This is a genomic window from Paraburkholderia bryophila, from assembly GCF_013409255.1.
Lineage (GTDB): Bacteria > Pseudomonadota > Gammaproteobacteria > Burkholderiales > Burkholderiaceae > Paraburkholderia.
This window is the reverse complement of the sequence record NZ_JACCAS010000002.1, coordinates 2,928,629-2,985,213: the sequence shown is the minus strand read 5'-3', so window position 1 is coordinate 2,985,213 and position 56,585 is coordinate 2,928,629. Positions and strand designations below refer to the sequence as shown.

49 protein-coding genes, 2 tRNA genes and 3 rRNA genes (2 of these 54 running past the window's edge) are annotated in these 56,585 nt (G+C 63.3%); 25 read left to right on the top strand and 29 right to left on the bottom strand.

Annotation, left to right across the window (positions count from 1 at the left end; all coding sequences use genetic code 11):
- A protein-coding gene (locus GGD40_RS34305; protein ID WP_306456610.1) for an amino acid ABC transporter ATP-binding protein crosses the window boundary here: on the top strand, window positions 1-583 show its 3' portion. It extends 281 nt beyond the left edge of the window; 583 of the gene's 864 nt are visible here — the last part of the coding sequence; its start codon lies off the left edge, out of view; the stop codon is at window positions 581-583.
- Window positions 580-1,323, top strand: coding sequence for a histidine utilization repressor (gene hutC / locus GGD40_RS34300; RefSeq protein WP_179746710.1), 744 nt, complete (start codon window positions 580-582; stop codon window positions 1,321-1,323). Before GGD40_RS34305 ends, hutC (GGD40_RS34300) begins: the two co-directional genes overlap by 4 nt.
- 45 nt (window positions 1,324-1,368) lie before the next feature.
- Here the strand turns inward: hutC (GGD40_RS34300) and hutC (GGD40_RS34295) are convergent, their stop codons facing one another.
- The 8 genes from hutC (GGD40_RS34295) to GGD40_RS34260 all read right to left on the bottom strand — a co-directional run bounded on the left by hutC (GGD40_RS34295) (window position 1,369) and on the right by GGD40_RS34260 (window position 9,037).
- Window positions 1,369-2,052 carry a histidine utilization repressor gene (gene hutC / locus GGD40_RS34295; RefSeq protein ID WP_179747150.1) on the bottom strand — a complete coding sequence of 228 codons (684 nt, stop codon included), beginning with the start codon at window positions 2,050-2,052 and terminating at the stop codon, window positions 1,369-1,371.
- Between the two features lie 98 nt (window positions 2,053-2,150).
- Window positions 2,151-3,809 carry an aromatic amino acid ammonia-lyase gene (locus GGD40_RS34290; protein ID WP_179746709.1) on the bottom strand — a complete coding sequence of 553 codons (1,659 nt, stop codon included), beginning with the start codon at window positions 3,807-3,809 and terminating at the stop codon, window positions 2,151-2,153.
- A 91-nt stretch (window positions 3,810-3,900) separates the two neighbouring features.
- Window positions 3,901-4,692 carry an ABC transporter ATP-binding protein gene (locus tag GGD40_RS34285; protein ID WP_035556477.1) on the bottom strand — a complete coding sequence of 264 codons (792 nt, stop codon included), beginning with the start codon at window positions 4,690-4,692 and terminating at the stop codon, window positions 3,901-3,903.
- A gap of 35 nt (window positions 4,693-4,727) precedes the next feature.
- Window positions 4,728-5,483 carry an ABC transporter permease gene (locus GGD40_RS34280; protein WP_179709129.1) on the bottom strand — a complete coding sequence of 252 codons (756 nt, stop codon included), beginning with the start codon at window positions 5,481-5,483 and terminating at the stop codon, window positions 4,728-4,730.
- A gap of 14 nt (window positions 5,484-5,497) precedes the next feature.
- Entirely contained in the window at window positions 5,498-6,220 is a 723-nt protein-coding gene (locus tag GGD40_RS34275) for an ABC transporter permease (RefSeq protein ID WP_179709131.1), read from the bottom strand.
- An 89-nt stretch (window positions 6,221-6,309) separates the two neighbouring features.
- A complete protein-coding gene (locus GGD40_RS34270) occupies window positions 6,310-7,134 on the bottom strand; it encodes a transporter substrate-binding domain-containing protein (RefSeq protein WP_218901619.1) in 825 nt (274 codons plus the stop codon).
- A gap of 373 nt (window positions 7,135-7,507) precedes the next feature.
- Window positions 7,508-8,188, bottom strand: coding sequence for a methyltransferase family protein (locus tag GGD40_RS34265; protein WP_179746708.1), 681 nt, complete (start codon window positions 8,186-8,188; stop codon window positions 7,508-7,510).
- A 12-nt stretch (window positions 8,189-8,200) separates the two neighbouring features.
- Window positions 8,201-9,037 carry an arylamine N-acetyltransferase family protein gene (locus tag GGD40_RS34260; RefSeq protein ID WP_179746707.1) on the bottom strand — a complete coding sequence of 279 codons (837 nt, stop codon included), beginning with the start codon at window positions 9,035-9,037 and terminating at the stop codon, window positions 8,201-8,203.
- A gap of 407 nt (window positions 9,038-9,444) precedes the next feature.
- Between GGD40_RS34260 and GGD40_RS34255 the strand changes: the two genes are divergently transcribed.
- The 6 genes from GGD40_RS34255 (at window position 9,445) to GGD40_RS34230 (ending at window position 17,507) form a co-directional block, all read left to right on the top strand.
- Window positions 9,445-10,968 carry a carbohydrate porin gene (locus tag GGD40_RS34255; RefSeq protein WP_179746706.1) on the top strand — a complete coding sequence of 508 codons (1,524 nt, stop codon included), beginning with the start codon at window positions 9,445-9,447 and terminating at the stop codon, window positions 10,966-10,968.
- Window positions 10,969-11,068: 100 nt separating this feature from the next.
- Complete coding sequence (locus GGD40_RS34250; protein WP_179746705.1) at window positions 11,069-12,220, top strand: hypothetical protein; 1,152 nt, start codon at window positions 11,069-11,071, stop codon at window positions 12,218-12,220.
- Window positions 12,221-12,257: 37 nt separating this feature from the next.
- Complete coding sequence (locus tag GGD40_RS34245; RefSeq protein ID WP_179746704.1) at window positions 12,258-13,658, top strand: Dyp-type peroxidase; 1,401 nt, start codon at window positions 12,258-12,260, stop codon at window positions 13,656-13,658.
- Window positions 13,659-13,764: 106 nt separating this feature from the next.
- Window positions 13,765-14,796: an iron ABC transporter substrate-binding protein gene (locus GGD40_RS34240; RefSeq protein WP_179746703.1), complete on the top strand. Its 1,032-nt coding sequence runs from the start codon at window positions 13,765-13,767 to the stop codon at window positions 14,794-14,796.
- The gene (locus tag GGD40_RS34235; RefSeq protein WP_179746702.1) at window positions 14,797-16,401 is read left to right on the top strand and encodes an ABC transporter permease; all 1,605 of its coding nucleotides are present in this window, start codon (window positions 14,797-14,799) and stop codon (window positions 16,399-16,401) included.
- A 47-nt stretch (window positions 16,402-16,448) separates the two neighbouring features.
- Window positions 16,449-17,507 carry an ABC transporter ATP-binding protein gene (locus GGD40_RS34230; protein ID WP_179709148.1) on the top strand — a complete coding sequence of 353 codons (1,059 nt, stop codon included), beginning with the start codon at window positions 16,449-16,451 and terminating at the stop codon, window positions 17,505-17,507.
- On the opposite strand, the gene GGD40_RS34225 is transcribed toward GGD40_RS34230, so the two are convergent.
- Window positions 17,504-18,430, bottom strand: coding sequence for a LysR family transcriptional regulator (locus GGD40_RS34225; protein ID WP_179746701.1), 927 nt, complete (start codon window positions 18,428-18,430; stop codon window positions 17,504-17,506). The genes GGD40_RS34230 and GGD40_RS34225 overlap by 4 nt on opposite strands.
- A 103-nt stretch (window positions 18,431-18,533) precedes the next feature.
- On the opposite strand from GGD40_RS34225, the gene GGD40_RS34220 reads away from it, so the two are divergent.
- Complete coding sequence (locus GGD40_RS34220) at window positions 18,534-19,454, top strand: DMT family transporter (RefSeq protein ID WP_179746700.1); 921 nt, start codon at window positions 18,534-18,536, stop codon at window positions 19,452-19,454.
- A 408-nt stretch (window positions 19,455-19,862) separates the two neighbouring features.
- Entirely contained in the window at window positions 19,863-22,001 is a 2,139-nt protein-coding gene (locus GGD40_RS34215; protein ID WP_179746699.1) for a TonB-dependent receptor, read from the top strand.
- A 72-nt stretch (window positions 22,002-22,073) separates the two neighbouring features.
- Here the strand turns inward: GGD40_RS34215 and GGD40_RS34210 are convergent, their stop codons facing one another.
- The 3 genes from GGD40_RS34210 to GGD40_RS34200 form a co-directional block, all read right to left on the bottom strand.
- Window positions 22,074-22,325 (bottom strand): Txe/YoeB family addiction module toxin, encoded by a 252-nt coding sequence (locus tag GGD40_RS34210; protein ID WP_179709151.1) that lies wholly within the window; start codon window positions 22,323-22,325, stop codon window positions 22,074-22,076.
- Window positions 22,326-22,335: 10 nt separating this feature from the next.
- Complete coding sequence (locus GGD40_RS34205) at window positions 22,336-22,629, bottom strand: type II toxin-antitoxin system Phd/YefM family antitoxin (protein ID WP_179709153.1); 294 nt, start codon at window positions 22,627-22,629, stop codon at window positions 22,336-22,338.
- A 230-nt stretch (window positions 22,630-22,859) separates the two neighbouring features.
- Window positions 22,860-24,158: an MFS transporter gene (locus tag GGD40_RS34200; protein WP_179713846.1), complete on the bottom strand. Its 1,299-nt coding sequence runs from the start codon at window positions 24,156-24,158 to the stop codon at window positions 22,860-22,862.
- A 192-nt stretch (window positions 24,159-24,350) separates the two neighbouring features.
- On the opposite strand from GGD40_RS34200, the gene GGD40_RS34195 reads away from it, so the two are divergent.
- From GGD40_RS34195 to mdcH, 8 genes are read left to right on the top strand one after another with little or no spacing between them, the layout of a single operon-like run.
- The gene (locus GGD40_RS34195; protein WP_179747149.1) at window positions 24,351-25,124 is read left to right on the top strand and encodes a GntR family transcriptional regulator; all 774 of its coding nucleotides are present in this window, start codon (window positions 24,351-24,353) and stop codon (window positions 25,122-25,124) included.
- Between the two features lie 8 nt (window positions 25,125-25,132).
- Window positions 25,133-26,818: a malonate decarboxylase subunit alpha gene (mdcA, locus tag GGD40_RS34190; RefSeq protein ID WP_179746698.1), complete on the top strand. Its 1,686-nt coding sequence runs from the start codon at window positions 25,133-25,135 to the stop codon at window positions 26,816-26,818.
- A gap of 2 nt (window positions 26,819-26,820) precedes the next feature.
- Window positions 26,821-27,855 (top strand): triphosphoribosyl-dephospho-CoA synthase, encoded by a 1,035-nt coding sequence (locus tag GGD40_RS34185; RefSeq protein ID WP_179746697.1) that lies wholly within the window; start codon window positions 26,821-26,823, stop codon window positions 27,853-27,855.
- Window positions 27,843-28,160, top strand: coding sequence for a malonate decarboxylase subunit delta (locus GGD40_RS34180; RefSeq protein WP_179709158.1), 318 nt, complete (start codon window positions 27,843-27,845; stop codon window positions 28,158-28,160). The genes GGD40_RS34185 and GGD40_RS34180 overlap by 13 nt, the downstream gene beginning before the upstream one ends.
- The gene (locus GGD40_RS34175; RefSeq protein WP_179746696.1) at window positions 28,157-29,041 is read left to right on the top strand and encodes a biotin-independent malonate decarboxylase subunit beta; all 885 of its coding nucleotides are present in this window, start codon (window positions 28,157-28,159) and stop codon (window positions 29,039-29,041) included. The genes GGD40_RS34180 and GGD40_RS34175 overlap by 4 nt, the downstream gene beginning before the upstream one ends.
- On the top strand, window positions 29,038-29,865 hold the full coding sequence (mdcE, locus tag GGD40_RS34170; protein ID WP_179746695.1) for a biotin-independent malonate decarboxylase subunit gamma: 828 nt from the start codon (window positions 29,038-29,040) through the stop codon (window positions 29,863-29,865). The genes GGD40_RS34175 and mdcE overlap by 4 nt, the downstream gene beginning before the upstream one ends.
- Window positions 29,865-30,563, top strand: a complete 699-nt coding sequence (locus GGD40_RS34165; RefSeq protein ID WP_179746694.1) for a malonate decarboxylase holo-ACP synthase — start codon at window positions 29,865-29,867, stop codon at window positions 30,561-30,563. Before mdcE ends, GGD40_RS34165 begins: the two co-directional genes overlap by 1 nt.
- Window positions 30,563-31,495, top strand: a complete 933-nt coding sequence (gene mdcH / locus GGD40_RS34160; RefSeq protein ID WP_179746693.1) for a malonate decarboxylase subunit epsilon — start codon at window positions 30,563-30,565, stop codon at window positions 31,493-31,495. The genes GGD40_RS34165 and mdcH overlap by 1 nt, the downstream gene beginning before the upstream one ends.
- 116 nt (window positions 31,496-31,611) lie before the next feature.
- On the opposite strand, the gene GGD40_RS34155 is transcribed toward mdcH, so the two are convergent.
- Window positions 31,612-32,550, bottom strand: a complete 939-nt coding sequence (locus tag GGD40_RS34155) for a LysR family transcriptional regulator (protein WP_179746692.1) — start codon at window positions 32,548-32,550, stop codon at window positions 31,612-31,614.
- Between the two features lie 207 nt (window positions 32,551-32,757).
- Between GGD40_RS34155 and GGD40_RS34150 the strand changes: the two genes are divergently transcribed.
- Both GGD40_RS34150 and GGD40_RS34145 read left to right on the top strand, forming a co-directional pair.
- Complete coding sequence (locus tag GGD40_RS34150; RefSeq protein WP_179746691.1) at window positions 32,758-33,537, top strand: putative hydro-lyase; 780 nt, start codon at window positions 32,758-32,760, stop codon at window positions 33,535-33,537.
- A gap of 114 nt (window positions 33,538-33,651) precedes the next feature.
- Complete coding sequence (locus GGD40_RS34145; RefSeq protein ID WP_179746690.1) at window positions 33,652-34,953, top strand: MFS transporter; 1,302 nt, start codon at window positions 33,652-33,654, stop codon at window positions 34,951-34,953.
- Window position 34,954: 1 nt separating this feature from the next.
- Here the strand turns inward: GGD40_RS34145 and yjfF are convergent, their stop codons facing one another.
- From yjfF to GGD40_RS37145, 6 genes are all read right to left on the bottom strand, one after another.
- Window positions 34,955-36,055 (bottom strand): galactofuranose ABC transporter, permease protein YjfF, encoded by a 1,101-nt coding sequence (gene yjfF, locus GGD40_RS34140; RefSeq protein ID WP_179746689.1) that lies wholly within the window; start codon window positions 36,053-36,055, stop codon window positions 34,955-34,957.
- A complete protein-coding gene (locus GGD40_RS34135; RefSeq protein WP_179746688.1) occupies window positions 36,052-37,095 on the bottom strand; it encodes an ABC transporter permease in 1,044 nt (347 codons plus the stop codon). Before GGD40_RS34135 ends, yjfF begins: the two co-directional genes overlap by 4 nt.
- Window positions 37,092-38,894: a sugar ABC transporter ATP-binding protein gene (locus tag GGD40_RS37150; RefSeq protein ID WP_257030664.1), complete on the bottom strand. Its 1,803-nt coding sequence runs from the start codon at window positions 38,892-38,894 to the stop codon at window positions 37,092-37,094. Before GGD40_RS37150 ends, GGD40_RS34135 begins: the two co-directional genes overlap by 4 nt.
- A 348-nt stretch (window positions 38,895-39,242) precedes the next feature.
- On the bottom strand, window positions 39,243-40,229 hold the full coding sequence (locus GGD40_RS34120; protein ID WP_179709179.1) for an ABC transporter substrate-binding protein: 987 nt from the start codon (window positions 40,227-40,229) through the stop codon (window positions 39,243-39,245).
- Between the two features lie 272 nt (window positions 40,230-40,501).
- Window positions 40,502-41,101: an alpha-ketoglutarate-dependent dioxygenase AlkB family protein gene (locus GGD40_RS34115; protein WP_179746687.1), complete on the bottom strand. Its 600-nt coding sequence runs from the start codon at window positions 41,099-41,101 to the stop codon at window positions 40,502-40,504.
- Window positions 41,098-41,232 carry a hypothetical protein gene (locus GGD40_RS37145; protein WP_257030663.1) on the bottom strand — a complete coding sequence of 45 codons (135 nt, stop codon included), beginning with the start codon at window positions 41,230-41,232 and terminating at the stop codon, window positions 41,098-41,100. Before GGD40_RS37145 ends, GGD40_RS34115 begins: the two co-directional genes overlap by 4 nt.
- 66 nt (window positions 41,233-41,298) lie before the next feature.
- On the opposite strand from GGD40_RS37145, the gene GGD40_RS34110 reads away from it, so the two are divergent.
- On the top strand, window positions 41,299-41,883 hold the full coding sequence (locus GGD40_RS34110; protein ID WP_035556416.1) for a malonic semialdehyde reductase: 585 nt from the start codon (window positions 41,299-41,301) through the stop codon (window positions 41,881-41,883).
- Window positions 41,884-41,905: 22 nt separating this feature from the next.
- Here GGD40_RS34110 and GGD40_RS34105 read toward each other — a convergent pair whose 3' ends face one another.
- Window positions 41,906-42,241 carry a hypothetical protein gene (locus tag GGD40_RS34105; protein WP_179746686.1) on the bottom strand — a complete coding sequence of 112 codons (336 nt, stop codon included), beginning with the start codon at window positions 42,239-42,241 and terminating at the stop codon, window positions 41,906-41,908.
- A 388-nt stretch (window positions 42,242-42,629) separates the two neighbouring features.
- Between GGD40_RS34105 and GGD40_RS34100 the strand changes: the two genes are divergently transcribed.
- The gene (locus tag GGD40_RS34100; RefSeq protein WP_179746685.1) at window positions 42,630-43,793 is read left to right on the top strand and encodes a metallophosphoesterase; all 1,164 of its coding nucleotides are present in this window, start codon (window positions 42,630-42,632) and stop codon (window positions 43,791-43,793) included.
- Window positions 43,794-43,808: 15 nt separating this feature from the next.
- Here GGD40_RS34100 and GGD40_RS34095 read toward each other — a convergent pair whose 3' ends face one another.
- The gene (locus tag GGD40_RS34095) at window positions 43,809-44,333 is read right to left on the bottom strand and encodes a hypothetical protein (RefSeq protein WP_179709187.1); all 525 of its coding nucleotides are present in this window, start codon (window positions 44,331-44,333) and stop codon (window positions 43,809-43,811) included.
- A gap of 617 nt (window positions 44,334-44,950) precedes the next feature.
- Here GGD40_RS34095 and GGD40_RS34090 point away from each other — a divergent pair.
- Both GGD40_RS34090 and GGD40_RS34085 read left to right on the top strand, forming a co-directional pair.
- Window positions 44,951-45,658, top strand: coding sequence for an MgtC/SapB family protein (locus GGD40_RS34090; RefSeq protein ID WP_179709189.1), 708 nt, complete (start codon window positions 44,951-44,953; stop codon window positions 45,656-45,658).
- A 161-nt stretch (window positions 45,659-45,819) separates the two neighbouring features.
- Window positions 45,820-46,074 (top strand): GlsB/YeaQ/YmgE family stress response membrane protein, encoded by a 255-nt coding sequence (locus GGD40_RS34085; RefSeq protein ID WP_134965407.1) that lies wholly within the window; start codon window positions 45,820-45,822, stop codon window positions 46,072-46,074.
- 83 nt (window positions 46,075-46,157) lie between these two features.
- Here the strand turns inward: GGD40_RS34085 and GGD40_RS34080 are convergent, their stop codons facing one another.
- The 3 genes from GGD40_RS34080 to GGD40_RS34070 all read right to left on the bottom strand — a co-directional run bounded on the left by GGD40_RS34080 (window position 46,158) and on the right by GGD40_RS34070 (window position 50,552).
- Window positions 46,158-47,672 carry an acetyl-CoA hydrolase/transferase family protein gene (locus GGD40_RS34080; RefSeq protein WP_179709191.1) on the bottom strand — a complete coding sequence of 505 codons (1,515 nt, stop codon included), beginning with the start codon at window positions 47,670-47,672 and terminating at the stop codon, window positions 46,158-46,160.
- A 192-nt stretch (window positions 47,673-47,864) separates the two neighbouring features.
- A complete protein-coding gene (locus GGD40_RS34075) occupies window positions 47,865-48,092 on the bottom strand; it encodes a hypothetical protein (protein WP_179709192.1) in 228 nt (75 codons plus the stop codon).
- A gap of 273 nt (window positions 48,093-48,365) precedes the next feature.
- On the bottom strand, window positions 48,366-50,552 hold the full coding sequence (locus GGD40_RS34070; RefSeq protein WP_179746684.1) for an FUSC family protein: 2,187 nt from the start codon (window positions 50,550-50,552) through the stop codon (window positions 48,366-48,368).
- Between the two features lie 208 nt (window positions 50,553-50,760).
- Here GGD40_RS34070 and GGD40_RS34065 point away from each other — a divergent pair, with 208 nt between their 5' ends.
- Window positions 50,761-51,753: a LysR family transcriptional regulator gene (locus tag GGD40_RS34065; RefSeq protein WP_179709198.1), complete on the top strand. Its 993-nt coding sequence runs from the start codon at window positions 50,761-50,763 to the stop codon at window positions 51,751-51,753.
- 249 nt (window positions 51,754-52,002) lie between these two features.
- Here GGD40_RS34065 and rrf read toward each other — a convergent pair.
- From rrf to GGD40_RS34040, 5 genes are all read right to left on the bottom strand, one after another.
- Window positions 52,003-52,116 (bottom strand): 5S ribosomal RNA (rrf, locus tag GGD40_RS34060).
- Window positions 52,117-52,262: 146 nt separating this feature from the next.
- A 23S ribosomal RNA gene (locus tag GGD40_RS34055) occupies window positions 52,263-55,143 on the bottom strand.
- Window positions 55,144-55,465: 322 nt separating this feature from the next.
- Window positions 55,466-55,541 (bottom strand) — tRNA-Ala (locus tag GGD40_RS34050).
- 59 nt (window positions 55,542-55,600) lie between these two features.
- Window positions 55,601-55,677 (bottom strand) — tRNA-Ile (locus GGD40_RS34045).
- A gap of 65 nt (window positions 55,678-55,742) precedes the next feature.
- Window positions 55,743-56,585: ribosomal RNA gene (locus GGD40_RS34040) — 16S ribosomal RNA — on the bottom strand (it continues 688 nt past the right edge of the window).
- Together the 16S, 23S and 5S rRNA genes with 2 tRNA genes alongside form the textbook arrangement of a ribosomal RNA operon.

The following is a 56,585-nucleotide window of genomic DNA, read 5'->3' as shown; positions in this document are numbered from 1 at the left end:
ACGCGTGCGAGCCTCGCAAGGCGAGATCAATCGCGTGCGACGCAACGTCGGCATGGTGTTTCAGCAGTTCAATCTGTGGCCGCACATGACAGCGCTCGGCAACGTGATGGAAGCGCTGCTGCGCGTGCGGCATCTGTCGCGCGACGAAGCGCGCCGCCGCGCCAATGCGATGCTCGACACCGTCGGCCTCGCGCATAAGGGCGACGCCTACCCGGCGAAACTCTCGGGCGGTCAGCAGCAACGCGTGGCGATCGCGCGGGCGCTGGCCATGGAGCCGCACATCATGTTGTTCGACGAACCGACCTCGGCGCTCGATCCGGAACTGGTCGGCGAAGTGTTGCAGGTGATGAAGCAGCTTGCGCGCGACGGCATGACGATGGCCGTGGTCACGCACGAAATGGGCTTTGCCGCGCAGGTCGCCGACAAGGTCATGTTCATCGATCAAGGCAAGATCGCCGTGCAGGGCGCGCCGCGCGAGGTCTTCCACGACGCGGGCCAGCCGCGCTTGCGGCAGTTCCTGCAAAACTACTTCGACCGCAACGCGTTCTGGACGCGCGGTCCCGACGACGCGCCGACGCCATGAACACGCGCGCCGCCGTGGCGCCGGCCGCGCGCTACGAACAGGTCAAGCACCACATTCGCCGCATCATCGAATCGGGTGAACGCCAGGCGGGCGACCGGCTGCCCTCCGAACTGGATCTGGTGGCGACGCTCGGCGTGTCGCGCATGACGGTGAATCGCGCACTGCGTGAACTCGCCGACGAAGGGCTCGTCACACGCGTCTCCGGGGTCGGCACTTTCGTCGCGCAAACCAAGCCGCAATCCACGCTGCTGATGATCGCCCATATCGGCGACGAAATCCGTTCACGGGGTCACGAGTACCGCTACGACACGGTGCTGTCGCAACGCGAAACGGCTTCGGTGATGGTGTCGAACGCGCTGGGTCTCGCGCCTGGCGCGTCGGTGTTTCATGTGATCTGCGTGCACCGCGAAAACGGCTTGCCGGTGCAACTCGAAGATCGCTACGTGAATCCCGCGACCGCGCCGGAATTCTTGCAGCAGGATTTCTCGACGGTCAGGCCGTCCGAGTATCTGTATGCCGTGGTGCCGGCGCACGACGTCGAGCATGTCGTCGACGCGGGTCTGCCGACGCGCGCCGAAGCCGAACTGCTCGAAATGCGCGCCGAAGAACCCTGCCTCACGCTAATGCGTCGAACGTGGACGAGCGGCGTGGCGGTGACCTTCGCGCGCTTCGTGCATCCGGGTTCGCGTTACCGGCTGGGTTGCCGGTTTTCGCCGGATCTGTCGCAGCGCCAGGGCTGAAGCAAGGCACCAGGCGCTGAAAACACTCAAAGCGCCCCAAGCGCGCTACACATTCCCCGCCAGATGAAAACGCGACGCCGGGTGCCACAACTGCACCGACGTCGCGACGTCGTCGCCCACCCACGTACGGCGCCATAGCTGCAAACACGGCTCGCCGATATCCATCATCAGATGACGGCGCACGTACGCGTCGGGCTTCTGCGCATAGATGCGGAATTCCGCGCGCTGGATCGGCGCGAGCCGCACCATGTAGTGGTTCGGTGTCTCGACGGTGAAGTCCTGTTGCAGATACTCGGGAAACACCTTCGGGTTGACGAAGCGGTCCTCGTACTGAATCGGCTCGCCCTCTTCGCTGTGCACGATGCACGAGTGAAATACCGGGCCGCCGGCGAGACCAAGCGCTTCGAGCGCCTGCGGGTCGTCGCTCGGATCGAGCGTCAGCACACGCGCCGAATGCCGATGGCCGCGTGCGGCGATTTCGTCGGCGATATTGCGGATCTCCAGCACGGTCGACTCGTAGCGCTGCGGCGCGACGAAGGTGCCGGACCCTTGCACGCGCGTCAGCACGCGTTCGGTGGTCAGTTCGCGCAACGCGCGCGAGACCGTCATGCGCGCCACGCCGAACTCCTTGACGAGTTCGGTTTCGGACGGAATCAGGCCGCCCGGTTTCCAGTCGCCTTCGCTAATGCGCCGGATCACGTAGCGCTTGATCTGTTCATACGCGGGCATGGCCTTCGCCGGCGTCTCCTGACAGCGTTCCTGCGTCTCTGCGGGTTGCGCGTTTATCGTTGTGTTCACTGCGACCTCGTGGGTGGTACGCGGGTTGATCAAGCCACATGCGCCGCGCCGTGCCGGTCGTCGAGCGACATGAGCGCGACGTTCGCGGCAGCGCGCAGTTTGCCCGCCTCCGCCAGATTCGTGACGGTTGCAGGCGCAACCAGATCCGCGCCCTCCGCCGACGTGACCGGCCGAGGCCCAATGTTACCCGGGTTCGGCAGCGGTGGCGGCGTCTGATCGGCGATCATGCGAAACGCAACGCTCATGTCGTGCGCGAGCGGCCGGTCGTCGCGATAGGTCGGCACGACGCGCCGCACGCGTTGCCACAGCGCCTCGGTGTGCGGCGCACGCGGCGCGTCGATGTTTTGCAGGTCGTACGCTTGCGCAGCCGCCAGCAATTCGATCGCGACGATGCGCCCAGCGTTGTCGACGATTTCCAGCGCCTTCAGCGCGGCCGGCGTGGCGTGGCACAGGTGATCTTCCTGCAAGCCAGAGGTAATGCCGCCGTCGAGACTCGCCGGCAGCGCCAGACGCCGGTTCTGCGCGACCAGCGAAGCCGCCGTGTACTGCGCGATCATGAAGCCGGAACAGGAACCGCCCGGCTGCGCGAGAAACGCCGGCAAGCCGCTCACCAGCGGATTGACGAGGCGATCCAGACGCCGCTCGGCCATGGCCGCGACTTGCGCGATCGCGGTGGCGAGGCTGTCCATGGCCAGCGCGATCGACGCGCCTACCGCATGCGCCTGCGAATAGACGCGCGGCGCGTCCGGCGTACCGGCGACGATCGGGTTATCGGTAATCGAAGCGAGTTCGCGATTGACCACGTCGGCGGTCGCGGCGAGCACGTCGCGCGCGGCGCCGTGCACGTGCGGAATGGTCCGCATGCTCAACGGGTCCTGGGTGCGCTGGCCGACCACCGCCGCCAGAATGCCGCTGTCGGCGAGCGCGGTACGCATCCGTTCGCCAACCTGGTTCAAGCCCGGTGAAATGCGCAAGGCGAGCGAATCTTCATCGAACGCCGCGAGTTGGCCGCGCAGATTCTCGAAGCTCATCGCGGCGACCATATCGGTCCAGTCGAGCAGACGCGCCGCGCGCGCCAGCGCCAACGCGGCCAGACCCGCGACGCACGGCGTGCCGTTGACGAGACTCAAGCCCTCTTTCGCTTCGAGCACCAGCGGTTCGAGCCCGAGTCGTTGCAACGCGTCGCGTCCCGTGAGCCGTTTGCCGCGATAGCGCACGTGCCCTTCACCGATGCAGACCAGCGCGATATGCGCCATGTGGCTCAGATAACCGACCGAGCCGAACGCCGGCACTTCCGGCAAACAATCGGCATTGAGCAAGGCCACCAGTTGATCCGCGACTTCGAGGCGAATGCCGGAGTGCCCATGCGCGAAGTTGTTGACGGCCGCGGCCATGATCGCGCGCGTCTCGGCGACACCGAGCGGCGCGCCGACGCCGACCGCGTGGCTCATCAGAATGTTGCGCGACAGGCTGCGTTGTTCGGCCGGCGAGACGATCACGTCGCACAACGCGCCGACGCCGGTATTCACGCCGTACGCGCGAATACCGCGCGCGACGATCTGCTCGACGAGCACACGCGCCGCGGCGATGCGCGCACGGGCGCCGGTGGAAAGTTCGAGCGGTTCGCCGGCGGCGACAGCCGCCACCTGAGCCCAGTCGAGAGGACGATCGGAACGGATCACGGCCATGGTAGTGCTCTGCTCAGTGGTTAGCCCGGCAACGCGGCCAGGCGAAGACAGCGTGTTCACGCAACCGGGCGACGCCGCCCGGCAAGGCGGCTCAATTGGTGGTGCGGTCCTGATGGCTCGACACGAATTGCCGGAAGCGATCCGACTTGCACTCGACGAACACTTCGTCCGGCGTGCCGTCGGCTTCCACCTGGCCTTGATGCAGAAACATCACGCGGTTCGACACGTGGCGAGCGAAACCCATCTCGTGCGTGACGACCAGCATGGTGCGGCCTTCTTCGGCGAGCGAACGCATCACACGCAACACTTCGCCGACCAGTTCCGGATCGAGCGCTGAAGTCGGCTCGTCGAACAGCATCACTTTCGGATGCATGGCCAACGCGCGCGCAATCGCTACACGCTGCTGTTGACCACCCGACAGATGCGCTGGATAGTGGCCGCGTTTTTCCGCGAGGCCGACTTTCGCGAGCAACGCTTCGGCCTCTTCGACCGATTCCGCGCGGCTGCGCTTCTGCACGCGCATCGGCCCTTCGATCAGATTCTCCAGCACGGTCATATGCGACCAGAGGTTGAAGTTCTGAAACACCATGCCGAGTTGCGAACGCACGCGGTCCACCTGGCGGCGATCGCTCGGTTGCAGCTTGCCGTCGCCGCGGCGCTTCATTTTCAATTCTTCGCCGCCCAGCGCGACCGAGCCGTCGTCGGGCGTTTCGAGCAGGTTAAGGCAGCGCAGAAACGTGCTCTTGCCCGAGCCGCTCGCGCCGAGAATCGAGATCACGTCGCCCTGATGCGCGTCGAGCGAAATGCCTTTGAGCACGTGGTGCTCGCCGAACGACTTATGAATGTTCTTGACCGACAGTGCGACGGGAGCCGTAGCGTTCATGGAATTCTCCAGATTCATTCGGGATGGTCGGCCGCTCAGGACGCGGCGCGACGTGCTTCGGTGTTCGCGGACACGGTGCGATTCGGCGCGGCTTGCGCGGGCGCGGCGCGCAGATGGCGCGACAGACGCGTCTCCAGCATGCCGAGCAGGCGCACGATGACGAAGTTCAGGAACAGATAGATCAGCGCGGCGCAGATGAACACTTCGGTCGTGCGATAGGTTTGCTGGATGATCTGCTGCGCGACGCCGGTCACTTCCCACACGGTCACGAGACTCGCGAGCGCGGTCGATTTGACGAGCAGCACGGCTTCGGTCGAATACGCCGGCAGACACTGGCGCAACGCGATCGGCCCGATCACGCGGCGCAGCAGCGCGAAGCCCGACAGGCCGATCGAATAGCCCGCCTCGATCTGTCCGACCGGCACGGCCATCAAACCGCCGCGAATGATTTCAGCGGTATAGCCGGCTGTGCACAACGCCAACGACAAAACAGCGCACAGGTACGGCTCGCGCAGCACCGGCCACAAAAAGCTCTCGCGGATCACGCCGAACTGACCCATGCCGTAGTACACGAGGAACATCTGGATCAGCAGCGGCGAACCGCGAAACACGAGGATATAAGCGCGCGCGAAACGGTTCGGCAGCCAGTGCGGCGACACCCGCATCGTGACGATCACGAGCGACAGCAAGCCGCCCAGAATCAGCGAACAGAAGAACAGCCCGAGCGTGGTCGGCACGGCGGCCAGCAGTTGCTTGAGCGTGTCGAACAGGAAGTCGAAATCGAAATGCATGATGACCGTCCTCGTCAGTTGCGCGCGAAGTTGCGCTTGAAGGACCGGCCCACGCGCGCTTCGGCACGGTTGAAGACCCGGTTCGAGATGCTGGTCATGACCAGGTACAGCGCGCCGCCCACCACGAAGAACGTGAAGTACTGATGCGTGGAGCCCGCCGCCACCTGGCTGGTGCGCAGCAATTCGGCGAGCCCCGTGACGGAGATCAGCGCCGAATCCTTCAGGCTCAGTTGCCAGACGTTGCCGATGCCCGGCAGCGCGAAACGCAGCACTTGCGGAATCAGAATGCGGCGCGCCATGGTCAGCGTCGGCATGCCGATCGAGCGCGCGGCTTCGAGTTCGCCGCGCGACACGGCGAGCACCGCCGCGCGATAGACCTCGGCCTGGTACGCGCCGGAGATCATGCCGACCGCGAGCGCGCCAACCACGAACGGCGGCACGCCAACGAAGCCCTCTGCGCCGAACCACTGGCCGATGGTCGTCACCAGCGTGGAGCCGCCGAAATAGAACAGATAGATCACGAGCAGTTCGGGCACGCCGCGAAACACCGTGGTGTAGATGTCGCCGATCACGCGCAACGTGCGAAACCGCGACAGCTTGGCCGCCGCAATCAGGCCGCCGAATACGGCGCCGACCGCGAGCGCGGCGAGCGTCAGCGCGACCGTCATCAAGGCCGCGAGCAATATCACGCCGCCCCAGCCATCCGGCCCGAAGCCGAGCATCTGTATCAGTGCCATTCCCTACCCCTCATCCATGACGTCGGATCGAATCCGTGGACGTGCGCGGCGCGTGGGTCACACACGCCGCGCGTGCGTTGCTCAACGAATCAAGGCGTGACGTCGGTCTTGAACCACTTGGCGGAGAGCTTCTTGACGGTGCCGTCGGCGAGCGCCGCGCTGATCGCGGTGTCGAACTTCGCCTTCAGATCGGCGTCCTGTTTGCGGAACGCGAGGCCTTCGCCCGGGCCCCAGATCGGACCGCCGATCTTCGGACCGGCCATCGTGATCGACGCGGTTTCTTTCTTGTCGATATTGGCGGCGTAGTACGTCACGTCGTCGAACGACGCGTCGATGCGGCCGTTGGCCAGATCCAGATCGCGCTCGGGCGAGGTCTTGTAGACGCGAATCGTGGCGACGTCTTTAAAGCCGTCGTTGATGAACTTGGTGTAGACCGTGCCCGACTGGATGCCGATGGTCTTACCCTTCAGCTGCTTGCGCAGTGCGTCGACGGTCGGCTGATCGGTTTTCGGATCGCCCGACAGCTTGACCACGCCCGCGCCCGCCGCCGCCTTGGGCAGCACCTTCGCGTCGGCCACCGCGAAGGTGGCCGGCGTGGCGGCGTACGGCCGCGAGAACGCGATGATCTTTTCACGTTCCGGCGTGATCGAAATCGCGTCCATCAGCACATCGAACTTGCCCGCTTGCAGACCCGGAATCATGCCGTCCCAGTCTTGCGCCACGAGGTTGCATTGCAGCTTGATGCGCTCGCACAGATTCGCGACCAGCTCCGGTTCGAAGCCGCCCAGCTTGCCGCCGGGCAAAGTCAGGTTCCACGGTGCGTAACCGCCCTCCAGCGCGATGGTCACCGTTTTCCAGTCTTTAGCCTGCACCGGTGCCGCGAAAATGGTCGCGGCGCCGAGCACGGCGCCCATCAATGCTTTTGCTAACGTCGTGTGCTTCACTTTCACGTCGAAACTCCTTTGATTGAGGAAACCGTCGAACTGGATGTTCTAACCATCGCTGAATTTGTATAGACAAGTCTGCATGAGTCAAAAAGCCGTCGCAAGGGGTTCAGCGGGAAAATCCGCAGATCATCGGGTAAGCCCCTATCAACGCCTTCTGGCGGGGTTCTACGGGACGGAACGTTGATTACAGAAGAGTCGTGACGCATCGAATGCGCGCGTCAGCGTGGTGCACTTTGTCTAGACAGGTTGGTGCGTAACGAACCAAGGTGGGGGATGCAGGGACGCGCGCGCGAGCCGCGCCTGACCTCGCGCATCGAGCGACGCGACTCAGGGGCAAGCGTTACCAGATAAGCGGCACGAAGCGGTATTTAACGCGGGAGGTGTAGTCGGGATAACCGTCGAGCTCGGCGTTCAGCAGGCGCTCTTCACGCACCGCGCGCCAGCCGATGCCGAGCACCATGACCGGCACACAGGCAAGTCCCCACCACGAGCCGAGCAGCAAGGGCGTGCCGACGAACAGAAACAGCGCGGCGGCGTACATCGGGTGACGCACGTACGCATAGGGACCGCTGTCGATCACCTTGTGGCCACGGCTCGCCTGGATCTTCACGACGGGCGCGGCATAGCTGTTAGCGCGAAACACGGCGCGACACATCACCAGACAGACGACGATGCACAGCGAGCCGAGACTCACGAGCCCCACCGGCACCGGCGGCGACCAGTGCAAGCGCACGGCGTCGACGCCCATCAGGACCAGCCACGCGCACCACACCAGCGACACGCTCACCATGAACACGCGGTCCCATCGGCTTTGTTGCGCCTGCACGATCGGCGCGAGCCGCTCGGCCAGCAGCCCCGGATCGTGCCGCGCGAGCCACAGCCCGATCCACAGACTCAGCACGCCCGTCTCGATCAGATACCACCAGCCGGCCGGCCACGCGAGCGTGCCCGCCGCGCCGAACAGCAGCACGCCCATGGCGGCGAGCCAGACCGCCGTTTGCAGGAGGAGACGCGTGACCATAGGGGTACGTTTCTAAACGTTGTGGGCAGGCGTGCGCACGCGGTTGAACAGGTCGACGAGATCGATGTCGCCGGTATTCAGGCCGAACTGATCGCGCAGGCAGGCCGCGAGTTCGTCCGCGCTGGCGAGTTGCCGTTCGCTGACGACCTCGCCGTCGGCGCCGCGTTCGTTCAACTGGTCGTTGCGCAGCGTGAGCCGGGTGTCGTCGAGCACACGGCAAACGATCAGCGTGGTGGCAAAAATCGACTCCGGCGCCGTCGACGTGTACCAGTTCGAGGTTTCATAGTCGGCCCACTCGACCGCGTGCAGATCGAAGCGATAGACGCGCGTCCAGCTTTGGTCGCGCGCCTGCACGTCGAGGTAAAGCGCGTTGTGCGAGGCATCGGCGAGGCGGAACGTGCCCAGCGGCGTGCGCTGCGCGATGCCCGCGGCGAGACGCAGCGGCGCGGTCAGCGTGACGCTGCCGAAACCGACGTCGACGATCCACGCCTCGTTCTCGAGGTCGATCCGCAGAACCATATGCGTGCGCGGCGGCACCTCGTCGGACTCACGGCCCCACAGTACGCGGGCGAGCAGCGGCGTGACCTTGAAGCCTAGTTGCATCAGCACGTTCGCGAGCAACGCGTTCTGCTCGAAGCAGTAACCGCCGCGATGGTCGGTGACGAGTTTGCGCTCGACGGATTCGAGGTCGAGCTTCACCGCGCGGCGCGTGAACGGGTTCAGATTCTCGAACGGAATGGCGCGCGGATGCAGCCGGTGCAGCGCCTGCAGCACCTCTAGCGTGGCCGCGCGCGGACCGTCGTAGCCGATACGGGTGAAGTAATGGTCCAGATTCACAGTGTTTGACATCGGCATGTTCCCGGTTAGGTCTGAGGCGCTGAACGCTGATCGATCATGTGCCGCGAAGCGGCTTCGGAAAAGATCATAGCGGTTGAGCAATCGCAACGCTCATGCACGCCGACAGTGTTAGTGAAAACGCATTCGATAAAACCATAACCATACGTTTTAATTACGTTTAAATTATATTTTCATTACGCACAAATAGCCTTTAGTAGCAGTCCGTAAAGAACAAAGTTACATGTCAGTAATATTGATGCGAATCGTTCTCATTTGTGTTGACGCACCTATTCCGCATGCGTAGGATCTCGCCATCTGTTGTGCCCGGCGTCGCGACCCGTCACAGCAAATCGCAGTCGTGACAGCAACGTCATACCGCGGTGATCAGTTCAGTCGATACAACACAAACAAGGATTTCGATGAAGTTCGCCCAACTCAACGGACCCGCTGTTCAAGCGCGTCCGCTTCGCGATTCTGCCAGGCGTGCCGGCGCCATTAGTCGTACGCGTCGGCCCTCCTTGCGGCGCGCCGCGCTCTTCACCGCATTTGCCTGGGCTTCGCTGACAGCCGGCGTGGCCATGGCTGAAGCCAATCCCGACGCAACCCCCGAAGCCCCTGAGGCCGACCTGAACATTCAGGCCACCCAGACCAGTCAGTGGACGGGTCTCTGGAATCGTCAGCAGTTGCTCGGCGATATCGGCGGTCTGCGTCCGTGGCTCGGCAAATACGGCGTGACCTTGCAGCTCACCGAAACCAGCGAGGTGCTGGCCAACGTGCGCGGCGGTCTCGCACGCGGCGCGGACTACGACGGTCTGACGACCGCCACCGTGCAGATGGATACGCAGAAGGCCTTCGGTCTGCCGGGCGGTCTGTTCAACGTGAGCGCGCTGCAGATTCACGGCGCCAACCTGAGCGCCAACAAGCTCGGCACGCTGAACACGGCGAGCGGTATCGAAGCGCAGGACACCACCCGCCTGTGGGAGTTGTGGTATCAGCAGTCGTTCCTGAACAAGCGTATCGACGTGAAGATCGGTCAGCAAAGTATCGACCAGGAATTCATCACCAGCACGAACTCGGCGCTGTTCGTCAACACGATGTTCGGCTGGCCCGCGCTGCCTTCGTACGACATGCCGTCGGGCGGCCCGGCTTATCCGCTGGCCGATCTCGGCGTGCGCGTGCGCGGCCAGATCACGCCTTCGTTGACCGCGCTCGCCGGTGTGTTCGACGGCGACCCGCTCGGCAATAGCCCGAACAACAAGAGCGGCACCAACTTCAACCTGCACAACGGCACGCTGTTCATCGGCGAGTTGCAGTACGCGATCAACCAGCCGTCCGACGGCGAAATGGTCGGCGTGGGCGGCGGCGGTTTGCCGGGCACCTACAAGCTCGGCCTCTGGTACAACAACCAGAGCTTCGCCGACCAGCGTTTCGACAACACCGGTCTGTCGCTCGCGAATCCGGCCTCCAGCGGCATCGCCCAGAATCATCATGGCGACTACAGCTTCTATGCGGTCGCCGATCAGATGATCTGGCGCCCGGATCCGGACGAGCCGCGCAGCCTGAACGTGTTTGCCCGCGTGATGGGCGCGCCCGGCGACCGCAATCTGGTCAGCGTGGCCGCGAACGTGGGCGTCGTGCTGAAGGCGCCGTTCGCCGGCCGCGACAACGACAGCGCCGGCATCGCGCTGACGTACATCAAGATCGGCAACCACGTGAACGGTCTCGATCAGGACAATCAGGCGTTCAGCGGTGGCCCGTACGGCGTGCGCACCAGCGAAACCACGCTCGAAGCCACCTATCAGTACCAGGTCAATCCGTGGTGGCAACTGCAGGCGGATGCGCAATACACGTTCAACGCCGGCGCCGGCCAGAATCCGAGCGACCCGACGCAGCCGCTGCGCAACACGTTCGTCATCGGCGTGCGGACCAACATCACGTTCTGATGCCGCGCTCGCCTAACTTACACGCTACCGACAAATCGAATCCCATGCTTTCGATCATGACCGCAATCAACGCTTTGTGCGCCCGCACGGAGATCCAATCATGAACCAACCCACGCGCAAGTTCTCGCCGCGCGCCGCGCGGGCCCTGATCGCCGCCGCTGCCGGCGCCGCCGCGCTGACAACGGCCGCCAGCGCCTATGCCGAGCCGCAAGGTTTCCTGGAAACCATCAAGCACCACACCACGCTGATCAACACCGTGCCGGGCAATGGCGACCAGAACCCGTACGCGGTCGTGGTCGCGCCGGTCAGCATCGGCACCGTCAAGAAGGGCGACGTGCTGGTCGGCAACTTCAACAACTCGACCAACCTGCAAGGCACCGGCAGCACGATCATCAACTACCATCCGGACACCAAAGAAATGACGGTGTTCGCGACGGTGCCGCGCGATCTGAAGGCGTGCCCCGGCGGCATCGGCCTGTCCACGGCGATGACCATGCTGAAGTCCGGCTACGTGATCGTCGGCAGCACGCCGAGCAATGACGGCACCACCGGCACCAAAGGCGCCGGCTGCCTGATCGTGATCGATCCGCAGGGCAAGGTCGCCTCGACCATCACGAGCCCGAACATCAACGACCCGTGGGGCAACATGGCGGTCGTCGACAACGGTTCGACCGCGACGCTGTTCGTCAGCAACGCCGGCTTCGGCGTGGGCGGCGCGGACGGCAATCCGCCGGTGTACAAGCAGGCTACCGTGCTGCGCCTGGACCTCGACGTGCCGGCCGACAAAGCGCCGGTCGTGAAGAAGGAAACCGTGGTGGGCAGCGGCTTCGGCGCGCAAGCGGACAAGGGCGTGTTCCTCGTCGGCCCGACCGGCCTCGCGTTGTCGAGCGACCAGAAACTGCTGTACGTGTCCGACGCGATCGGCAACCGCGTGACTGAAATCGACGACCCGATGACGCGCGACACCAGCGCCGGCGTGGGCCGCCAACTGACCGCCGACGGCCTGCTGCACCGCCCGCTCGCGATGGTCACCGCGCCTAACGGCCACCTGCTGGTCACGAACGCGCTGAACGGTCAGATCGTCGAGATCGACCCGGCCACCGGCAAGCAGATTTACGCTCGCTGGATCGACACGGACAAGGCACAATCGCCCCCGGGCAACGGCGACCTGTTCGGTCTCGCGTTGACGCCCGAAGGCGACGGTTTCTACTACGTGCAGGACGACGTGAACACACTGGTTCTCGCGAAGTAAGCAAAACACCCCACAGCGTAATGAAGGTGAAGTAGCCATGGCACACGATCAACCCCCGCGGCCCTCGCGGCGCGGATTTCTGAAGGCGGGCGGCGCCGCGGTCGCCGCCGGCGCGAGTCTCGGTGCGGCGCAAGTCGCTCAGGCCGCGCTCGCCAAAACACCGGCGCACAGCGTCGATCCGCAACTGGCCGTCGAACCGTTTTACGGTTTGCATCAAGGCGGCGTGGTCACGGCGCAGCAGAGTCACACGTACGTCGCCGCGCTCGATCTGACGACCGAAAAACGCGACGACGTGATCGCGCTGCTGCGCGCCTGGACCGACGCGGCCGCGCGTCTGACGCAAGGCAACACGGCCGCCCCGCTGTCGACCACAGCTTCGACCCAAGCCGCACAGGTCGACGGCATGGTCGAGAACACGTCCAGCAGCGCGCCCGCCAGCAAGTCCGGCGCTAAGGACGACGGCAGCGCCTACAGCCCGGTCAACGCGAAAGCCGCGCCCGATTCCGGTGACGTGCTCGGTCTCGGCCCTTGCGGCCTGACGATCACGTTCGGCTTCGGCCCCGGTCTGTTCACGAAAGACGGCAAGGACCGCTACGGCCTCGCCGCGCGCCGCCCCGCCGCGCTCGTCGATCTGCCGCGTTTCAACGGCGATCAACTGATCGAGCAGAAAACCGGCGGCGACCTGTTCATCCAGGCGTGCGCGAACGATCAGCAGGTCGCGTTTCACGCGGTCCGCCAATTGGCGCGTCTTGCTTACGGCACCGCCGCCATGCGTTGGGGTCAAGCGGGTTTCCTGTCGGGTCCGCGCGGTCAGACGCCGCGCAATCTGATGGGCTTCAAGGACGGCACCAACAACCCGTCCACCGCGAAGCCGCAACTGATGAACGAGTTCGTGTGGGCCGGCGCCACCCCGGACGCTCCGTGGATGGAAGGCGGCACCTACACCGTCGTACGACGTATCCGCATCACGCTGGAACACTGGGACAACACCGAGGTGGACTTCCAGGAACAGGTGTTCGGCCGTCACAAGTACAGCGGTGCGCCGATCGGCAAGAAGAGCGAGTTCGACGCGGTCGACCTGAAGGAAGAAGACAAGGACGGCAATCCGGTGATTCCGGAGAACTCGCACGTGCGTCTGTCGAATCAGGCCAGCAACAACGGTGCGCAGATTCTGCGCCGCTCGTATTCGTACAACGACAGCACGGATTTCTACATCGAGCGCTGGCCGCCATGGCGTCAGGAAACGGAGTACGACGCGGGGCTGATTTTCGTCGCTCACCAGAGCGACCCGCGTAAGGGCTTCATTCCGATCAACGACAGGCTCGCGAAGTTCGACATGATGAACCAGTTCACGACCCACGTAGGCAGCGCGGTGTTCGCGGTGCCGCCGGGCGCGAAGCCGGGTTCGTATATCGGCGCGGGGCTGTTCGAGGCGTAATGAAGGCCAGGTAGCATGCCGTGCCGGCGGTGGTCCGCCGGCACGGCGAACAAGCAAGCGACGCATCGAAAGATCAACAACAACATCACCAACGGAACACAGGATCATGGCTCAATCATGGTTTGGCACCCGCGTGCGCCTTATCAGCAGCGCAGCAGCGCTCACGCTCGCGGCTTTCGCGACGGTGCCGTCGGCGGCGCAAGCTGCGTCGATCACGGTCTATAACGCGCAGCACGAACAGGTCGTCAACCTGCTCGCCAAAGACTTCGAAAAGCAGTCCGGCATCTCGGTGAAGATCCGCAACGGCGAAGGCCCGGCCATGGCCGCGCAGATCCTCGCGGAAGGCTCGGCCACGCCGGCCGACGTGTACTTCACGGAAAACTCGCCGGAGCTGATGCTGCTCGAAGAGAAAGGCCTGCTGAACAAGGTGGACAGCGCCACGCTCGCCACCGTGCCGGCACGCTTCAGCTCGCCCACGGGCTCATGGGTCGCGGTGACCGCGCGTGAAAACGTGCTGGCCTACAACACCACCAAGCTGCAACCGTCGCAACTGCCGCAATCGCTGTTCGATCTCGCCAAGCCGGAATGGAAGGGCAAGGTCGGTATCGCACCGAGCGACGGCGACTTCCTGCCGCTGGTGAGCGCCGTGCTCGCGCTGAAGGGCGAAGCGCAAACCGTGCAATGGCTCAAGGGCCTGAAAGCCAACGCGCAACTCTTCGACGACGATGAAGGCGTGGTGGCCGCCGTCAATCGCGGCGGTGTCGCGACCGGTCTGATCAACAACTACTACTGGGCTCGCCTGCACGCTGAAATCGGCGACGGCAAGACCCGCAGCGCGATCTATCACTTCGGCAACGGCGACGCCGGTGCGGCGGTGAACGTGTCGGGCGCGGCGGTGTTGAAGTCCGCGCACAACGCGGACGGCGCACAGAAGTTCCTCGCGTATCTGGTCAGCGATCGCGCGCAACAACTGATGGCGAACAGCCATGTGATGTTCGAATATCCGCTGCGCTCGGGTGTCGCGTCGGACCCGATCCTCAAGCCGTTCACCGAACTGAAACCGCCGGCGCTCACCATCGAGCAACTCGGCGACGACAGCCAGGCCGGCAAACTGTTGCGTCAGGCAGGCCTTCTGTAAATGAGCGAAGCCTTGTCAGCCGGTCCACCGGCTGTATCTACCGTCACGGCGCGCGCCCGTTCGCGCGCGCCGCGCGGTTTGTTCGCGGCAGCAGCAATCAGCGCTTTGCTGGTTCTGCTGCCGATTGCGTTTACGTTCTGGCGCGCCGCGAGCTTCGGCGCGGGTGAAGCGGTCGACCTGATCTTCCGCCCGCTGGTCGGCGAACTGCTGGTCAACACCGTGCTGATCACCGTGTCGACCACGCTGGTGTCCGCGGTGCTCGGCACGGCGGCCGCGTGGTTCGTCGAGCGCACGCGTTTGCCGGGCCGTCGCGTGTGGGCCGTGCTCACCGCCGCGCCGCTCGCCATGCCCGCGTTCATTTCGAGCTACGCGTGGGTGTCGTTGAGCCAGGATTTGCAGGACTTCAACGGCGCGCTGCTGGTGCTGACCTGCGGGTATTTCCCGCTCGTCTATCTGCCGGTGGCCGCCGCGCTGCGCAGCATGGACCCGGCGCTCGAAGAAAGCGCGCGCGCGCTCGGCTGCAGCCGCTGGAGCAGCTTCGTGCGGGTGGTGCTGCCGCAACTGCGGCCGGCGCTGCTCGGCGGCATGCTGCTGGTGGCGCTCGGCGTGCTGTCCGAATTCGGCGCGTTCACGCTGCTGCGCTTTCACACCTTCACGACGCAGATCTACGCGGAATTCCGTACCAGTTTCGACGGCGGCGGCGCTTCGCTGCTCGCCTGCCTGCTGATCGTGATCTGCCTGATCGTGCTCGCGTTCGAGTTTCGCGTGCGCGGCGCGGCGCGTTATGAACGCGTCGATCGCGGCACACGTCGCGCGGTGCTGCGCTACGACCTCGGCGCGTGGCGCTGGATCGTCGTCGCCGGCTTCGCGCTGCTGACGATTACCACGCTCGGCGTGCCGCTCGGCATGATCGGCTACTGGCTCACGCAGCCGGGCGCAGCGGCCGTCACACCGGCCGACGTGTCGCCCGAACTGCTGTTCAATGCAACGCTGTCGTCGGTCGGCTTCGGCCTCGCCGCGGCGGCGCTGACCACCTTGCTGGTGATCCCGCTCGCGTTCCTGCTGGTGCGCTACCCGACCCGTTTCGCGACGCTGTTCGAGCGCACCGTGTTTCTCGCGCAAGGCGTGCCGGGTCTGGTGATCGCGCTGGCGATCGTGTCGCTCGCGGTGCATGCGTTGCAACCGCTCTATCAAAGCGCGACGCTGCTGGTGGTCGCCTACGCGATGCTGTTCATGCCCGTCGCGCTGGTCAGCGTGCGCGCCGCCTTCATGCAGGCGCAGCCGCGTCTCGAAGAAACCGCGCGCGCCCTCGGCCTGAGCTGGTCGCAGACGCTATTTCGCGTGGTGCTGCCGCTGGCGGGTCCGGGACTCGGGGCCGCCGCGTCGATGGTATTCATTTCGGTCGTCACCGAGCTGAACGCGACGCTGCTGCTCTCCCCCCTCGACACGCAAACGCTCGCCACCCAGGTCTGGGCCGACACGTCGACCATGGCGTTTGCCGCCGCCGCGCCGTATGCTGCGCTGCTCACCGGCATTTCGCTGTTCGCGTCGGGCCTGCTGTTCGCGCTGCTTGGTAAATCGGCGCTGCTCGGCGAACGCGGCTGATTCAGTGCTGATGCCCATGCTCTACCTGCTTTAATCATCGGATTTTCATGAGCGAACTTCGTATCCGCGGACTGCAAAAATCGTTCGACGGCCACCCGGTGCTGCACGGCATCGATCTCTCGGTCGAGCGCGGCACCCTGCTCGCGCTGCTCGGCCCTTCCGGCAGCGGCAAGACCACGCTGCTGCGGCTGTTGTGCGGCTTCGAACGCGCGGATGGCGGCAGCGTCGAAATCGACGGCCGCAGCGTGGTCGGCGACAACCTGCATGTGCCGTCGGAACAGCGCCGCATTGGGTATGTGCCGCAGGAAGGCGCGCTGTTTCCGCATCTGTCGGTGGCGGACAACATCGTGTTCGGCTTGCCGCGCACGCAACGGCGCGCGCGTCATCGGGTGGCCGAGTTGCTGGAACTGGTCGGCTTGCCGGCGGACTTCGGCACGCGTGCGCCGCAGCAGTTGTCGGGCGGTCAGCAGCAGCGCGTCGCGCTGGCCCGCGCGCTCGCGCCGTCGCCTACGTTGGTGATGCTCGACGAACCGTTTTCCTCGCTCGACGCCGCGTTGCGGCTCGAAACCCGTCAGGCGGTGGCGAGCGCGCTGGCCGCGACCGGCGCCACGGCGGTGCTGGTCACGCACGATCAATCCGAGGCTTTGTCGCTGGGCCATGAGGTCGCGGTGCTGTGGAACGGTCGCCTGATTCAGACGGCGACGCCGCAGACCTTGTACCGGCTGCCGGTCACGCGCGAGCTGGCGTCGTTTGTCGGCGAAGCGGTGTTGCTGCCGGGCATCGTCACGCAGGATCGGGTGAGTTGTGAACTCGGCGATCTGCCGCTGTCCACGCCGATCGGCCAGGGCGCCGTGGACGTGATGGTGCGGCCCGAGCAGATCCGCCTGTTTCGCGACGAAGATCGGCTGGTCAACGACACCCGGGCTTACGACGCTATCGTCACCGAAGTGACGTTCCAGGGCCAGGATGCCGGCGTCGCGCTGCAAATGCAGTCCGGTACACGAACCATGGTGCGCGCCCGCGTGCCCGGCTACCTGTCGCCGCAACCGGGCGAACGCGTGCGGCTGTCGGTGGACGGCGAAGTGACGGCCTACCCGCGCGCCTAAGCCTGCGCCGCGGTCGAACCCTTCGAGCGCGACTGCGAAGGGTTCGGCGTCGGCGACTGCATCTGCGGCCCCAGCGACAAATCCTGCACCATCTGCGCGGCCAGATAATCGCAGGTCGGCCGATCCGATTTGGCGCTGCGGGCCACCACGATTTCCAGCGGCGCGATCTTCGGCAAGCCTTGCGCTTCGCCGAGAATCGCCAGCCGTGACGGCACGCTGCAACGCGTGACCGCGATCACCGACAAGCCCGCGTCCACGGTCGCCACCAGCCCCATCAAACTCGCGCTGCTGAACGCCGCGCGATAGCGGATTCGCGCGCCGTCGAGCGCGGCCAGTGTATGTTGCCGCGCGACACAGCCTGGCTCGTACAGCCCCACCGGTAAGGGCGACGCCGCCAGCACCGGCGTATCCACCGACGCCCCCACCCACACCATCGGCTCGCTGCGCACGAATTCGCCGCGCAGTTTGCGGTCGCGCGTGACGAACGCGAGATCGATCTTGTTGTCCGCCAGCATCGGCGCGAGCGACGTGCTCTGCGCGCAGACAATTTCGATTTCCACATGCGGATACAGCGTCGAAAAACGCCGCAACACCGGCGACAACAGCGACGACACATAGTCGTCCGGCGCGCCGAGCACCACGCGCCCGCTCACCTCGGGCCGCACGATCGCCGACCACGCCTCCTCATGCAAAGCCAGCACGCGCCGCGCGTATTCGAGCAGCGTATTGCCGGGCCGCGTCAGCGACAGATTGCGCGTGTTGCGCGCGAACAGCGTGGTACCGAGCATGGTTTCGAGGCGCTTGATCTGCATGCTGACGGCCGCCTGCGAGCGATGCACGGTCGCCGACGCCTTCGTGAAGCTGCCCGTTTCCACCACCGCGATAAAGGTCCGCAGCAAATCGACGTCGAACTCGGGATGCATGATTTATCAATCCAGCTTATGGAATTGCTCAATTTAATTCGTTTGTCGGTGCCATGCAAGCCGCGTGATACTTGACGGCATCAACTCACGGAGACCCCCTCGCATGTCCCTCACCCAACGTCAACAAGGCGCCATTACGCTGGCCAGCGGCGGGCTTCTGATGGGCACGATCGGTGTCTTCGTCGAGGAAGCGCGGCTCGGTGCGCTAACCCTGGTGTTCTTTCGCTGCCTGTTCGGCTTTCTGTCGCTCGCCGCGTATTGCGCGTGGAAAGGCTTTTTCACGCGCGCGCATTTCACGCGCCGCACCGTCGCGCTGGCGCTGATCTCCGGCGTGCTGATGGTCACGCAGTGGGTCGGCTTCTTCGACGCGATCCATCGCACCAGCATTGCGGTCGCGACCGTGGTGTTTCATGTCCAGCCGTTCTGGGTCGTGCTGATCGGCGCCGCGCTGTTCAACGAGCGCCTCGGCATCGACCGGCTCGGCTGGATCGCGACGGCTTTCGTCGGACTCGTGCTCGCGTCGGGCGTGGCGGCCACGGAGAATCTGCAAGGCCATACGAGCTATCTGATCGGGATCGGCGAAGCGCTCGCGGGCTCCGTGCTCTATGCGAGCGTCACGTTGATCGCCAAAGGGCTCGGCGAGTTGCGCCCGCATCTGCTGACGCTCGCGCAGTGCGCGGTCGGCGTGGTGTGCCTGCCGTTCATCGCGCCGCTCACCGCTGTGCATATCGGTCCGATGCAATGGTTCTGGCTGGTCGGCATGGGCGTGCTGCATACGGGACTCTCGTACGTGCTGATCTACGGCGCGCTGCCGAAGCTGACCACGCCGATCATCGCCGTGCTGCTGTTCGTCTATCCGCTGACCGCGATCGTGGTCGATGCGGTCGTCTACGGACGCGCGCTGTCGATGCCGCAACTCGCGGGCATGGTGTTGATCGTCGTCGCGAGTCTGGGGGTTAATCTCGGCTGGCCGCTGCTGACGTTGTTGCGGCCCGGCGCGCGAGCGCGGCGCCATGCGGATTGAGGCGTCTCACCGCCCTCAGCTTTCGTTTTGCCCAAAAATACCCTGCAAAATGCTGTGTTTTTCCATTCAATTAGCACAGTCGAGAATCGTTCTCGTTTATAATTTCAGGATATTACAAGCCGGACACTGATCCGGCTTCTGCTGCACCTCCCAACCCCACATCGACATGCCATTCCGAGGCAGCCGATGTCACGTCCGCACCCTTCGTGCGCTGACGCACGGCGCCCCGGCCGCTTCAATTCGAACTCATCCGATCGCTTCAGGGGAATTCACCACCTTCGTTTCAATTGACCGACCACACGGCGTTGCGCTTCGCCGTGCGCGTGCGTTTTTGCGTGCGCTTTTGCGTGCGTTTGCGCCGTACCCCAAATCGATAACTCCACCGATCCACACTCGAAGAACGTCATCATGAACGTCAAAAAGAAGACTTACCGCGCGCTGCTGCTCGCGACCTCGCTTGCCAGCGCCCGGCCTTTGTTGGCTCAAGAAGCCGCGCCCGTCGCCAGCCCGGCCGACAACACGCTGCCCGCGATCGCCGTCAAGGCCGCCGCCGACCGCTCGTACGACAGCAGCACGTCGAACACCGCGACGAAGATGAACATGTCGCTGATGGACGTGCCGCAAACCGTCAACGTCGTGCCGCGCGCGCTGCTCGACGAGCAGAACGCGACCTCGTTGCAGGACGCGTTGCGCAACGTGCCAGGCATTGGCTTTTCCGTCGGCGACGGCCAGCGCGACCAGATCACATTGCGCGGCTTCAACAACATCACCGATCAATACGTCGACGGTATTCGCGACGATGCGCTCTACTACCGCGACCTGTCGAACGTGGAACGCGTCGACGTGCTGAAGGGACCCGCCGCCGTGCTCTATGGACGCGGCTCGGCCGGCGGCCTGATCAATCGCGTGTTGAAGAAGCCGAGCGCGAACCCCGAGCAGTCGGTCGGCGTGACACTCGGCACCGAAGGCGAACGGCGCGGTGAATTCGACCTCGGCTGGAATGCGAACGACGCCGCGCGTTTTCGCATCACCGGTGCGGCCGAAAACTCGAACAGCTTTCGCGACCAGTTCCAGTTGAATCGTCAGGCCGTGGCGCCCTCGGTGCAATTCCGGATCGATAAAGACACGACCCTCAACCTCGAAGCCGACTATCTGCACGATCGCCGCACCTCCGATCAGGGCTTGCCCGCCTATCTCGGCCGCCCGGTCAACGTGCCGATCAACACGTATTACGGCTCGGCGAATGCGGCGAGCACGTCGTATAACGATGTCGACGCAAAGAGCGCGACCGCGTCGCTCGATCATCGCTTCAACGATTCGTTGTCGCTGCACACCGCCGTGCGCGCGTACGACTTCTCGCTCGAACGCAAAAACTACGTCACGTATGAGCCGATCAAGACCGCGTTGAATCCGGTCGTGACGCTCGATCAAAGCACCCGCTTCCGCCAGGATCACGGCGTGGACGGGCTCTTCGAGCTGACGCAGAAAACCACGCTGTTCGGCATGAAGCATGAGTTGCTGTATGGCGTCGAGCTCTCGCAGCAGCAGAAGTTCGACACGATCTACTCGACCACCAAGGTCGCCACCTACAACCTGTATAACCCGCAGTTGGTGAATCTGCCGGGCGTGACGCCGGGCGTACCGGCCAAGACGAACGCGGCGACGGTGTTGGGGCTGGCCGGCGTCTACGCGCAGGACCTGATCTCGCTGACCGAGCACTGGAAGATTCTCGCCGGCCTGCGCTTCGACTATCTGACGCAGACGCGCAACGACTACACGTCGGCGCACGTCAATCTGGACCGCACGGATCGCGCGTGGAGTCCGCGCGTCGGTTTGATTTACGAGCCGCTCGACTGGGTATCGCTGTACGCGTCGTATAGCCAGTCGTTCTCGCCGCTCGCCGATACGCTGATCAGCAGCGGCGCGTTCGCGAACGGTTCGGCGCTCGCGCCGCAAAAGACCACCGCCTTCGAAGTCGGCTCGAAATTCGACCTGGGTCGCGCGAGCGCGAGCGTCGCGCTGTTCGATATGAAGCAGACCAATCAGCAGATCGCCGATCCGGCCAACCCGACCTACGCGCTGCCGATCGGCACGCAGCACACGCGCGGCCTGGAACTGTCGATGACGGGCGAAATCGCGCCGAAGTGGTCCGTCTACGCGGGCTACGCGTACCTGAACGGCAATGTGGATGGCTCGCCGCAAGCGAGTTCGGCCGGGCTGCTGCTGAACCAGAACACGCCGGGGCTGATGCCGCGTCACAGCGCGAGCGTGTGGATCAAGCGCGATCTGAAGTACGGTTTCTATGCGGCGGGCGGCGCGCAATTCCAGTCGGCGCGATATACGTCGGCTAGCGACGCGGTGACGTTGCCGTCGTTCGTGACCTTCGATCTCGGCGCGGGTTATCACGGCAAGAACGTCGACGTGGCGTTGACGCTGGATAACCTGTTCGACCGCAAGTACTTCATCGCGGCGCACGGCAATGCGGATATGTACAACATGCCGGGCGCGCCGCGCACGCTGACGGCGTCAGTGAGGTGGAAGATGTAAGGGGGTCGGCGCGCTGGACGCGCCGAGGGTGGGAATGAAAAAACCAGCGCTTCGGGAGAGGCGCTGGTTTTTTTAATCGTCGTAGTGGAAGCGGCAGGCGATCACATGAATCCTGCCGTCACGCGGAAAATAGACAAGACGATCGGCAAGCGTAATGCGGCGCGACCAGAACCCGCTGAAACTGCCGACCAGCGGCTCCGGTTTGCCGGTGCCTCGATACGGATCGCGCCGGCATTCCTCCAGCAGGGTATTGATCTTTCGCAGGACCTTCCGATCGTTTTCCTGCCAGTACAGATAGTCGTCCCACGCGTTGTCGGTAAACATAAAAACGCTGTCAGCCTTGGCGGCCTCCTCGTTGCGGCTTCTCTTCTGGTTCATCGGTCAGCAGTTCGCGCGCAGTCGCACCGCCGGCATTCAATTGCGCGATAGACCTGGCGAGTCGCTGGGCGTTCTTCGATGAACTCAACAGATACAAGGTCTCCTGCATCGCATTGAAATCTTCGAGCGAAACCATGACCACATTTTCGCCACCCTGTCGCGTGATCAGCATGGGTATGTGATCGCGACAGACGTCGTCCATCGCTTGCTTAAAGCCGGCGCGTGCCTCGCTGTAAGTAAGGACGTTCATTAGCATCTCGACCTGAGAGGTTGCCCCCGGTCGCTCCTGTCAAAAATTAGAGACGATTTCACCGCCGGATGAGCTGCCTGGGCGACGGGACGCTCAGTAAGCCGCCCGCAATCATTGTACAGAACACTGTACTTAACCATCAACCCCAAACAGCGGAGAAATTCGTCGTCTAACGGATAGAGAGGATGCTCGTTTGCGGCCTCACGCGCCACTCGGCCAAACGGCCTATCTCACTGCGGCAACACCTCCCCCTTCGTCTCCGGCGCGAACGGAATGATGAACAGTCCGATCACGAACGCGAGCGCCGTCAACGCCACCGGCACGCCGAGCGTATGCATATGCAGCACTGCCGCGCCGAGCAGAAAGTTGACCCCGGCCCCGACAAAACGCCCGAACGACGTGCAGAACGCGAACGCTGTAGCCCGCACACGGGTTTCGAATTGCTCCGGCAGCCACAAGCTGAACAACGCAAAATTACCGCCGAAGAAACCCAGCACGAAAAGCCACGCAATAAACGGCGCGAGTCCGTTTGGCAGATAGAAGGCCCAACCGAAACTGCCGACGATCGCGATCGCCATCCCCGCGAAATACACCGCCAGCGTCTTCTTGCGACCGATCCGTTCGGCCATCGGCGGCAACGCGAGACAGCCGAGAATCGTCGCGATAGACAGCAGCCCCGTGGCGAGCGAAGCGGTTCTGATCGCGTCGTTCTTCGCCATGCCGGCCTTGGTCGCCAGTTGAATCACCGCGGACGGCTCATACACCGCACCGGCCCACAAACCGATAATCGCGATCGTCAGCAGAATGCACGCCACCCACGTGCGACGCCGATACGCCGGCCCCATGATTTCGCGCAGCGGACTGGTGCGCACGGCGCTGGCTTCGGCCTTCTGCCACTTGTCCGTTTCCTTCACGCGCAGCAACACCAGAATCGCGACCACCACCGGCACCGCGCCGGTCAGGAACATCACGCGCCAGCCGTAGTGCACGCCGACCGTGTAGTTGAGCGCGGCCGCAAGGAAGAACCCCGCGTAATAGCCCGTCTGCAGATAACCGGCGCCCATCTTGCGGCGATCTTCCGGCCAGGATTCCGCCACATAGGTGCCGGCCAGCGCCCACTCGCCGCCAATACCCACCCCCGCGATAAAGCGGTAGATACCCAGTTCCCACACGTTATGCGACGTCGCGGCCAGCCCGGTAAAGATCGCGAACGTGAAGATCGTGCCGGCCAGCACCTTGGTGCGGCCAAAGCGATCCGCCAGCGGCCCCCAGATGAACGACAGGCCCCAGCCGACCAGAAACAGCGCGAACAAAATCGACCCGGCGAGGCCGACGTTCGCCGGCGTGGCCGCGTAACCGGAACGCGGCAACAACTCGGTCAAGGCCGGCGTCAGCACGAGCGCGTAGATGAACGAGTCCATGCCGTCGAGCGTCCAGCCTGCCCACGCGCCCCAAAAACCAGCGATCTGCGAACGATTGAGCGGCGTGCGCCGCCGCGTGACCGACGTGCGGTCGGTTAGTGAATTCATCATGCTCCTCCGGCCCTGCAGTTGACGTACGAGTTGGCGCCCATAAAGGGAATCGACGAAACGGCGTGCGACGGCTTGAACGAACCGCGCCGTCCTCATACAACAAAGAGGAACGGTCCGCGGCGAGCCGGAAAAAACTTTCCGGGTTTGTCCGTCTATAAATGCGCTTTTTTATATATAATATTCAATATTATGAGTGACGCAATAGATGGTTTTCCCCTGGACGCCTCCGCGCGCAGCCCGCTTTTACCGGCGGCGGCGCCCCGTGAGAGCACGTCCCGCGTGATCGCGGAGGCGCTGCGCGCCGCGATTGTCGACGGCACGCTAGCGCCTGGCGCGCCGCTGCGCCAGGACGCGATCGCGCGGCATTTCTCGGTCAGCGCAATTCCCGTGCGCGAGGCCTTGCGCCTGCTCGAAACCGACGGCTGGGCGAAAGCCGCCGTGCACAAAGGCGCGACCGTCGCGCCGTTGTCGGCGGATGAAGCGCGCGAAATCTACGAGATCCGTTCGGCGCTGGAGAGCCTGGCCATCGGCCTCGCTATTCCCCATCACACGGCCGCCACGCTGCGCGAATCCGCGAGGCTGTGCCGCGCCGCCGAACGCGAGCCGGACCCGTCGCTGTACGTGACGCGCAATGTCGCGTTCCATATGAGCCTGTATGCGCCCGCCGCCCGTCCGCAACTCGAGGACATGATCGGCACGCTGCATCGGCGCGGCGAACGCTATCTGCGGCTGAAGCTGGACTTGCCGTCGCGCAAGGGCGAATCGGACAATGAACACACCGCCCTGCTCGACGCCGTGCAGCGCCGCGATATTCCCGCCGCGCAGGCACAGGTCGTCGCGCATCTGCTCGGTACCGGCGACCTGCTCCACCGTTTTCTGACCGAACGCGCGCAGGCCGAAGCCGCGCTCGCAAATCAACCCAAGCCGCGCGGCCGACGCCCGCGTCTTGCCACCGGGAGTTGACTGAGCCGATGAACCGACCTGCCGAAATCACTGCTGCTTCAACTGCTGCATCGCCGCCTGCCACGCGCTCGTGGACCACGCGCCGCGATGAAAAGAACCGTCGCCTCGCGGCCATCGCGCCCTGGCTGAAAGACGGCGTGCTGCCCACCGACCGCATCGTCGATGCGCTCGAAACGCTGATCCGACCCGGCGACCGCGTCGCGCTGGAAGGCGACAACCAGAAGCAGGCCGACTTTCTGTCACGCTCGTTTGCCCAGGTCGATCCGCAAAAAATTCACGACGTGCATCTGCTGATTTCGAGCATTGGGCGCCCTGAGCATCTGACGCTGTTCGAGCGCGGCATCGCGCACAAGGTCGACTTCTCGTTCGCCGGTCCGCAAAGTCTGCGGGTCGCGCAACTGCTCGAAGACGGCCAGCTCGAGATCGGCTCGATCTACACCTACGTCGAGTTGTACGCGCGCATGTTCGTGGATCTGACGCCGCACGTCGCGCTGCTGTGCGCGGAAAAGGCCGACCGTCACGGCAATCTGTACACCGGCGCGAATACCGAAGACACCCCCACCATCGCCGAGGCCGCCGCGTTCCGGCATGGCATCGTGATCGTGCAGGTCAACGAGATCGTCGACGAATTGCCGCGCGTCGACATTCCCGGTTCGTGGATCGACGTGGTCGTGCAGGCCGACCGGCCGTTCGCCGTCGAGCCCTTGTTCACGCGCGATCCGCGTCATATCGGCGACCTGCAGGTGCTGACCGCGATGATGGTGATTCGCGGCATCTACGAACCGTATGGCGTGACGTCGCTGAATCACGGCATCGGCTTCGACACCGCCGCGATCGAATTGCTGCTGCCCACGTATGGCGAAGCGCTCGGTCTGAAGGGCAAGATCTGCCGCAACTGGACGCTCAATCCGCATCCCACCATGATTCCGGCGATCGAATCGGGTTGGGTCGACAGCATCCATTGCTTCGGCAGCGAGGTCGGCATGGAGGCGTATATCGAAGCGCGTCCCGACGTGTTCTTCACCGGCAACGACGGCAGCCTGCGCTCGAACCGTGTGCTGTGCCAACTGGCCGGGCAATACGGCGTGGATCTGTTTATCGGCTCGACCTTGCAGATCGATGCGGACGCGAATTCGTCGACCGTCACGCGCGGCCGTCTGGCCGGTTTCGGCGGCGCGCCGAATATGGGCCACGATCCACGCGGCCGGCGTCATTCGAGCGAAGCCTGGCTCAAGCTGCTGAAAGATCAGGGCCCGGTGTCGCGCGGCCAGAAGCTGGTCGTGCAAATGGCCGAGACGTACAAGAAAGGCGGCGAGCCCACCTTCGTCGATGAACTCGACGCGGTCGCGGTCGGCGCGAAAAGCGGCATGCCGATCGCGCCGGTGATGATCTACGGCGACGACGTCAGCCATGTGGTCACCGAGGAAGGCATCGCACATCTGCACAAAGCCGAAGGCATCGACGAACGGCGCGCGGCGATTGCCGCCGTGGCCGGCGTCACGCCGATCGGGCTGCGCGCGAAGCCGGAGAAGACGGCGGAGTTGCGCCGGCGCGGCATCGTCGCGTATCCCGAAGACCTCGGCATTCGGCGCGGCGAAGCGAAGCGCTCGCTGCTGGCGGCGCGCAGCATCGACGATCTGGTGACGTGGTCGGGCGGTCTGTACACGCCGCCGGCACGCTTCAGGAGCTGGTAAGCATGGCGCCCGCTGCGTTGTTGAAGCGTGTCGAGCGGTCGTCCGCGCGGGTTGCCGTGCGGGAACGCGCCGAGCATGAATTCGCGCCTGCCGCGCGGTTCGGATGCGTCGACGTATCGTCCACGCCCGCCGCACGTGCCGATTCGCGCGCCGCGTTGGTCCACGCATTACCTTCCGATGCGCAACTCGCACGCTACGCGGTCGCCGCGCTGATCGACGAGGTGCAGCTCACGCCCAAGCCCGCGCTGGTCGATCAGCGCGGCAGCGGCGCGCATCGCGACCTCGATCTCGCGCTCATGCTGCGCTCGGCGCACTCGCTCGAACCGACCTTCGCGGCGCTCGCGCACGCGGCGCGCCGTCGCGGCGAGCCGTCCGCGTTGTTGCGCGCCGAGCTGGCGCAAATCGGCCGTAGCGGCGAGCAGGACATGCTGTGGGCCACCGGCGGCAGCAACGCGCATCGCGGCGCGATCTGGATCGTCGGCCTGCTGGTTGCGGGCGCAACGATGACGATCAGCGGCGGCGAAGCGAACCGGCCGCAAGCCTCGCAAATCTGCGCCTATGCCGCGCAAATCGCCTGCTTTCCGGACCGCTTCGCCGCGCCCTCCGACAGTCACGGCGAACGCGCACGCCAGCGCTACCAGGTGGGCGGCGCGCGCCGCGAAGCGCAGGACGGTTTCCCGCATGTGATCGACGTCGGCCTGCCTGCCTTGCTCGCGGCGCGCGCGCAAGGCGTCGACGAAAACGCCGCGCGCGTCGACGCACTGCTCGCGATCATGGCCTCGCTCGACGACACCTGCCTGCTGCATCGCGCGGGTCTGCCGGGTTTGCACGCCGGCCAGCATGGCGCGCAACGCGTGCTAAACGCCGGCGGCAGTTCCACGCCCACCGGCCGCGCCGCCCTCGCGGCGCTAGAACACGAATTGTTGTCGCTTAACGCATCGCCCGGCGGCGCAGCCGATCTGCTCGCCGCCACCCTTTTTCTCGACATGCTGGCGCATCACGACGCCGGCGGGAGCCCGGACTCATGGAACATCTGACCTTCGACTATCCGGCGCAACGCGCCGTCACGACCCGCGCGCATGTCGGCGTGGTGGGTTCGGGCGATCTGGAAGTGCTGCTGGCGCCCGCCGATTCCTCTGCGGCCGCGCTGAGCGCGCATGTGGTCGTGCGCACTAGCGTCGACGGCTACAGCCACATCTGGAAAAGCGTGCTCGACCGCTTCTTCACCCGCTACGACGGCGCCGCGCAAATCGAAATCAACGACTTCGGCGCGACGCCCGGCGTGGTCGCGTTAAGACTGGCGGAAGCCGTCGAAGCCGCTGAAGAAGGAGACGCCGCATGAACACCGACGCGAATCTTCAAGCCGCGCCGATGTTGCGCGACAGTTTCATCGAACTGCCGGCGCGCGAGCGCGCGCGCTCGCTGCTGGATGCCGGCAGTTTCCGCGAACTGCTCGGCCCGTTCGACCGGATCGAATCGCCGTGGCTGCCGCTGCAAGGCGTCGTCTGCCAGGCCGACGACGGCTGCGTGATCGCGCGCGGCACCATCGACGGCGAGCCCGCCGTGGTCGCCGCGATCGAGTCCGCGTTCCAGGGCGGCAGCATCGGCGAAGTGTCGGGCAGCAAGATCGCCGCCGCGCTCGAACTGGCGCTGCGCGATTGCGAGCGCGGCAAGATCGTGCGCCCGGTCGTGCTGTTCGAAACCGGCGGCGTGCGGCTTCAGGAAGCCAATCTCGGCCTCGCGGTGATCGCTGAAATGCAGGCCGCGATCGTCGCGTTGCGCCGGCATGTGCCGGTGGTCGGCGTGATCGCGGGCATGGTCGGCTGCTTCGGCGGTATGTCGCTCGCGGCGTCGCTGTGTTCGTATCTGGTCGTCACGAAGCAAGGGCGGCTTGGCATGAACGGCCCCGAAGTGATCGAACAGGAAGCCGGCATCGACGAACTCGATGCGAGCGATCGCCGCCGCGTGTGGCAACTGATCGGCGGTGAGCAACGCGCGGCGACCGCGCTCGCCGATCGACTGGTCGACGACGACGCCGACGCCGTGCGCGCCGCCGTGCGTGCCGCGTTCGTTCAAGGCGTGCCGGCCGCGCATCGCAGCGAACAGGTCGACCTGTTTCTGAACCGCCTCGCGCAAATCGATCCCGCCAGCGTCACGCCGGAAAGCATGCGCGAGGTCTTCAACCATCACGCCGGGACTGATCCGCGCAAGGAGCAAGCATGAGCGATACGACACTCACCCCGTTGAGCCGCGGCGCGCGCTGGTTCCATGCGCTGGCCGGCGAACCGTCCAGTGCCGCGCCCGTGTGGAGCGGCGACGCGTCGCTCGGCGGCGAGACCGCGCGCTTCGTGACCGTCGTGCCCGATCCCGCCAACCGCTTCCCGCGCGCGACGGATAACGTGGTCGGTCTCGAACAGGGCTGGCTGCTCGCACGCGCCGTGCGCGAAGCGATCGCGCAAGATACGGCGAGCGGTACGCGCCGCCCGATCGTCGCGATCGTCGACGTGAAAAGCCAGGCGTATGGCTATCGCGAAGAAATGCTCGGCATTCAGCTCGCCTGCGCGGCCGGTGTCGATGCGTACGCAACGGCTCGCGACGCGGGGCATCCCGTGGTTGCGCTGATTGTCGGGCCGGCCATGTCGGGCGCGTTTCTCGCGCACGGCTATCAGGCCAACCGCATCGTCGCGCTCGACGCGCCCGGCACGATGGTCCACGCGATGGGCAAGGAAGCGGCCGCGCGCGTCACGCGCCGTACCGTCGAAGAGCTCGACAAGCTCGGCGAAACCATCGTGCCGATGTCGTATTCGATGGCGTCGTTCGCGAAACTCGGCCTGCTCGATCAACTGATCGACGGCGTCGATGCCGATGCGCCGGACGCCGCGCAAATCGAACACGTGCGCCAGGTGCTGACCGAACAGATTCGTAGCGCGCGCAACGATCGAAGCAAGGGCCTGTCGCATCGGCTGGAATCGGCGGCGGCGCAGAAGAATCGCGCGGCGTCGATCGAAGTGCGCCGGCGTCTCGCCGAACAATGGGATGCCGTCTGATGCAGACGTGCGCGGCCCCGCCGTTCGTCATCGAGCACGCGTTGTCGTGGGATATGCGATGGCAGCCGCACGATCTGTTGCGTCTGCGCCATCTGCAGAGTGTCGACGATGAACCGCCGTGGGTCCGTGAGGCGTTCGCACGCGCGCCGTTTGCGGTCGTGAGACGAGCGCTGGCCGCTGACGGCTTCGTCGCAATCGGTGTACGGGGTGTGGGACGCGCGCAGCGTTATGGCACGTGGGCGCGCGTCGCCGACATCGAAACGGCGGTGCCGCCGGAGGCGCTTGCGCAATCTAAACCGCTTCCGAGGCGCGTTGATCTGGCTGCTTTCGCCGCGCTCGCCGCGTTACAAAGCGATGTGGCGGGTCCGCTGCACGGATTCGTCTGGGGCCCGACGGGTAGCGCCGGGTTTGAACTGGCGACCCAGGTGCCCACCGTGACCGCATCGAGCGATCTCGACCTGCTGATCCGCACGCCGGAATCGCTCACGCGAGACCACGCGCTTGCGTTACTGAACCAGTTGCAAATGCACGCAAAAAGCGCCGGCATTCGCGTGGATGCGCAACTCGAAACGCCCGCTGGCGGTGTCGCGCTAGCCGAATGGGCAACCGACAAACCCCGCGTGATGGCACGTAATGCGAGCGGTCCGCAACTGATCGCCGATCCGTGGAGCGTCACTCACCGCGGCGAGCTCGCCTGATGCTGGCGTTGATCTTCCCCGGCCAGGGCGCGCAAACCGACGGATTTCTGCACCGTCTGCCGCCGCATCGCGCGGTACGCGACACGATCGATGAAGCCTCTCACGTGCTCGATGCCGACGTGCTGACACTCGACACGCCGGACGCATTGCGTTCGACAGTCGCCGTGCAGATCGGCTTGACGATCGCGGGCGTGGCCGTCACCCGTGCGTTAGCCGCCGAACAACTCGCCCCTGAAATCAGCGCGGGGTTGTCGGTCGGCGCTTATGCGGCAGCGGTGAGTTGTGGCGCGGTGCGCTTCGACGACGCGTTGAAGATGGTGCGACGGCGCGCCGAATTGATGGAAACGGCGTACCCGTCAGGCTATGGTCTCGCGGCGATATCGGGCTTGACCGAGCATCAACTGGAAACACTCGCCGCGCGGCACGCGGATGAAGCGCAACAACGCGTGTATATCGGCAACGTCAACGCGCCGCGCCAGATCGTGATGGCCGGCGCGAACGACGCGCTGGACCGGTTCATTGAACGCGCGCTGGCGGCAGGCGCGCGCAAAGCCACGCGACTCGCGGTGAGCGTGCCGTCGCATTGCGAGTTGCTCGCCCATGCTACGGATGAACTGGTGGCCTACGCACTGCAGGTGCCGTTTCACGCGCCGCGCAGCACTTACATCGGCAATCGCGGCGCGCGTTCCCTGCATACTGCAGACGCCATCCGCGACGATCTCGCGACCAATATGCGCCACACCGTGCGCTGGTTCGACGCGCTGACCGTGATGCAGGAAATGGGCGCCCGCGTACTGATCGAAGCGCCGCCTGGGCAGGTATCGACGGATATCGTGCGTGAGTACTTTCCGGATAGCGCAGCGCTTGCGGCAAGCGGCTTTTCATTCGAGCGACTGGTGGCGACCGCGCGGCGTCGGATGGAAACGCGTTGAGTCGAGCGTGGACATTGTCACGCTGCCTCGCGCCTTAAGTCGCAGCTTAAGCCGCACGTTCAGTCGCACGCTCAGTCGCAGGTGACGCATGCGCGCCGCCGCTACCCTCCCTTGCTTCACCGCTTCTCGATCAACTGCCGCCCCATCGCCTTCGCGTACCGATCGCACGCGCTGCGTGCCACCCGTGACGCCGCCAGCACGCCGACATCCGCATCGTCGCGGTAATACATCGCCACGTTGATCGGCGGCGGCAACGGGCGCACCTGCAACTGCGCCAGCTCGCCGCTGCTCAGGTAAGGCTCGACGAACAGCGCCGGCACCGCGGCAATTCCATAGCCGTCGCGCAACAGCTTCACGATCACGGCCACCGACGGCATGCACGTCACCTGCGTCTCGGCAAGCGGCACCCCGGCCCGCTTCGCGAGCGTCTGCACGATCGCTTCGACCGCGAGTTGCGGCGCCGTGCCGCGACCGAACGTCAACACCGGTTTGCTCAACAGCGTCTGAACGTGTTTCGCGCGGCCGGCCGGAATCAGGTCGCGACGTGCGATCCAGCGCACCGGGTAGCTCGCCAGCAACGCCGACACGATCGACGTTTCGTGCTCGGCGGTTTCCTCCACCTGAATGACCAGATCCAGTTCGCCCGCCCGCAGTCGCGGCCCGAGCACCGCGCTCGAATCGACGGTAAGGTCCACGACGATACGGTGATACTCCGCGTTCAGCATCCGTATGTAGTCCGGCAGCCAGCTATGCACCACCGTTTCGATAACGCCAAGCCGCAGCCGCGTGGCCAATTGCGTTTCGTCCTGCGCGGCCAGTTGCAGCGAGCGCGTGGCCTGTACCACGGAGCGCGCATGCGCGAGCAGCCGCTCGCCGTTCGCCGTGAGCTGAAACTCCGCCGCCTCGCGTTCGATCAGCTCGACACCCAGTTCGGCTTCCAGCGTCTTGATACGCAGTGAGATCGCCGCGGGCGTGGCGTGCATCGCTGCCGCGGTCGCGCGAAAACTGCCCAGCCGCGCAAGCGTCAGAAACGTTTCGACGAAGCGGGTATTCATTGCGGACGCTCTCCAGTTAGCGACGAATGGCACGCGATCATCGCCGCAAACGCGCCGCGAGTCATCCCGATGGCGTTAAGTTTAATTTAACGAAACGCAATAAAAACTCGCTGGAAGGATATTTTTGACGTTACTAATCTGGCTCCATCGCGGGTCCATTTCATCGGGCCGCATTGGCGATGTCATCGATCTGGAGCCAGCACGTCCATGCCTTACACCCCATCCGAGTTTCGTCAGCAGATTCGCACGCGGCGCCTGTCCGGTCCGACCGCCGGCTATTGCGGCGACTACGCGCAAGCCAATCTCGCGATTCTGCCGAGCGAGTACGCGGGCGACTTCCTGCGCTTCTGCACGCTCAACCCGAAAGCGTGTCCGCTGCTCGGCATCGGCGAACCGGGCGACTGGCGTGTGCCCGCGCTCGGCGCCGATCTGGATATCCGCAACGACGTACCCGCGTTTTACGTGTACCGCCACGGCGAACGCGCCGAGGAAGTCCGCAGCCTCGACGAATTGTGGCGCGATGATCTGGTGGTGTTTGCGATCGGCTGCTCGTTCTCCTTCGAAGAAATGCTGCGCCGCGAAGGCATCGCGCTGCGCCACATCGAACAACAGGTCAACGTGCCGATGTATCGCACGCGCGAACGCAACGTGCCGGCCGGCGGGTTCGGCGGCAACCGCGTCGTCTCGATGCGGCCGATGAAAGCCGCCGACGCGATCCGCGCGATCCAGATCACCAGCCGCTTTCCCGCCGTGCACGGCGCGCCGGTTCATATCGGCGACCCGTCGCTGATCGGTATTCGCGATCTGGCACGGCCCGATTTCGGCGACGCGGTCGACGTGCGCAGCGATGAATTGCCGGTGTTCTGGGCTTGCGGTGTGACGCCGCAAGTCGCGATCGAAAGCGCGCGTTTGCCGTTTGCGATCGCGCACAAGCCGGGGCACATGCTCGTGACCGACATTCCGAACACTTCGCTCGCGGTGCTGTAAACGCGGCGTTTTTATTCGCCTCATCAGCCTCAGCCCTCATCGGCCTCACCACCTCAACCCGAAGCCGCACGCCAGCACAACGCTACGGCCCACCACGACGACCGGAGTTCAAGCATGGAAACCGAAGCGCAGTTGACCGCAGACGCCGAGCGCTACGACGCATCCGGCACAGGGAAAGGCCCGTTCGCGTGGTATCGGCAGACCTCCGCGAGCGAGAAGCGCGCGTTCTGGAGCTGCAAGATCGGCTACGTGCTCGACGCGATGGACACGCAGTTCCTCAGCTTCGTGATACCAACGCTGATCGCGACGTGGGGCATCACACGCGGCGACGCCGGCCTGATCGGCACGGTCACGCTATTGAGCTCCGCGGTGGGCGGCTGGGCGGCGGGCGTGCTGTCGGATCGCATCGGCCGGGTGAAGACCTTGCAGATCACGATTCTCTGGTTCGCGGTTTTCACGCTGGCTTGCGCGCTGGCGCAGAATTTCTCCCAGTTGCTGTGGGCGCGCGGCTTGATGGGGCTCGGCTTCGGCGGCGAATGGACGGCGGGCGCCGTGCTGATCGGCGAGGTGATCCGCGCGCGCGACCGCGGCAAGGCGGTGGGTCTCGTGCAGGCCGGCTGGGCAATCGGCTGGGGCATCGCGACGCTGCTGTTCATGGCCGTCTTCTCGCTGGTGCCCGCCGACTACGCGTGGCGTGTGCTGTTCGCGATCGGCATTGCGCCGGCGCCGTTCGTCATCTGGATTCGCCGCTTCGTCGACGAGCCGGAAGTGCATCAGCGGCAGAAAGCAGCGCAGGCCGCCACGCAAACACGGGCCTCGTTGCTCGATATCTTTCGCGGCGAGATCGTCTGGACGACGCTGCGTGCGTCGATCCTCGCGACCGGCGTGCAAGGCGGTTACTACGCGGTCACCACCTGGCTGCCGACGTATCTGAAAACCGAACGGCATCTGAGCGTGATCGGCACCGGCAGCTATCTCGGCGTGGTGATCGTCGGCTCGTATTGCGGCTATCTGACGGGCGCGTATGTCAGCGACCGGTTCGGCCGCAAGCGTGCGTTCATCGGATTTGCGCTGGCGTCTTGCGCGATTGCTCTGCTTTACACGCAACTGCCGCTCGATAATCTGTCGATGCTCGTGCTCGGCTTTCCGCTAGGGTTTTGCGCATCGGGCATTTTCTCGGGCATGGGCGCCTTTCTCACCGAGCTGTTTCCCACGCGGATTCGCGGCTCCGGCCAGGGGTTTTGCTACAACGTCGGCCGGGCGGTCGGCGCGACCTTTCCGTTTTTGATCGGCTACGTATCGCAAACCATGACGCTCGGCCATGCGATCGGTGTGTTCGCCGCGGCGGCGTACGGCGTCGTGATTCTTGCTGCGTTGACGTTGCCTGAGACCAAAGGGCGGGAGCTTAGCGCTTGATTCAAGCCTGCTCCGGCGCACGGCCGATCACCTGTGAATCCGACGACGCCGGTCCGTCGCTGTGTCCGCGTTCGCGTCCCGCAGTGACCACCGCCGCATCCGTACCGCCAGGCCGCCGCACCGATTTCGCGTGCCGCTCGATCAGCCGCTGCAGCAGGCAGAACGCACACAGCAGCGCGCCGATCACGATACGGGTCCACCACGAGCTCAGCGTGCCGTCGAACGTGATCAGCGTCTGGATCGTGCCGAGAATGCCGACGCCGAACAGCGAGCCGATCACATAGCCCACGCCGCCCGTCAGCAGCGTGCCGCCGATCACCGTCGCCGCGATCGCGTCGAGTTCCATGCCCTGCCCTTGCAAGCCGTAGCCCGACAGCACGTAGAACGTAAACACCGCGCCGCCGAGCGCCGAGCAGAAACCGCTCAGCGCATACACGCCGATGCGTGTGCGCGCGACCGGCAAGCCCATCAGCAACGCCGAGCGTGCATTGCCGCCGACCGCGTACACGTTGCGGCCAAACCGTGTGAAATGCGCGACGTAAATCGCCGCCAGCAGCGCGACCAGTGCGATCAGCACGTTCGCCGTGACCGAGCCCACGCCGATGTCGAGCCGGAACGCGGAGATCTTCTGGAAGGTCGGATCGGTGATCGTGATTGACTGCGTCGTGATCAGAAAACACAACCCGCGCGCGAAGAACATGCCCGCCAGCGTCACGATAAACGCCTGCAATCGGAAGAAGTGAATCAGCGCGCCCTGCACCGCGCCGAACACCGTGCCCATCAGCAGCACGATCGGCACGATCACCCAGACGGACAGATGCAGATGTTCGGACAGCACCGCTTCGACGATGGTGGTCAATGCAACGACCGAGCCCACCGACAGATCGATCCCGCCGGACACGATCACGAACGTCATGCCGATCGCGACGATCAGCAGGAACGCGTTGTCGACCAGCAGATCGAGGAGCACCTGCCACGAGAAGAAACCGGTGTACATCACCGAGCCGAAGCCGAATAGCGCGCAGAACAGCAGTATCGTGACGGCGATCGGCAGCGTACGCGGATCGACCAGGTGAGCCAACATGTCGAGGAGTCGTCTCATCGCGCCACCCCGCGTTGCCTGAGCAGCGATCTGCCGGACGAGACGGCGAGCGCGCGCGCCGCCGGCGACTGGATCACGCTCACCGCGAGCACCACGGCCGCCTTGACGACCAGCGTCGCCTCCGGCGGCACGCCGATTGAATAGGTGGTGTACGTGAGCGTCTGAATGATCAACGCGCCCAGCACCGTGCCCGCGAAACTGAAGCGGCCGCCGAGCAGCGAGGTGCCGCCGAGCGTCACCGCGAGAATCGCGTCGAGTTCGAGCAGCAGGCCGGCGTTATTGCCGTCGGCGCTGCGCACGTTGGAACTGATGAGAATGCCCGCCATGGCCGCGGTCAGTCCCGAGAAGCCATAGACCGCGAAAACCAGCGCCTTGGAGCGCAGTCCGACCAGACGCGTCGCGACCGGATTGATGCCGATTGCGCGAATGAACAGGCCGAGCGCGGTGCCTTCCACGAGCGCCGCGGTGGTGAGTACCGCGACGGTGGCGATCCAAACCGAACACGGCACGCCCAGCCAATACCCGCCGCCGACGAACAGGTAACCCGGCGCGCCGATCGGAATGATCTGCCCCGCCGTCAGCAATTGCGCGACGCCACGGCCGGCCACCATCAGAATCAAGGTTGCGATGATCGGCTGCATGCCGACAAACGACACCAGCAAGCCGTTCCACATGCCGCTCAGCACACCGACCACTAGCGCCGCCACCAGCGCCTGCGCGATCAGCGCCGCGCTCGGCTCGGGTTGTGTCGCGAGTATCGTGGCCGCCGCGGCGCCCGCGATCGCCACCACTGCGCCGACCGAAATGTCGATGCCGCGCGTGGCGATCACCAGCGTCATGCCGGTGGCCACTAGCGCCAGCGGCGCAGCGCGATTCAGCACGTCGATGGGCGCGCCGAACAGGTGACCGTCGAGCATCCGCAGCGACAGAAAGTGCGGGTTGACCCACAGGTTCAGGCCGCACAACAACACCAGCGTGACGCACGGCCAGATCAACGGACGCTCGGCGCCGTCGCGCACGAACCAGTTCGCCAGTTTCATTCGCCGCTCCCCGCAATGAGTCGATAGATGTTGTCTTCGTTCGACGCCTTGCCCGCGACTTCGGCGATCTTGCGACGGTCGCGCAACACCGCCACGCGATGACTGACGCGCAGCACCTCGCTGATCTCCGACGAAATGAACAGGATGCTCAGACCGTTCGCGCACAGCGCCAGCAGCCGGTCCATGATGTCGAACTTGGCGGCGACGTCGATGCCGCGCGTGGGTTCGTCGAGGATCAACAGTTGGGGATCGGTGGCGAGCCAGCGCGCCAGCAGCGCTTTCTGCTGGTTGCCGCCGGATAGCAAGCCGATCGGCTGCTCGGCGTCGGCGGCCTTGATGCCGAGCCGCTCGATCCATAGATCGGCCAGCTCGCGCGCACGTTGCCGGCTGATCTTGCGCCACCATCCGCGCCTCGCTTGCAGCGCCAGCAGAATGTTTTCGCGGATCGACAGTTCGGCGACGATGCCTTCCTTCTTGCGGTCTTCCGCGCAATAGCCGATGCCGTGACGGACTGCATCGCGCGGCGAGCGTAGCTTCACGGCGCGGCCTTCGATGAGGATCACGCCGCTGTCGGTGCGATCCGCACCGAAAAGCAATCGCGCTGTTTCCGTGCGGCCTGAGCCGAGCAGGCCGGCGAGTCCCAGGATCTGGCCTCGTTGCAGGTCGAGGTCGATGGGTTGCAGCGTGCCGCGGCGGCCGACGCCTTGGAGTTCGATGAAGGGGTGGGTGGGTGGGGTTGCCTCGGTGGTCTGGGTGGCCTGGGTGGCCTGGGTGGCCTGGGTGGCCTGGGTGGCCTGGGTGGCCTGGGTGGGTGGGGTTGCCTCGGTGGTCTGGGTGGGCTGGGTGGGCTGGGTGGCCTCGGTTGCCTGGGTTGCGCTTACGGTCTGCTGCCTAACCGGCTGCCTCTCTTGGCTCTCGTAGCCCTCATGACTCACATGACCTTCATGCGCGGCTTCGCGCAAGCGCGCGCTCATGCGCTCGTGGCCGACCATCTTCGCGACCAGTTGATCCGCAGGCAGATCGCGCGCGAGATACTCGCCTTCTCGCTCGCCATTGCGCATGACCGTGATACGGTCGGAAATGGCATACGTCTGCTCGATAAAATGCGTGACGAACAGAATCGCAATACCCGACTGCTTAAGATGCCGAAGTATTTTAAAAAGCTGGCTGACCTCACCGTCGTCGAGACTCGAGGTCGGTTCGTCGAGAATCAGCACGCGCGCGTCGACCGATAACGCCCGCGCGATCGCCACCATCTGCTGCACCGCGATCGGATAGGCGTCGAGAGAACGGGTGACGTCGAGCGACACGTCGAGGCGCGCCAGCGCCGCCTGCGCACGGCGCTTGATGGCAGGCCAGTCGATCGCACCGAAGCGGCGCGGTTGCCGGCCCGCGAAAATGTTCTCCGCCACGGAGAGGTTCGGGCACAGGTTCACTTCCTGGTACAAGGTGCGCACGCCGGCCGCTTCGGCTTCCTGCGGCGAAGCAAACGCCACGACCTCACCGCCGAGACGGATCGTGCCGGCGTCAGGCGCGACCACGCCGGTCAGCACATTGATCAAGGTGGATTTGCCCGCGCCGTTCTGCCCCATCAACGTGTGGATCTCGCCGGGGAACAGGCGAAAATCGACCCGCTGCAGCGCTTTGACGCCGGGGAAGGTTTTCGTGACGGCCGTGGTGGCGAGGATGGGGGCGCGGGCGTCGGCGTTGGCCGCGTTGGCCGCGCTGGTTGCATCGCCCGCTCGATGAGCGGCTGCGCCCATAGCCTGCGGATTCGGTTCGGAAGCGGGATGCGTCATAGACCTCGCTCGATCGGTGGTGCAGCGGTTCGATGGGCGCCTGTGGCTTGCCGCGTCGCTTCTGAAATTCTCGCCGCGCCCGGCGACGGGCAACGGCTTTCGGCGGCTTTCGGTGGCACGCTACGGCCTTCGACGACGTTCGCCCAAGTTCGCCGTCATTCAGCGGCGTACGTCGCCCCTCGGCGTCACTCAGCGGCCTCCAGCAACCCTCACCGGAAAATAGACCGCCCGCTGCCGAAGCAACCGGGCGGCCAGGCACCGCTGGAGAAACCTTTTTGCTCAATCCGCACTTCGCTTGCCATGCTCCGCCGCTTCCTCAGTAACCCTGAGTACTTTGCGGCGTCGGCCTCAGTACTTACGCGTCGGCAGCGTCTGCGCCGCGACACTCATCGGGAACACCGTCTCCTGCGTGAGAATGCGCTTGGGCAACGGCTTGCCGGCCACGACATCCTTCACCGCCGACATCAACTGCGGCCCCAGCAACGGACTGCACTCCACGTCGACGTTCATCTTGCCCGCGGCCATCGCCTGGAAGCCGCCCTTGGTTGCATCGAACGAAACGACGGTGATGTCCTTGCCCGGATGCATACCGGCCTCCTCCATCGCCTGGATCGCGCCGAGCGCCATATCGTCGTTATGCGCATAAACTACATTTATTTTATTTCCATAAGTTTTTATAAACGCTTCCATGACCTGCTTGCCGCCGGCCAGCGTGAAATCCCCGCTTTGCGACGCGATGATCTTAAATTTGGGATCGTTTTTGATCACTTCCAGCAAGCCGGAATGCCGGTCGTTGGCAGGCGCCGACCCGACCGTTCCCTGCAGTTCGGCGATGTTGATAGGACCTTGTTCGCTTTTAAAGTGATCTTCAAGCCAATGTCCGCCGCGACGCCCTTCTTCCATGAAGTCGGAGCCGATCATGGTCACGTACAGCGAGGTGTCTTTCACGTCGATATTGCGGTCGGTCAGGATCACCGGAATCTTCGCGGCCTTCGCTTCCAGCAGCACCGGCTCCCAGCCGGATTCGACGACCGGCGAGAACGCGATCACATCGACTTTCTGCGCGATATACGAGCGGATCGCCTTGATCTGGTTTTCCTGCTTCTGCTGGGCATCCGAGAATTTGAGCTTGATCTTCGCGTCCGCCGCCGCGGACTTCACGGACTCGGTGTTGGCGGTTCGCCATGCGCTTTCCGCGCCGACCTGCGCGAAACCGAGGGTGATCTGTTTGTCTTGCGCGTAAGCGCCCGGCGCGGTCAGCGTTAGCGTACCGATGCCCGCGCAGAGTGCGAGCGCGCCCAACGCACGACATGCGGCGCGTCGTGTATTCGCCATGACTGTCTCCTGATCGTTGTAGTGTCGACGACCCATCGAACCGGCCGGTGTGTGCGGCCCTCACAGTGCGTGGATCGTGATGTAGCGTAGTGTGTGGGGCGTTAACCGTCCAATCCTATGATTCGCGTTCGCGATACCAATTTTGGTATGAGCGACGGGATCGGGTTCGAGGCCGGTTAGTAGTGTTTGCCGGGCGACCGCAGCCAGCCACTCCGCCGCCAATTGCCCGCCTTAGCGGCAGGCGCAGCGAGCCTGCCCAGTTGAGCGGCGCCTCACCGCGGTGTCACCCAGCGAAACGTCAGATTGATCCGCTCTCCGGCTACGCGCGGCTCCTTCGGCACCCGATGCCGCCAGTCCGCCTGCGTGTCGCCCTTCATCACGAGGAGGCTGCCGCCTTTCAGCGAATACGACTGCACGACGCCGGTTTTGTTGTGGCGCAAATCGAATGTGCGCGCGACGCCCAAACTCACCGACGCGATCACCGGACGCACGCCGAGTTCAGGCTCGCGATCCGCGTGCCAACCCATGCTGTCGGCGCCGCTGCGATAGCGGTTGATCAGCACGCTGTTAAAACGCGTCTCGCAGACGGCCTCCACCGAGGCCTTGAGTTCGGCGACGGTCGATGTCCACGGCTGCGGCACGTTGCGAATACCCGAGTAGACATAGACGGCGTCCGGCTCGCCCTGCCACGCCGTCAGGCGCGGCAACGGCACGCGACCGGCGGGCGTGCCGATCACGTCCTGACGCCAGGCGACTTCGTCGATCAGTTGCGTCAAAACCTGCGCTGCGAGGGCGGGCGTCAGCCAATCGGGATGCCAGTCGATGTCGGGCGTCGGCAGGTCGTCGGCAGAACCCGCGAAAAGATCCGTCATGAGATGGCCTGATACCCATGCAAATGCTGAATGAAGCCGAAGCGATGGCGCACGCGAAGCGCGCGGGTGGAAACCTTGGCTATTATGGCGGCACCGAAGACGCCGTTGATACGCGTGGCTTGCGCTGTCATCCGGCGGCTTCATCCGGATTTTTCGGTTCATGCCTTTAAATTCTTAGACCTTTCAAGGACTTCACCATGACGCTATCCGACCAGGCACTCGATCAACTCTTTCGCGAAGCGCGCACGCATAACGGCTGGCAGGCGAAACCGGTCGACGATGCCGTGCTCAAGCAACTGACCGAACTGGTCTTGCTCGGCCCGACCTCGGCCAATTCGAGCCCCGGCCGCTTTGTGTTCGTCAAAACGCCGGAAGCTAAGGAAAAGCTGCGCCCGGCATTGTCGGCCGGCAATCTTGACAAGACCATGGCCGCGCCGGTCACGGTGATCGTCGGGATGGATATGGCGTTTTACGAGCATCTGCCGAAACTGTTTCCGCACGCGGACGCGCGCAGCTGGTTCGTCGGCAACGACAAGTCGATCGCGGACACCGCCTTTCGCAATTCGACGCTGCAAGGCGGCTATCTGATTCTCGCCGCTCGGGCGCTCGGTCTGGACACGGGCGCGATGTCCGGTTTCGACGCCGCCAAGGTCGACGAAGCGTTCTTCGCCGGGACGACCGTCAAGTCGAACTTCCTGATCAATCTGGGCTATGGCGACCCGTCGAAACTGTTCGCGCGCAGCCCGCGCTTTGCTTTCGACGAAGCCGCCCAGATCGTCTGATACGTGCAGGCCGCCGTCGCGTTCAACTGAAGAGCGCGACGTAGAACACCACGGCGCCGATCAACGCGCCGACGAAGCAGAAGCCTTCGCCTTCGCCGGCGTCGTCGCCATTCGAACGCACCCATGCGCCGACGACGCCGAACAACCCCGCGATACCCAGCGCCACGCAGAGCATCACGACATCGAACAGCGCGCTGCGGCCCAGCTCGGAGAAGTCGATGCCGCGAACGCCGTAGTACAAGCCGATCGCCATCAGCGAGATGACGACGAGCGGTAGCATCACACGCTTGCCCTCACAGCCGACATGATGGGCGTGGTGCCCGTGATGCAACTCGTTGTCCGATCTGAGTAGTCTCATGATGCCCCTCCCGCTTCACCCTCTTCCGGCGACCAACGCAACCGGCGCGAACCGCCGCATGGCCGCGTCTGCGCGCGCGGTCGCCCTGTTACAAGGCGGTTCTTTTTGAGCATAGTCCACGCACGGACACAATTCAAAGCCCATTTAATTAGGTTGCCGCGGCAATCAGATGGCGCTAAGGCAGCGTGCCGAATGCTGCAATGCGTCAAGCGTTCGGACCGGATCCGGGAACAGCGGCCTGGCCGCTATGGCGTTGAATTTGGCACCGTCGGCAAGCCGCTGCGCATGCCGGTAGAATGATTCGACTCGTTCGGCATGGCGTTACCGCGGCCCACGAGTCGCCGCCGGCCTCCGCTCGCGCCGGCCCCTTACCGCCTCCGTGGTCCCTATGCGCCGCTCATCGTTTCTTGTCCGCATCATCCTGATTGGCATCCTGCTGCATATCTACGTCGGCTTGCGTCTGATTCCGGACATGCCGGTCGACACCACCGGCCGCTGGCTATGCACGCTGTGGCTCGTTCTGTCGATCTTTCTGATACCGCTCGGCATGCTGGCGCGCACGATCAAACGGCAGCCGCTCGGCGACCGCCTCGCGTGGGTTGGCCTACTGGCAATGGGCTTCTTCTCGTCGCTGCTGGTGCTGACCTTCGCCCGCGATCTGATGCTCGCCTCGCTGCTCACCGTCGATGCGATCTGGCCGAACACCATCAGCATCGCGCATTGGCGCACGGGCTCGGCGGCGGCGGTGCCGTTGCTCGCCTTGCTCTCGACGCTGGTTGGCCTGTTCAACGCCCGCCGCCGCGCGAAGGTCGTGACGATCGACGTACCGATCGACGATTTGCCGCCTGCGCTCAAGGGCTTCACGATCGTCCAGATCAGCGATATTCACGTTGGCCCGACCATCAAGCACCGCTATGTCGATGCAATCGTCGACGCGGTGAATCGACTGAAGCCGGATCTGATCGCCGTGACGGGCGATGTCGTGGACGGCAGCGTGCCGCAATTGACCCGGCACACCCAGCCGTTGTCACGTCTCAGCGCGCGTCATGGCGCGTTCCTCGTGACCGGCAATCACGAGTACTACGCCGGCGCGAACGCGTGGATCGCCGAGTTCCGGCGCCTCGGCCTCAACGTGCTGCTCAACGAGCATGTAATCGTGGATCACGACGGCGCACGCGCCGTGATTGCCGGCGTGACCGATTATTCGGCGGGACATCACGATCCGTTGCATCGCAGCGACCCGGTTGCGGCGCTCGCCGGTGCACCGGGCGATGTACTGATCAAGGTGTTGCTCGCTCACCAGCCGCGTTCGGCCGAAGCCGCGGCCGCCGCCGGGTTCACGCTGCAACTGTCGGGGCATACGCACGGGGGCCAGTTCTTCCCATGGAATTTCTTCGTGCGATTCCAGCAGCCGTTCACCGCCGGCCTTGCCCGCCTGAACGGTCTGTGGGTGTACACGAGTCGAGGCACCGGCTACTGGGGCCCGCCGAAGCGCCTTGGCGCGCCGTCTGAAATCACACGCCTGCGCCTCGTGCCCGGCGAGCAGGACTAACGCGTCACCCGCCGCTTACTGCGCGGGTGCGACTGCCACATCGACCTGCTGCGCGAACGCCACCATTACCTGCATACCCGGCGTCACACCGGCGACCTTGGCCGGTTCGCGGCCCTGGATATGAAACACCGCGCCGTTCGGGCTTTTCAGCGCCATGATCCCGGAAGCATGGTCGATGGTTTGGACTTCCGCCGTCACGTTGTGAACTGTGTTCGGCTGCGCGCTCTGCGCGCCGGCGCCGTGACCGTCCGCACCGCGCGTCACACTGACCAACGCCTTGCGCACCATACGAATGTGGACCTTGCCGCCCTGCCGGATCTGCGCGAGGTTAGCCGGGTCGGTGATATCGAACGACGCTTCGCCGCCTTGCGCGTCGAGCACGGTCACCGAATGTTTCACCTGGTCGATCGATTTCACGAGACCGTCTGCCTGCAGCGTGCTGCTGCCTTCAAACGGCGCGGGCAGACCGGCGGCGAACGATACAAGCGGAGTAGCTGCAATCAACGCACCGGCAATGACGCCAAGAGCTTTAGCTTTCATAGATTCCTCGATTGGGGTGAAGGGCGATTAACGGGCGATGCCGTGCGGATGGATCACGCCGCAGCCGTTGCGCGACGCGAGCACGACGCCTTTCGAAGCGAGCGAACAGTCTGTTTTCCAGGACGGCTCCCGTCAATATTCGGAGTCCGTATTGATGCGCGGATAATTCCGCATACACTACCCCACTCTTCCCAGGCCCACGACAAAACGTTCTCCACCACGCGTCGGCACAGCTTGACTTAACTTTGCAGAGCTGCCTAAAATTCGGCCAGTTCATTTAACCGGAATCACGATCTTGGACAGTAGCAGTTGTACCAGTCGAGCTTCGATTCGCCCGATCGCCTGATCGGCAAGATTTCCGCGTCAGTTTTTTCTGTCGCCGTCTTGCCTTCGGGCCGACGGTGCACGTCGTTGATACCCTCGCGTTGATACCTCGTACTGCCAGTGAAGTGCCGCGTGGCTCGACGCCATGCCGACACAAACGCATTACAGCGCCGCAAGCCTCGCTTGTGCGCTTCGTCACGCCTGTCCGCCGCCGCATTCCCACCGAGGAAAGCGTGCCGCTGTCATGCGTTGGGTTCACACTGTGCGAACACGCGCCTCAACCTTTCTTTACGATGACAATTGAATTCGTCTGGCGGCTCTTCGCCGCTTTCGCCTGCGGCGTCGCGATCGGCCTCGAGCGGCAGATGCGGCAGCGCAATGCCGGCCTGCGCACCATCACGCTGGTCGCGAGTGGCGCGTGCCTGTTCGTCACGCTCGGCGTGCTGACCGGCAACGGCACCGCCGGCATTACGCAGATCGCGGCGTATGTCGTGTCCGGCGTCGGCTTTCTCGGCGGCGGCGTGATCATGCGCGACAAGGGTTCCATTCAGGGGATCAACACCGCGGCGACCTTGTGGTGCTCGGCCGCGGTAGGCGTGCTGTGCGGCGCGGGTCATTTCGGACCGGCGCTGGCCGGTACGGCGGTCGTGCTGCTGACCAACACGGTGCTGCGCGAAGTCAGCCGCATGATCAACGCCACGCCGGTGTCCAACGCGGATCTGGTGCGCGAGTATGTGCTGACGATCGTCTGCCGCGAAGCCGACGAGATCCACATTCGCACCGCTGTCTCCAACTCGATGTATTCGACGCCGCTGTCGTTTCAAAGCCTGACGAGCGAAGATGTCGACGACGACTCACAACGCATTCGCGTCACCGCGATCGTCAAGCTGCATCCTAAAGATCAGCCGAAGCTCGAACAGATGGCCAGCCGCATCAGCATGGAAAAGAGCGTGTCCAGCGTCAGTTGGACCGCCAGGGAAGCGGAGCCGACTCCGGAATGAGCGCCGCGTGTAAGTCCCCCATATTCGCGCGCATCGTCTACACTTAGCTTGCAATAGATTCAGACAATGTTAATTCCGCGTCCTGAATATGGACTGTCCCATAAGCTTCGACTAAGCTCTGTCACCGTGATTTTTTCACACTCAACTAGGGAGTCTCGATTATGGAACACGGCATCATTGCATGGCTCATCATCGGCGCGATCGCAGGCTGGCTAGCAGGCGTGCTCGTCAAGGGCGGCGGCTTCGGCCTGATCGTCGACATCATCGTCGGGATTGTCGGCGCGTTTATCGGCGGCTGGCTCGCCGGCGTGCTGCATATTTCGCTCGGCGGTGGCTGGATCGGTTCGATCATCACGGCGGTGATCGGCGCGGTCATTCTGCTGTTTCTTGTCCGGCTCGTCCGGCGAGGTGCCTGAGTACCGCATCTGATGTAACGGCGTCAGCGGCGAAAGCCGTCTGACGCCGGCATCGCTTACATGCGTTAGCTAAGCCAACTGATTCAAAGTCCCGCCTCTTCCACCGGCAACATCGAACCGGTATCGCGCAGCCGGATATGCCAGGCGAATGCCTGATCCAACTGGTGCGGCGTTTGTCCACCCCGCTTCAAAGCGTCCCGATAGTAGTCGCGCAGCAAATCGCGATAGAGCGGATGCGTACAGTTCTCGATAATCAACGCTGCGCGTTCCCGCGGCGCCAATCCGCGCAGATCGGCCAGGCCCTGTTCCGTCACGACCACGTCGACGTCATGTTCGTTGTGGTCGCAATGCGGCACCATCGGCACGACGCTGGAAATGCGGCCGCCCTTTGCCATCGACTTGGTGGCGAAGATCGCGCACGATGCATTGCGCGCGAAGTCGCCCGAACCGCCTATGCCGTTCATCATGTGCGTGCCGCCCACATGGGTCGAATTCACGTTGCCGTAGATATCGAATTCCAGCGCGGTGTTCAACGCGATCAAACCGAGCCGGCGAATCACTTCAGGGTGATTGCTGACTTCCTGCGGACGCAGGACGAGGCGGTCGCGATAACGTTCGAGCTCGCCGAACACCTGCGCCTGGCGCGCGGCCGACAACGTGATCGACGCGCCGGACGCAAACGTGACCTTGCCGGCGTCCATCAGATCGAAGGTGGAATCCTGCAGCACTTCCGAATAGATTTCGAACGGCTCGAACGGCGCGTCGACGAAACCGGCCAGCACCGAGTTGGCAATCGAGCCGATACCGGCCTGCAACGGCGGCAAGTTTTTGGGCATGCGCCCAAGCGCCACTTCGTGCTGGAAGAATTCGATCAGATGACCGGCGATCAACTCCGTCTCCGGGTCGGCCGGCAGCACGGTGGACGGACTGTCGGCCATGTTGGTGATCACGATCGCCGCGATTTTTTCGAACGGAATCTCGATCGCCGGCGTGCCGACGCGGTCTCGCGGAGACATGATCGGCAGCGGCTCGCGGTTCGGCCGGCGGCCCGGAATCCAGATGTCGTGCAAACCCTCCAGCGCGAGCGGCTGCGCGAGATTGAGTTCGACGATCACCTTGTCCGCAAGGATCGCGAAGCTGGCCGAATTGCCGACCGAGGTGGTCGGCACAATGCCGCCGGTCTCGGTAATCGCGGCGGCTTCGATAATGGCGAGGTCGAGTTTGCCGAGCTGGTTCGCGCGCAGCATCTCGACGGTTTCGGATAGATGCTGATCGACGAACATCACTTCGCCGCGATTGATCGCGTCGCGTAAGGTCTTGTCCACCTGGAACGGCAGACGCCGCGCCAGCACGTGCGCCTCGGTGAGCATGCGGTCCACGTCGTGACCGAGCGATGCACCGGTCATCAACGTGATCTGCAGCGGCTTGCCTTCCTGGCGCACCCGCTCGGCGAGCGCGACGGGAACGGCCTTCGCGTCGCCCGCGCGCGTGAAGCCGCTGGCGCCGACAATCATGCCGTCGTGAATCAGCAGCGCTGCCTCAGCGGCCGACGTGATTTTTCCGCGCAAGGCGGCACAACGAATCCGGTCTTGGTACATGAAACTGAGTCTCTCCATAGTCACCAGTCCAGTCTACCGGTGCGTACATCTGCGGTACGCTCCGCTCGGTAGCCGGATTGTCGCACCGACCGCGGCGTCAGCTTGCAACGGCGTCGCGGTCAGGCGCTTTTGTCGCTCGATCATTCGCGCGACAGGTCTTGCAGGTACGGCGTGGGTTGCACGTGGCGCTGTTTAGCTGCCGAAGTAGAGATTGCAGAAGCTCACGGGGCCGACGCATTCTGCAGTCTTGGCATTCGCTTTAGCGGCCGGTACGGCCACGCGGCCTTGCTCGGCGACGCCGCTCGCGCGCTGCGCGCTCGCTTGGGTAAGCTGTTGTTCGGGGGCGGCAGGCGCCGTTTGTGCATGAGCGACAACTGCGGACAAAGAGCAGGCAATCAGGGCAATCTTCAACACGTTCATTTCGTTCTCCAGGGCTTGCGGTTACTGCTCGGCGGTGACTTGTGGTGACTGCGTGGCAGTGATGAAACTATATGGCTGCGGTCCCGGTAGATATACGGGGCTGGGCGGAAGTGATATTTCCATCTGGAGGAAGGATCGAAGCGGATTCGTGCTGGGGCGTGTGGTTGATGCGCGTGGTCGGGGTTGCGTCGCTGGGGTTGTCTCGCTGAGCGCTGGCAATACCTTATCCGCCGATGCGCGCCGTTCGACCGCGCGAACTACGCGCCGCAATCATCACGCATTGAAAGGCGCGTCCTTATCGAGCAACGCCGTACGAATGAAGTGCAGACAGCTCAGAATCCGCTGCACGTCATGACGTTTATCGCGCTCGGCATGCACGGTGCCTAGAACATCCTGCGCGATCCAGGTCGCGGCGCGGACAGACGCCAGCGCACGTTCGAGCGCCTGCGCATCCGGGCGCGCGAAGAGCCGCGCGAGGTCGTCGTAAGTACGCTCGAGGGAAGCGTTCCAGCGCGGATGAAGCGCGGCGGCATAAGCAGCACGCGCCGCTTCGTTGCGCAGATCGATGACGGCGTGCCCTACTTCGAGCGTCGCGAGCATCCAGCGCAACGCATCCCGTCGACGCCTCGAGCGCCGCGTCAACAGCATCCGCAACTGGGCAGTCAGGTCATGCGTGCTCGACTGAAAGCGCTGATTGAGACCGGGCAATTCGTCCTTGCATGCGAACACGACTTGCGCGCGCAAATCGCCCATGATCCGTTCGACGAGCCAGGGCATATCCGCGGGAAAGATCACGGCAAAAGCCAACGCCGCCACCAACATCGACGCGGTCAACGCGATGCCGTTGTTGATCAGCAGATCCGGCGCGTACGTCACGACATTGTCCGGTCCGGCGAGCAGGCAGAAGAACACCGAAAAGCCGATGCCATACCCCGCCGCGCGCTTACGCGTCGCGATGAACGCACCCAGTGCGAGCACGGGCGCGAGCGTCGCGCAAAGCAACGGGAAGCCGTCGATGTTCGGGTACACGTAGCACGTGAAGAGGTAGCCCGTCATGGTGGCCAGCACGGCGCCGGCCGCCATCTGCATGGCCATCTTCGATGGATTCGACGCAGTGGACGTCAGCGCACAAGCCAATGCCGCGCCGATCACGGCAAGACCGCCGCTCGGCCAATCGGTCTCGATCCAGAACCAGCCGACGATCGCCATGACCGCAGCGGAGCGGATAAACGTGAACGCGACGACAAACCCGTTCGTCCGGCTCACGTAGCGACTAGCGTTGCGTTGCCGCGTCTCCACCGGCTTGCGCCGCGCGGCTAACGACGCGTAAGTCTCCGAATAGCGGATCCACTCGTCGACGAAACGGTACAACAGTTCCGCCGACGTATCGAAGTCCGCCAGCGATTCCGTGGGCGCGGCCTCCAGCGGCCGTCTCGTTTCACGCACGCGACGCGGCAAGCTCGCCTGAAAGAGCCGCAAACGGCTTGCGACGCCGGTCGCATCGGCCATGGCGAGCGTCGCGGATGGCGTCATGGATGGCGGCGAAAGAAGTCCGGCCAGCTCATCGAAATACGGCTTGATCGCCCCGACTTTCGACTCCGAACCATTGGCTCGCAGACGCTTGAGCAGTTGATGTAGCGCATGCAGACGAGCGCAGGCATCCATGAATTCGCCGTTCAAACGACCGAGATGCTGACTGCGTGAACGCATCGCCGGATCTTCGAAAGTGGCGAACGTGCGGGTCGCTTCGAAGCCAACGATTTCGTCGACGAGGTCCGCGAAACGCCGCTCGAACTGGCCTCGCTCGAGGCCGCGATTCAGCACATCGGCGGCGAACGCAGTAAAATTTGCGTAGCGGACTTGCAGCGCGCGACGCAGCGCGAGACTGGATCGCTGCGGCACGATCAACGCGCTCACCGCGCTCGAACACACAATGCCGACCGCCACCTCCGCCGCGCGCGTGAGTGCCGCCAGAAACAGATCATGCGGCGCCGTGACGTTCGGAATACCGATCAGCGCGGCGGTATAACCCGCCAGCACGAAGCCGTACCACCTGAAATGCCGATACCGGACCGCCGCCGCGATACACGCGCTCACCCAGCCGATCATGCCGATCATGTACAACTCGGGCTGCTGGACGAACAGCGCGCCGAGCACCAGCGCGGCGAGCGAGCCCACCGCGGTGCCGAGAATCCGGTAGAAACTCTTCGCGAGCACCATGCCGCTGAACGGTTGCATCAGCACGAACACCGTCGTCATGGCAATGCGCGGTTGCGGCAGATCCAGCAGCATCGCAATGCCCAGCGCCAGCAGACCCGCGGCGACGGTTTTCAGCAGATGCAGCCAGATCAGACCGTCGCTGTTCACCCAATCGCGAAGAGCCGGACTCAGCCTGTGCAACATGACGTTCCACTGCCGGCGGAAGTCCGCCGTCGGTCTGATCGCATGTTGACGTTTCATCGGAAAGCTGTGCGCTCCGGTTTGCCACAAAGAGAAGCGCCGGTGAACAGGATGATGCAGATGCGCACCGGCAAGCCAGGCGCCGATTGTAGGAGCATGCAATGCGCACATTAAGAGGACTGCGGCGGAACGTCCCTTCCAGAACGAACAACAATGCGCTTGCCCGACAGGCGGACAATACGGCTTCAGCCGTGAAATAGAAGGATCGATGGATACGTTACAAAATATGCGAGTGTTCGTGCGCGTGGTCGAAGCCGGTAGTTTTACCGGCGCCGCGCAGTCGCTCAGCTCGACGACCGGCGCGATGTCCCGCGCCGTCTCGGAACTCGAAGCTCACCTACGCACCCGCTTGCTAAACCGTTCGACGCGACGACTCGCCCTCACCACGGCCGGCGAGCGTTATCTAACACGATGTCAGCAGATACTCGCCGATGTCGGCACTGCAGAAGAAGAAGCCAGTTGCGCACACGAACGACCCAGCGGCGCGCTACGCATGCATAGTTTCGCCAGCATCGGCCAACACTACGTGTTGCCGGCCATTTCGCGCTATCGCGCGCAATATCCGGAGGTGACCGTCGAGTTGACGTTGTCGCAGCGCATGCCCGATCTGTTCGAAGGCAGTGCCGACGTCGCTGTGATCGGTGCGTCGACGCTACCCAATTCGGATCTCGTGTCGTTGCCGCTGGGGACGACTTTTAGCATTTTGTGCGCGTCGCCGGGTTATGTGCGCACACATGGCGCGCCGCAGAAGCCTGGAGACCTCACGCATCACGAGTGTCTGATTCTGCACACGCCGGCCTTTCCGCCTCACGATTGGGTGCTCGACGGCCCGAATGGCAGTGAGACGATGGAAGTGAATGGGCCGGTGCATGTCAACATCGCCGAGTCGCTGATTGTGGCGATCCGGGAGGGAATGGGAATCGGCATGGTGCCGCTTTACGCGGCGATTTCCGGATTGCGTGACGGCACGTTAGTGCGTGTTTTACCCGAATATACGCTACAGAAGATGAATGTTTATGCGCTGTATCCGTCGCGCAAGTTTATCGACGCGAAGACACGGACATGGGTTGAATTCTTGCGCACGCACCTACCGAAGGTAATTGCACGCGATGAAGCGTTGCTGGCGGAAGTCGGCCAGATGGCTATCGATGCGACGGTTCCTGCAGATACGAGCGGTACGGGGCACTTTAGCGCGCAGTGATCGAACTGACGATCACGCGCCGCAGGCGGTTGTTCGGTGTCGTTTGGGCCCTGCGGTGCTGCGTTTGATTGTTAGCGCTAAGCGCGCTGTAATCTATGCGCGCCGTTGTCTGGCGTGCATATGTCTGCGCGCTTCTTTTGCGCGCGTGATTGCTAGAGACATGCGACTGCCAGCTGCTTGCGATTTTCCGTCGCCGTAAACGCAGAAACCCCACCTGATTGGGTGGGGTTTCTGCGTTGCTGCTTGGGAGCCTGACGATTACCTACTTTCACACGGGCAATCCGCACTATCATCGGCGTGGAGTCGTTTCACGGTCCTGTTCGGGATGGGAAGGGGTGGTACCGACTCGCTATGGTCATCAGGCATAACTTGTTGCTGTCGTGCCCTTTGGGCACTACAGCCAATCTGGAAGAAGTAGTTGAGAGGATGCCTCTCGGTATTACTTTGGGTTGTGCCTGTATCGCACAACACTGATCTCAACCGTGTGTCGAGAGAGACACACCTGTTATAGGATCAAGCCTTACGGGCAATTAGTATCAGTTAGCTTAACGCATTACTGCGCTTCCACACCTGACCTATCAACGTCCTGGTCTTGAACGACCCTTCAAGGGGCTCGAAGCCCCGGGGATATCTCATCTTAAGGCGAGTTTCCCGCTTAGATGCTTTCAGCGGTTATCTCTTCCGAACATAGCTACCCGGCGATGCCACTGGCGTGACAACCGGTACACCAGAGGTTCGTCCACTCCGGTCCTCTCGTACTAGGAGCAGCCCCCTTCAAATATCCAGCGCCCACGGCAGATAGGGACCAAACTGTCTCACGACGTTTTAAACCCAGCTCACGTACCTCTTTAAATGGCGAACAGCCATACCCTTGGGACCGGCTACAGCCCCAGGATGAGATGAGCCGACATCGAGGTGCCAAACACCGCCGTCGATATGAACTCTTGGGCGGTATCAGCCTGTTATCCCCAGAGTACCTTTTATCCGTTGAGCGATGGCCCTTCCATACAGAACCACCGGATCACTATGACCTGCTTTCGCACCTGCTCGACTTGTCGGTCTCGCAGTTAAGCACGCTTATGCCATTGCACTATCAGCACGATTTCCGACCGTACCTAGCGTACCTTCGTACTCCTCCGTTACACTTTGGGAGGAGACCGCCCCAGTCAAACTGCCTACCATGCACTGTCCCCGATCCGGATTACGGACCAAGGTTAGAACCTCAAACAAACCAGGGTGGTATTTCAAGGATGGCTCCACGCAGACTGGCGTCCACGCTTCATAGCCTCCCACCTATCCTACACAGACCGGTTCAAAGTCCAATGCAAAGCTACAGTAAAGGTTCATGGGGTCTTTCCGTCTAGCCGCGGGGAGATTGCATCATCACAAACACTTCAACTTCGCTGAGTCTCGGGAGGAGACAGTGTGGCCATCGTTACGCCATTCGTGCAGGTCGGAACTTACCCGACAAGGAATTTCGCTACCTTAGGACCGTTATAGTTACGGCCGCCGTTTACCGGGACTTCAATCAAGAGCTTGCACCCCATCATTTAATCTTCCGGCACCGGGCAGGCGTCACACCCTATACGTCCACTTTCGTGTTTGCAGAGTGCTGTGTTTTTATTAAACAGTCGCAGCCACCAGTTTATTGCAACCCCTTCACCCTTCTGGCGCGAGCCAGTCAAGCTACAGGGGCGTACCTTATCCCGAAGTTACGGTACCAATTTGCCGAGTTCCTTCTCCCGAGTTCTCTCAAGCGCCTTAGAATACTCATCTCGCCCACCTGTGTCGGTTTGCGGTACGGTCTTGTTAAACTGAAGCTTAGAGGCTTTTCTTGGAACCACTTCCGATTGCTTCTTCACCTAGGTGAATGGCCTCGCACCCTTGAATTCCGCGCCCGGATTTGCCTAAGCGCCTTCTCCAATGCAAGGACCGGGACTTCCAACACCCGGACAACCTTCCGCGATCCGTCCCCCCATCGCATTTAACAATGGTGCAGGAATATTAACCTGCTTCCCATCAGCTACGCATTTCTGCCTCGCCTTAGGGGCCGACTCACCCTACGCCGATGAACGTTGCGTAGGAAACCTTGGGCTTACGGCGAGGGGGCTTTTCACCCCCTTTATCGCTACTCATGTCAGCATTCGCACTTCCGATACCTCCAGCGCACTTTTCAATGCACCTTCGCAGGCTTACGGAACGCTCTCCTACCATGCACATAAATGTGCATCCGCAGCTTCGGTATATTGCTTAGCCCCGTTACATCTTCCGCGCAGGACGACTCGATCAGTGAGCTATTACGCTTTCTTTAAAGGATGGCTGCTTCTAAGCCAACCTCCTGACTGTTTTAGCCTTCCCACTTCGTTTCCCACTTAGCAATATTTGGGGACCTTAGCTGGCGGTCTGGGTTGTTTCCCTCTTGACACCGGACGTTAGCACCCGATGTCTGTCTCCCGTGATTGCACTCTTCGGTATTCGGAGTTTGCTATGGCGTAGTAATCCGCAATGGACCCCACAACCATGACAGTGCTCTACCCCCGAAGGTGATACACGAGGCACTACCTAAATAGTTTTCGGAGAGAACCAGCTATTTCCAGGTTTGTTTAGCCTTTCACCCCTATCCACAGCTCATCCCCTAACTTTTCAACGTTAGTGGGTTCGGACCTCCAGTACGTGTTACCGCACCTTCATCCTGGCCATGGATAGATCACCTGGTTTCGGGTCTACACCCAGCGACTGAATCGCCCTGTTCGGACTCGCTTTCGCTACGCCTGCCCTAATCGGTTAAGCTTGCCACTGAATGTAAGTCGCTGACCCATTATACAAAAGGTACGCAGTCACCCCTCAAGGAGGCTCCTACTGTTTGTATGCATGCGGTTTCAGGATCTATTTCACTCCCCTCCCGGGGTTCTTTTCGCCTTTCCCTCACGGTACTGGTTCACTATCGGTCGATCACGAGTATTTAGCCTTGGAGGATGGTCCCCCCATCTTCAGACAGGATTTCACGTGTCCCGCCCTACTTGTCGTACACCTAGTTCTTCCTCGCTGTTTTCGTCTACAGGGCTATCACCTGCTATGGCGGCACTTTCCAGAGCCTTCGACTAACAATGAAGATAAAGAGTACAGGCTGGTCCCATTTCGCTCGCCACTACTCTGGGAATCTCGGTTGATTTCTTTTCCTGCGGTTACTTAGATGTTTCAGTTCACCGCGTTCGCTTCGCATGACCTATGTATTCAGTCATGGATACTCCATTCGGAGTGGGTTTCCCCATTCGGACATCTACGGATCAAAGCTCGTTTGCCAGCTCCCCGTAGCTTTTCGCAGGCTACCGCGTCCTTCATCGCCTGTGATCGCCAAGGCATCCACCACATGCACTTGTTCGCTTGACCCTATAACGGGTGTGTCTCACACCGCGTTCACTCGGAACGCAGCGCGGGTCACATCGTTACAGGTTGAGTATTCGTGTTGCGCCGTATTCCAAGGCAATCTTTCGATTACCTTTTCATACATTGATACAATCACAACCCTGATTCACCTACTCGCCTACCCATCTCTAGATAGCCTTTCGTGAATCTCTTTACTACTTCTTCCTGATTGTTAAAGAACGACAGCCGATATCATGATTGCTATAACCACGTATCACTCTGACTGGCTCAATCGCCAATGCACAACCCTCTGCAGTACTTCCGCAGAACGCTATGCATTGATGATTGGTGGAGGATGACGGGATCGAACCGACGACCCCCTGCTTGCAAAGCAGGTGCTCTCCCAGCTGAGCTAATCCCCCAGTCACACATGAACTTCAAGGGTGCCTTCAACCGGTTAGCACAGCCACCGCAGAAACAGTGGTGGGTCTGGATGGATTCGAACCATCGACCCCCGCCTTATCAAGACGGTGCTCTAACCGACTGAGCTACAGACCCCTGAGTCTGTCTGAATTTACAGCCGATAAGCGTGAGCGCTCAACGTTCGACACGTTCAGCTCTAGAAAGGAGGTGATCCAGCCGCACCTTCCGATACGGCTACCTTGTTACGACTTCACCCCAGTCATGAATCCCACCGTGGTAAGCGCCCTCCTTGCGGTTAGGCTACCTACTTCTGGTGAAACCCACTCCCATGGTGTGACGGGCGGTGTGTACAAGACCCGGGAACGTATTCACCGCGGCATGCTGATCCGCGATTACTAGCGATTCCAGCTTCACGCACTCGAGTTGCAGAGTGCGATCCGGACTACGATCGGTTTTCTGGGATTGGCTCCACCTCGCGGCTTGGCAACCCTCTGTTCCGACCATTGTATGACGTGTGAAGCCCTACCCATAAGGGCCATGAGGACTTGACGTCATCCCCACCTTCCTCCGGTTTGTCACCGGCAGTCTCCCTGGAGTGCTCTTGCGTAGCAACTAGGGACAAGGGTTGCGCTCGTTGCGGGACTTAACCCAACATCTCACGACACGAGCTGACGACAGCCATGCAGCACCTGTGTTATGGCTCCCTTTCGGGCACATCCACCTCTCGGCAGACTTCCATACATGTCAAGGGTAGGTAAGGTTTTTCGCGTTGCATCGAATTAATCCACATCATCCACCGCTTGTGCGGGTCCCCGTCAATTCCTTTGAGTTTTAATCTTGCGACCGTACTCCCCAGGCGGTCAACTTCACGCGTTAGCTACGTTACTAAGTCAATGAAGACCCAACAACTAGTTGACATCGTTTAGGGCGTGGACTACCAGGGTATCTAATCCTGTTTGCTCCCCACGCTTTCGTGCATGAGCGTCAGTATTGGCCCAGGGGGCTGCCTTCGCCATCGGTATTCCTCCACATCTCTACGCATT

Coding starts and splice junctions, on each gene's coding strand:
- GGD40_RS34255 (WP_179746706.1), top strand. CDS start 9,445: ATGAAGTTCGCCCAACTCAACGGACCCGCTGTTCAAGCGCGTCCGCTT.
- GGD40_RS34090 (WP_179709189.1), top strand. CDS start 44,951: ATGACAATTGAATTCGTCTGGCGGCTCTTCGCCGCTTTCGCCTGCGGC.
- GGD40_RS34065 (WP_179709198.1), top strand. CDS start 50,761: ATGGATACGTTACAAAATATGCGAGTGTTCGTGCGCGTGGTCGAAGCC.
- hutC (WP_179747150.1), bottom strand. CDS start 2,052: ATGCCCGCGTATGAACAGATCAAGCGCTACGTGATCCGGCGCATTAGC.
- GGD40_RS34250 (WP_179746705.1), top strand. CDS start 11,069: ATGAACCAACCCACGCGCAAGTTCTCGCCGCGCGCCGCGCGGGCCCTG.
- GGD40_RS34270 (WP_218901619.1), bottom strand. CDS start 7,134: ATGGGCGCCGTGCTCGGCGCCGCGACCATTTTCGCGGCACCGGTGCAG.
- GGD40_RS34205 (WP_179709153.1), bottom strand. CDS start 22,629: ATGAACGTCCTTACTTACAGCGAGGCACGCGCCGGCTTTAAGCAAGCG.
- GGD40_RS34240 (WP_179746703.1), top strand. CDS start 13,765: ATGGCTCAATCATGGTTTGGCACCCGCGTGCGCCTTATCAGCAGCGCA.
- GGD40_RS34150 (WP_179746691.1), top strand. CDS start 32,758: ATGCCTTACACCCCATCCGAGTTTCGTCAGCAGATTCGCACGCGGCGC.
- GGD40_RS34070 (WP_179746684.1), bottom strand. CDS start 50,552: ATGAAACGTCAACATGCGATCAGACCGACGGCGGACTTCCGCCGGCAG.
- GGD40_RS34225 (WP_179746701.1), bottom strand. CDS start 18,430: ATGCATCCCGAGTTCGACGTCGATTTGCTGCGGACCTTTATCGCGGTG.
- GGD40_RS34275 (WP_179709131.1), bottom strand. CDS start 6,220: ATGGCACTGATACAGATGCTCGGCTTCGGGCCGGATGGCTGGGGCGGC.
- GGD40_RS34210 (WP_179709151.1), bottom strand. CDS start 22,325: ATGTTTACCGACAACGCGTGGGACGACTATCTGTACTGGCAGGAAAAC.
- GGD40_RS34220 (WP_179746700.1), top strand. CDS start 18,534: ATGTCCCTCACCCAACGTCAACAAGGCGCCATTACGCTGGCCAGCGGC.
- GGD40_RS34120 (WP_179709179.1), bottom strand. CDS start 40,229: ATGGCGAATACACGACGCGCCGCATGTCGTGCGTTGGGCGCGCTCGCA.
- GGD40_RS34115 (WP_179746687.1), bottom strand. CDS start 41,101: ATGACGGATCTTTTCGCGGGTTCTGCCGACGACCTGCCGACGCCCGAC.
- GGD40_RS34180 (WP_179709158.1), top strand. CDS start 27,843: ATGGAACATCTGACCTTCGACTATCCGGCGCAACGCGCCGTCACGACC.
- GGD40_RS34080 (WP_179709191.1), bottom strand. CDS start 47,672: ATGTACCAAGACCGGATTCGTTGTGCCGCCTTGCGCGGAAAAATCACG.
- GGD40_RS34110 (WP_035556416.1), top strand. CDS start 41,299: ATGACGCTATCCGACCAGGCACTCGATCAACTCTTTCGCGAAGCGCGC.
- GGD40_RS34245 (WP_179746704.1), top strand. CDS start 12,258: ATGGCACACGATCAACCCCCGCGGCCCTCGCGGCGCGGATTTCTGAAG.
- mdcE (WP_179746695.1), top strand. CDS start 29,038: ATGAGCGATACGACACTCACCCCGTTGAGCCGCGGCGCGCGCTGGTTC.
- GGD40_RS34135 (WP_179746688.1), bottom strand. CDS start 37,095: ATGAAACTGGCGAACTGGTTCGTGCGCGACGGCGCCGAGCGTCCGTTG.
- GGD40_RS34235 (WP_179746702.1), top strand. CDS start 14,797: ATGAGCGAAGCCTTGTCAGCCGGTCCACCGGCTGTATCTACCGTCACG.
- GGD40_RS34185 (WP_179746697.1), top strand. CDS start 26,821: ATGGCGCCCGCTGCGTTGTTGAAGCGTGTCGAGCGGTCGTCCGCGCGG.
- mdcA (WP_179746698.1), top strand. CDS start 25,133: ATGAACCGACCTGCCGAAATCACTGCTGCTTCAACTGCTGCATCGCCG.
- GGD40_RS34285 (WP_035556477.1), bottom strand. CDS start 4,692: ATGAACGCTACGGCTCCCGTCGCACTGTCGGTCAAGAACATTCATAAG.
- GGD40_RS34260 (WP_179746707.1), bottom strand. CDS start 9,037: ATGTCAAACACTGTGAATCTGGACCATTACTTCACCCGTATCGGCTAC.
- GGD40_RS34100 (WP_179746685.1), top strand. CDS start 42,630: ATGCGCCGCTCATCGTTTCTTGTCCGCATCATCCTGATTGGCATCCTG.
- GGD40_RS37145 (WP_257030663.1), bottom strand. CDS start 41,232: ATGACAGCGCAAGCCACGCGTATCAACGGCGTCTTCGGTGCCGCCATA.
- GGD40_RS34155 (WP_179746692.1), bottom strand. CDS start 32,550: ATGAATACCCGCTTCGTCGAAACGTTTCTGACGCTTGCGCGGCTGGGC.
- GGD40_RS34105 (WP_179746686.1), bottom strand. CDS start 42,241: ATGAGACTACTCAGATCGGACAACGAGTTGCATCACGGGCACCACGCC.
- GGD40_RS34095 (WP_179709187.1), bottom strand. CDS start 44,333: ATGAAAGCTAAAGCTCTTGGCGTCATTGCCGGTGCGTTGATTGCAGCT.
- GGD40_RS37150 (WP_257030664.1), bottom strand. CDS start 38,894: ATGACGCATCCCGCTTCCGAACCGAATCCGCAGGCTATGGGCGCAGCC.
- GGD40_RS34145 (WP_179746690.1), top strand. CDS start 33,652: ATGGAAACCGAAGCGCAGTTGACCGCAGACGCCGAGCGCTACGACGCA.
- GGD40_RS34195 (WP_179747149.1), top strand. CDS start 24,351: ATGAGTGACGCAATAGATGGTTTTCCCCTGGACGCCTCCGCGCGCAGC.
- GGD40_RS34265 (WP_179746708.1), bottom strand. CDS start 8,188: ATGGTCACGCGTCTCCTCCTGCAAACGGCGGTCTGGCTCGCCGCCATG.
- GGD40_RS34085 (WP_134965407.1), top strand. CDS start 45,820: ATGGAACACGGCATCATTGCATGGCTCATCATCGGCGCGATCGCAGGC.
- GGD40_RS34230 (WP_179709148.1), top strand. CDS start 16,449: ATGAGCGAACTTCGTATCCGCGGACTGCAAAAATCGTTCGACGGCCAC.
- GGD40_RS34290 (WP_179746709.1), bottom strand. CDS start 3,809: ATGGCCGTGATCCGTTCCGATCGTCCTCTCGACTGGGCTCAGGTGGCG.
- GGD40_RS34280 (WP_179709129.1), bottom strand. CDS start 5,483: ATGCATTTCGATTTCGACTTCCTGTTCGACACGCTCAAGCAACTGCTG.
- GGD40_RS34165 (WP_179746694.1), top strand. CDS start 29,865: ATGCAGACGTGCGCGGCCCCGCCGTTCGTCATCGAGCACGCGTTGTCG.
- hutC (WP_179746710.1), top strand. CDS start 580: ATGAACACGCGCGCCGCCGTGGCGCCGGCCGCGCGCTACGAACAGGTC.
- GGD40_RS34215 (WP_179746699.1), top strand. CDS start 19,863: ATGAACGTCAAAAAGAAGACTTACCGCGCGCTGCTGCTCGCGACCTCG.
- GGD40_RS34200 (WP_179713846.1), bottom strand. CDS start 24,158: ATGAATTCACTAACCGACCGCACGTCGGTCACGCGGCGGCGCACGCCG.
- GGD40_RS34175 (WP_179746696.1), top strand. CDS start 28,157: ATGAACACCGACGCGAATCTTCAAGCCGCGCCGATGTTGCGCGACAGT.
- mdcH (WP_179746693.1), top strand. CDS start 30,563: ATGCTGGCGTTGATCTTCCCCGGCCAGGGCGCGCAAACCGACGGATTT.
- yjfF (WP_179746689.1), bottom strand. CDS start 36,055: ATGAGACGACTCCTCGACATGTTGGCTCACCTGGTCGATCCGCGTACG.
- GGD40_RS34075 (WP_179709192.1), bottom strand. CDS start 48,092: ATGAACGTGTTGAAGATTGCCCTGATTGCCTGCTCTTTGTCCGCAGTT.